This window comes from Streptomyces sp. DI166, assembly GCF_900091315.1.
Taxonomy (GTDB): Bacteria; Actinomycetota; Actinomycetes; order Streptomycetales; family Streptomycetaceae; genus Streptomyces; species Streptomyces fuscus.
In genome coordinates this window covers 1-55268 of the sequence record NZ_FLSP01000057.1, presented here as the reverse complement: position 1 = coordinate 55268, position 55268 = coordinate 1, and the positions used below count along the sequence as shown (strand labels likewise).

Genomic DNA, 55268 nt, shown 5'->3' with positions numbered 1-55268 from the left:
GCGGTTCGGCGGGGACGTGCCCGGCGCCCTCGCGGCGGCGGCGCGGCAACCCGGTGCCGAAGGACTGCGGGGACTCGCCGCGTGCTGGCGGGTGGCTGTGGACCAGGGGGCCGGTCTCGCGGACGGACTCGACCGGCTCGAAGCGGCGTTGCGGGCCGAACGGGACCAACGGGCCGATCTGCGGGCGCAGTTGGCGGGGGCGAAGTCCACGGCGCTGATGCTCGCCGGACTGCCGGTGCTGGGGCTGCTCCTGGGCGCGGTCATGGGCGCCGATCCCTTGCGGGTGCTGCTGCACACCGGAGCCGGGCTCGGGTGCCTGGTGGCCGGCGGGGTGCTGGAGGGGCTGGGCGTGTGGTGGGCGCTGCGGATCGTGCGCGGGGCGGAGGCGGTGTGAGTACGGAAGTTGTCCACAGGCTGGGGGTAGTCGTGGGGATCGGGCTGGGGCTGGGCTGGCTCGTGCGGTGGGTCGGGGCCGTGCGGAGGGAGCGCAGGGCGCGGCGGCGGCTCACGGAGCTGCTGGTCGGGGTGAGGGCGGTGGCCGCGCCCGGGGTCGACGTGGGCGCGGTGGTGCGGCGGTGGGCGCCCGTTGTGGCGGTGGGGTGTGCCGGGTGGGTGCTCGTCGGGGGCCTCGCGGGGGTCGTGGCCGGGCTGGTGGGCGCTGTCGGCCTGCATCGGTGGCGGGGGCGCCGGGGCGCGGCCGAGGAGGCGGGGTACGACGCCGCCGAGGCGGCCCGGCAACTTCCGCTCGCCGCGGATCTGCTGGCGGCCTGCATCGCCGCCGGTGCGGGGCCCGTGGTCGCGGCGCAGGCCGTGGGCGAGGCGCTCGGCGGTCCGGTGGGCGACGGGCTGGCCCGGGGAGCCGCCGAGGTGCGGCTGGGCGGGGAACCGGGGGACGCCTGGCGGAAGTTGGCCGCGCTGCCCGGTGCCGGAGGGCTCGCGCGGTTGCTGGAGCGGGCCGATGTGTCGGGGCTTCCGGCGGCCGGACCGGTCGCCCGGCTCGCCGCCGACGCCCGTGCCGGGTGGGCGCGGGCCGCCACGGCCCGGGCACGCAGGGCGGCGGTGCTGGTCACGGCGCCGGTGGGGCTGTGCTTCCTGCCCGCCTTCATCGCGGTGGGCGTGCTGCCGGTCGTGATCGGGCTGGCCGGTGAGGCGCTGGGAGGGGGTGGTGGATGAGCGGGGTTCGGCACTGACAGGTCGTAGTCGGTCGTAGTCAATGGAACTGATCCTTACGGGGGTTGTGATGAAGAAGGCAGTACTCAGCAGGGCAGCGCGCGTCGTTCGGGCGCGGATGCGGGCGCTCGTCGCCCGGCGGGACTCGGGGATGGTGACCTCCGAGTACGCGATGGGGATCATCGCGGCGGTGGCGTTCGCCGTGGTGCTCTACAAGGTCGTCACCAGCGGGCAGGTCAGCGCGGAGCTGCAGGCCATCGTGAAGCGGGCCCTCAGTGCGCGGATGTGAGGGGCGTCGGGCCGACCGGGGGTTCGTGACGGCGGAGACGGCCCTGGTGCTGCCTGTGCTGGTCATGTTCACGATGGCGCTGGTGTGGGGGCTGCTGGTGGTCGCCGCCCAGATCCAGTGCGTGGACGCGGCCCGCACGGGCGCCCGCGCCGCGGCCCGCCAGGACCCGCCCGACCAGGTCGTCGCGGTGACCCGCGAGGCGGCGCCGTCCGGCGCGGAGATCACTGTCAGCCGGTCCGAGGGCCTGGTCCGGGTGCGGGTCGTGGCCGAGCCTCCGGTGCTCGGGGGACTGCCGTTCGAGGTACGGGAGGAGGCGGTGGCGGTGGTGGAGGAGGCGCGGGCGGCCGGGGATGGGCTGGGCCAGGTGCCGGCGTCCGCGCCGGCAGCCGGGGCGAGGGCCGGGAGGTTGCCGTGACCGGCACGGGGCGCCGCCTCACGCCCGGCGCCGCTGCGGGCAGGGCGCCTTCGGCTCCGCCCCGCCCCTGCGACGACCGCGGCTCCGCCACCGCATGGACCGTCTGCGCCGTGGCCGTCCTCTGCGTGGTCTTCGGAGTGGTGCTCGCCCTCGGGCAGGCGGTGGTCGCCCGGCACCGGGCGGCGGGCGGCGCCGATCTCGCCGCGCTCGCGGCGGCGGACCACTGGACGCAGGGCGCGACGGCGGCCTGCGCCCGCGCGGAGGAGGTGGCCCGAGCCCAGGGCACCCGGCTCGTGCGGTGCGCCCTCGTCGGGGACGTGTCGGACGTGACGGCGGCGGCGGGCCGGGGACCGTTCGCGGCGGAGGTCAGGGCGCGGGCGGGTCCCCCGGACGGCCTACCGGCGCCCCAGGAATATCCGACGGCGGGTCCGGTGTCCCGGCAGGGCCTGATGGTGGGTCCGGTGTCCCGGCAGGGCCTGATGGCGGGTCCGGTGTCCCGGCAGGGCCTGATGGCTGGTCCGGCGTTCCAGAAGGACCCGTCGGCGGGGCTGGCATCCCGGCAGGACCTGACTTCGGCTCCGGCGCCCCGGCAGGACCCGGACCCGGCGGCCGCTCCGACACCCCCGGAGGATCCGCCGGCGCCCCCCGCAGCAGTTCCGTGAGGAGGCGTACCGCGCCTCTCTTGTGGAGGGGGTCGTTGCCGTTGCCGCACTTGGGGGACTGGATGCAGGACGGGCAGCCGGAGTCGCACTCGCAGGAGGCGATGGCCTCCCGAGTGGCGGTGAGCCAGGCGCGGGCGGTGTGGAAGGCGCGCTCCGCGAAGCCCGCGCCGCCGGGGTGGCCGTCGTAGACGAAGACCGTCGGCAGGAGCGTGTCGGGGTGCAGCGGGACCGAGACGCCGCCGATGTCCCAGCGGTCGCAGGTGGCGAAGAGGGGCAGCAGGCCGATCGAGGCGTGCTCGGCGGCGTGCAGGGCGCCGCCGAGGATCTCCGGGTTGATCCGGGCCGCGTCGAGCTGGTCCTCGGTGACCGTCCACCACACCGCGCGGGTGCGCAGCGTACGAGGAGGGAGGTCGAGTTTCGTCTCGCCCAGGACCTCGCCGGTGATCAGCCGGCGGCGCAGGAAGGAGACCACTTGGTTGGTGACCTCGACGGAGCCGTAGCACAGGCGGCCGTCGCCCCACGGGATCTCGGTGTCCGTCTCCAGGACGGCGATGGAGGTGGTGTCGCGGGCGACCGTGGAGTACGAGGGGCTGGCCTGCTCGACCAGGGCCACGGAGTCCTCCAGGTCCAGGGAGCGCACCAGATAGGTGCGGCCCTGGTGGAGGTGGACCGCGCCCTCGTGGACGGTGGTGTGCGCGGCGCCCGCGTCGACCGTGCCGAGCAGACGGCCCGTACCGGCCTCGACGACCTGGACCGGGCGTCCCCCGCCGCCCCGGATGTCGGTGAGGTCGGCGGCCCGTTCCCGGCGTGTCCAGTGCCAGGCCTTGGTGCGGCGGCGCAGCAGCTTCGCCGCCTCCAGCTGCGGGAGCAGTTCCGCGCAGGCGGGGCCGAAGAGGTCCAGGTCCTCCTCGGTCAGGGGCAGCTCCTCCGCCGCCGCGCACAGGTGCGGGGCGAGGACGTAGGGGTTGTCGGGGTCGAGGACCGTGGATTCGACGGGCTGGTCGAACAAGGCCTCGGGGTGGTGGACGAGGAAGGTGTCCAGGGGGTCGTCGCGGGCGACCAGGACGGCGAGCGCGCCCTGCCCGGAGCGGCCGGCCCGGCCCGCCTGCTGCCACAGGGAGGCGCGAGTGCCCGGATATCCGGCGATCACCACCGCGTCCAGGCCGGAGACGTCGATGCCGAGTTCCAGGGCGGTGGTGGCGGACAGGCCGAGGAGTTCGCCGGAGTGCAGGGCCTGTTCCAGGGCGCGCCGTTCCTCGGGGAGGTAGCCGCCGCGGTAGGCGGCGACCCGGCGGGCGAGGGAGCGGTCGACCTCGGCGAGCCGTTCCTGGGCGATCACCGAGATCAGTTCGGCGCCGCGCCGGGACCGTACGAAGGCGACCGAGCGTACGCCCTGCACGGCGAGGTCGGTCAGCAGGTCGGCGGTCTCGGCAGTGGCGGTACGTCGTACGGGGGCGCCCTTCTCGCCCTGGAGTTCGGTGAGCGGGGGCTCCCAGAGGGCGAACACCAGTTCACCGCGCGGTGAGGCGTCGTCGGCCACCTCGACGACCGGCAGGCCGGTCAGACGGCGGGCGGCCACCGCGGGCTCGGCGGCGGTCGCGGACGCCAGCAGGAAGACCGGGGAGGCGCCGTAGCGGGCGCACAGACGGCGCAGTCGGCGCAGTACCTGGGCGACGTGCGAGCCGAAGACGCCGCGGTAGGTGTGGCACTCGTCGACGACGACGTACTTCAGGGCCTTGAGGAAGGAGGACCAGCGGGAGTGGGAGGGCAGGACGCCGCGGTGCAGCATGTCCGGGTTGGTCAGGACGTAGTTGGCGTACTGGCGGATCCACTCGCGTTCCTCGAACGGCGTGTCGCCGTCGTACACCGCCGGCCGGACAGAATGGCCGAGAGGTTGTGAAAGTTCCTTCACCGATCGGCACTGGTCTGCCGCGAGGGCCTTCGTCGGCGCCAGGTAGAGCGCGGTGGCGCCGCGGCCGTTGGGGGCCTCGGAGCCGTCAAGGAGGGCGGAGAGCACGGGCATCAGGTAGGCGAGCGACTTGCCCGAGGCGGTGCCGGTGGCGACCACCACCGACTCGCCGTCCAGGGCGTGCTCGGCGGCCCGTGCCTGGTGGGCCCAGGGGTGTTCGACCCCGGCGGCCTGGACGGCGGCGATGACCTCGGCGCGGATCCGGTCGGGCCAGACGGCATGGCGACCCTCGCGCGGGGGCACATGCTCCGTATGAGTGATGCGCGAAGCCCGGTTCGGCCCGGAGGCGAGCCGGCCCAGCACCGTGCCCGGGTCCACCCGGGAAACGGGGTCCGTCAGGGATCGAAAGGATCGGTGATTCTCGGCCATCGGCACCGAGTGTGTCACTGGCGTGACGGACAATGGGACCAAGGCGTCGTGCACGCCCGCCGGTAAGTGATTGAATGCCATCGCGGCTGGCGAACCGTCCTGGGGGCTGCAAGCCGAGGTGTCCCGAGGGACGACCGCTCGATAGCAAGGTGCTGGAGGATCCGTGGACCTGTCCCTGTCGACCCGTACCGTCGGCGATCGTACGGTCGTCGAGGTCGGTGGCGAAATCGACGTATATACCGCGCCCAAGCTGCGCGAGCAGCTGGTCGAGCTGGTGAACGACGGGAGTTTCCACCTCGTCGTCGACATGGAGGGCGTGGACTTCCTCGACTCCACCGGGCTCGGCGTCCTGGTCGGCGGACTGAAGCGGGTGCGTGCCCATGAGGGCTCGCTGCGCCTGGTCTGCAACCAGGAGCGCATTCTGAAGATCTTCCGTATCACCGGCCTCACCAAGGTGTTCCCGATCCACACCTCGGTCGAGGAAGCGGTGGCGGCCACCGACTGATCTCCGCTCCGGGGCGCTCTCGGCCCCGGGACGGACGACGTTCCAGAAGGGGGACCGGGCGCTCGGCGGCCCGGTCCTCCGGACAGCACGCCCGTAGTTGCGAGGGGGATGCATGGCCACCGTTGAACTCCGCTTCAGTGCGCTGCCCGAGCACGTCAGGACCGCACGACTGGTCGCGGCGGCGGTGGCGCGCAGGGCCGGAGTGGACGAGGCCGTCCTCGACGAGGTGCGTCTCGCGGTCGGTGAGGCGTGCTCCCGGGCTGTGGGACTGCATCAGCTCGGCGGGGTCTCGGCACCGGTGAAGGTGGTGCTGATCGAGGAGGAGAAGCAGTTCTCCATCGAGGTCGGCGACGAGGCACCGCGCTCCGCCCCGGGCGACCGGGCGCCGGGCGCGGCGGGCGACGACGCCGAGACCGAGGAGGACGAGATGGGCCTCGCGGTCATCAGCGGCCTCGTCGACGACGTGGAGGTCACCGCCGGGGAGCACGGCGGGCTGATCCGTATGACCTGGCCGACCACTCCGGCGGTCGCGGAGCTTCCCTGACGCCCCGACCGGACATCCTGAGCTGACGTCCCGACCGGACATCCCGAGCTGACGTCCCGACGGGGCGTCCCGAGCGGACGCCCTGAGAGGACCTCGCGGGGTCGCCCGGGCCCCGCCCGACCCCCGCTTTTCAGACCTGATCACCCGAAGGGCCCTACCCAGGTAGGGCCCTTTCGCTATTTCGTGAATTTCTTCACGATCAATCTCCCGATAATTCGATCAAGTTCCCGCCGAGGTCAATGCGGGTGTCAATGCTTTTGAGGCATTACCTCTTTCGGGTTCCATGGTTGAGGGGCGATCATTTGCTGAAGAGCAGGTGAAGACCAATTTCGTTTACCGCGCACTGTTTTGATCAGGTTCCGGTACCTACAATCCGTCCACATCTTGAGCTCAGCCCAAGCGTCAAGGAGGACGAATGGCGGGGCTTTCTACCCCTCATCAGTTGGATCACCCCACAACCCTCGCAGCCGCAGTCCTGACCGACGGCAACCGCGCCATGGTGATCGTCATCGGCCTCGTGGCCCTGGCGGCGCTGGTGGTCGCCGGTGTCCTGGTGCGTCAGGTGCTCGCGGCGGACGAGGGCACGGACAGCATGAAGAAGATCGCGGCGGCGGTCCAGGAAGGCGCCAATGCCTATCTGGCCCGGCAGTTGCGCACGCTCGGTGTATTCGCCGTGGTCGTCTTCTTCCTGCTCATGCTGCTGCCCGCGGACGACTGGAATCAGCGCATCGGCCGATCAGTGTTCTTCTTGATCGGCGCCGCGTTCTCGGCGGCCACCGGTTATATCGGCATGTGGCTCGCCGTGCGCAGCAATGTGCGCGTCGCCGCCGCGGCCAGGGAAGCGACCCCGGCGGAAGGTGAGCCGGAAAAGGATCTCACCACCGTCTCGCACAAAGCCATGAAGATCGCTTTCCGTACGGGCGGCGTGGTCGGCATGTTCACAGTGGGGCTCGGTCTGCTGGGCGCCTCCTGTGTGGTGCTGGTGTACGCGGCCGACGCGCCGAAGGTGCTGGAGGGCTTCGGTCTCGGGGCCGCTCTCATCGCCATGTTCATGCGTGTCGGAGGCGGCATCTTCACCAAGGCCGCCGACGTCGGCGCCGACCTGGTCGGCAAGGTCGAGCAGGGCATTCCGGAGGACGACCCGCGCAATGCCGCGACCATCGCCGACAACGTGGGCGACAACGTCGGCGACTGCGCGGGCATGGCGGCCGACCTCTTCGAGTCCTACGCGGTGACCCTGGTCGCCGCGCTCATCCTGGGCAAGGTGGCGTTCGGCGACGCCGGACTCGCCTTCCCGCTCCTGGTCCCCGCGATCGGCGTGATCACGGCCATGATCGGCATCTTCGCCGTGGCCCCGCGGCGCAGCGACCGCAGCGGGATGACGGCGATCAACCGCGGCTTCTTCATCTCCGCGGTGATCTCGCTGGTCCTGGTGGCCATCGCGGTCTTCACCTACCTGCCCTCGACCTACGCCGACCTCGACGGGGTCACCGACGAGGCGATCCTGGGCAAGAGCGGCGACCCGCGGATCCTCGCCGTCGTCGCCGTGGCGATCGGCATCGTGCTGGCGGCTGTGATCCAGCAGCTGACCGGCTACTTCACCGAGACCGACCGGCGACCGGTCCGCGACATCGGCAAGAGCTCGCTGACCGGCCCGGCCACCGTCGTCCTGGCCGGTATTTCCGTCGGCCTGGAATCGGCCGTCTACACCGCCCTGCTGATCGGCCTCGGCGTCTACGGGGCCTTCCTGCTCGGCGGTACGTCGATCATGCTCGCGCTGTTCGCGGTGGCGCTGGCCGGTACCGGTCTGCTCACCACGGTCGGTGTGATCGTCGCGATGGACACCTTCGGGCCGGTCTCCGACAACGCCCAGGGCATCGCCGAGATGTCCGGCGACGTCGAGGGCGCGGGCGCCCAGGTGCTCACCGACCTGGACGCGGTCGGCAACACCACCAAGGCCATCACCAAGGGCATCGCCATCGCCACCGCCGTACTCGCGGCGTCGGCGCTCTTCGGCTCGTACCGTGACGCCATCACCACCGGCGCCGCGGAGGTGGGCGAGAAGCTCTCCGGCGACGACGCCCCGCTGAGCCTGATGATGGACATCTCGCAGCCCAACAACCTCGTCGGCCTGATCGCCGGCGCGGCGGTCGTCTTCCTCTTCTCCGGACTCGCCATCAACGCCGTCTCGCGGTCGGCCGGTTCGGTGGTCTACGAGGTACGGCGGCAGTTCCGCGAGAAGCCCGGGATCATGGACTACAGCGAGAAGCCGGAGTACGGCAAGGTCGTCGACATCTGCACCCGGGACGCGCTCAGAGAGCTGGCCACCCCCGGTCTGCTCGCGGTCATGGCCCCGATCTTCATCGGGTTCACGCTCGGGGTCGGCGCGCTCGGCGCGTTCCTGGCCGGCGCGATCGGCGCGGGCACGCTGATGGCGGTGTTCCTCGCCAATTCCGGCGGCTCCTGGGACAACGCCAAGAAGCTGGTCGAGGACGGCCACCACGGCGGCAAGGGCAGCGAGGCCCACGCCGCCACGGTGATCGGCGACACCGTGGGCGACCCCTTCAAGGACACCGCGGGTCCCGCGATCAACCCGCTGCTGAAGGTGATGAACCTGGTGGCACTGCTGATCGCGCCCGCGGTGATCGACTTCTCGTACGGCGACGACAAGAACATCGGTGCCCGCGTGCTGATCGCGGTGCTGGCGTTCCTGGTGATCGCCAGTGCCGTGTACGTGTCCAAGCGGCGCGGGATCGCGATGGGTGACGAGGGCGACGCCGAAAGGTCGGCCAACTCACCCGATACGGCGGTGGTTTCGCCGACCTCCTGACGGGGCTCCGACGAGGCCGCAGCTCAAGGGGCGGGCGGTCGGCGCGCATTGACGCGCCGGCCGCCCGCTCCTTGTCTGTTCACGCCCCCTGCCGTGAGGCTTCTCTCCCGTGGGGCAAATGCGTGCGTAACCGCTCATATCGGTCATCCGGTATGCGGTCGTACGCCATCCGGCGTGTATGTTCCGGGGCCGAGAGCCATGGAAGGGACCAATCCGGTGAACAAGAAGCTCGTGGCCGCACTGTCCGGCGGTGCGGTACTGGTACTGGCGCTGTCGGGCTGCAGCAGCGACGACGGCAACGACAAGCTGGATGCCTGGGCGAAGCAGGTCTGCGACGACGTGAAGCCGCAGGCGAAGAAGATCGCGTCGGCCAACGACGCGATCCAGAAGGAGACCTCGGACAACAGCACGCCGGAAGAGGTCCAGAAGACCGACTCCCAGGCGTTCCAGGACATGTCCGATGCCTACAAGGCAATCGGCACGGCCGTGAAGAAGGCGGGGGCGCCGGACGTCGAGGACGGCGCGAAGAAGCAGCAGGACGCGGTCAAGGAGCTCAACGGCATCTCCGCCTCCTACGCCGACCTGAAGAAGCAGATCGACGACCTCGACACCAAGGACCAGGGCAAGTTCGCCAAGGGTCTGAAGGACATCGCCGCCGAGCTGAACAAGCTGAGCACCAGCGGCAGCAACGCCCTCAAGACGCTGGAGGAGGGCGACGTCGGCCAGGCCATGGCCAAGCAGTCCAGCTGCAAGTCCTCCACCGGCGCGGCGACCGCCGCGGCCGGCTGAGTCCGAGGGGCCGCGTGGGGGCGGCGGCGCGGGTCACAATGGGGGCGTGAGTACCTCCAGGCTGCCCGCACTGCCCGCCTCCGACCGCCCCGATGTCGCCGCCCGCCTGCGGGACGCGCTGCTCGGGGCCTCCTTCACCGCCGACGGGCTGCTCGAACTGCTCGGCGCCCCCGCGTACGCCGCGCTCGCCCGCAGCGAGACCGTGCCCGCGCTCCGGGCCACCCGCGGCGACACACCGCTGGAGACCGTCGTACGGCTCTTTCTGCTCCAGCAGCCGGTGCCGCACGCGCGCGTGGCGGACGTTCTGCCCGTCGAGGAGTGCCTGGAGACCGGGTGGCTGACCCGCGCGGGCGACGACGAACTGGCCGCGGCCGTGGACGTACGGCCCTACGGCGGCCCCGGCGGCGAGGACTGGTTCATCGTGTCCGACCTGGGCTGCGCCGTCGGCGGCGCGGGCGGGATCGGCGTCAGGGACGAGGGTGTGGTGCTCGGTGTCGGCGGGGCCTCCACGACCCTCGCCGGCATCACCGTCCGTACGCCCGTCTCCACCGCCCTGGACATCGGCACCGGCTCCGGCATCCAGGCGCTGCACGCCGCGCAGCACGCCACGCGCGTGACGGCGACCGACCTCAACCCCCGCGCGCTGCACATCACCGCGCTCACCCTCGCGCTGTCCGGGGCCCCGGCCGCCGACCTGCGCGAGGGCTCGCTGTTCGAGCCCGTACGGGAGGGCGAGAAGTTCGACCTGATCGTCTCCAACCCGCCCTTCGTGATCTCGCCGGGCGCCCGGCTGACCTACCGGGACGGCGGGATGGGCGGGGACGATCTGTGCCGCTCGGTCGTTCAGGGGGCGGGGGAGCTGCTCAACGAGGGCGGGTTCGCGCAGTTCCTCGCGAACTGGCAGCACGTGGCGGGGGAGGACTGGCAGGACAGACTCAGGTCATGGGTGCCGCGCGGGTGCGACGCGTGGATCGTCCAGCGCGAGGTGCAGGACACCACGCAGTACGCCGAGCTGTGGCTGCGGGACGCCGGGGACCACCGGGGCGATCCCGCCGAGTACCAGGCGCGCTACGACGCCTGGCTGGACGAGTTCGAGGCGCGCAAGGTCAAGGCCGTCGGCTTCGGCTGGATCACCCTGCGCAGGACGGGCTCCGCCGTGCCCTCGATCACCGTCGAGGAGTGGCCGCACCCGGTCGAGCAGCCGCTCGGCGAGACGGTGCGGGCGCACTTCGACCGGCTCGACTACCTGCGCGCGCACGATGACGCGGCCCTGCTCGAAGGGCACTTCCGGCTCGTCGGGGAGGTCGTGCAGGAGCAGGTCGGGCTGCCCGGCGCCGAGGACCCCGAGCACGTCGTGCTGCGCCAGAACCGCGGGATGCGCCGGGCGACCAAGGTGGACACCGTCGGCGCCGGTTTCGCGGGCGTCTGCGACGGCACGCTGAGCGCCGGACGCATCCTCGACGCCATCGCCCAGCTCGTCGGCGAGGACCCGGTCCTCCTGCGCGACCGCACGCCCGCGCAGATCCGGCTGCTGGTGGAACAGGGGTTCCTGGAACCGGCGTGATCACCACCGGCCTGATCACAACCGTGTGATCGGAACGCGCGTGATCCGAACCTGTGCGAGCCGAACCCGCGTGATCCGGGACCGTACGAGCCGAACCCGCGTGATTCGGGACCGTGCGAGCCGACCCCGCGTGATCCAGGGCCGTGTGATCCGGGACCGCGTGACCCAGGACCGCGTGACCCAGGACCGAGTGACCCAGGACCGAGTGACCCAGGACCGTGTGATCCGGGACCGTGTGATCCCCGGGAACCGAGCGATCAGAACCCGGTGATCACAAAGCGCCGAGCGATCAGCGGAAGATCAATCTCTTTCCGTACGGGCAATTCGCGCTGACCGCGAGAAGTTGACCGGAAACGCACCCGTGCGGCCCGCTCGGATGCCGCTCGGGCGCGGGCGGCCCGCCGGGGCAGCGCGGGCTTTCCCCAGCGCCCAGGAGTGCCCGCCGACGCGCCGCCCGCGCGTTCATCCGGGGTTCGCCCCGCCGTCGCCCGCGCGTGCCAGCCTCACGGGGCCGGGACACGCGCGGAGCGGGGCGAAAGGGGCGATTCGATCATGGAAACCGGGTCGGCGATCTTCTCGGGGGCGGTGTTCGGGCTGTTCGGAGCCGGACTCCTGGCATGGACGGCGGCCCGCGCACGGCACCGCGAACCGGTGGCCCCCGGTGTGAACCCCGTCGCATCGGCGACGCTCGCGGGCCTCGCCGCCCTGATCGCGCTCACTCTCGCCGCATGGTGCTTCACCCGCCTGTGAGAACCGCGCCGGAGCTGGGATTCCGATAATTGGGAGGCGCTCCTCCGGAAAGGCTCGAAAAGGCCGCTGGGCACTCCGGGCGGCAGGAATGGCGGTAGTCGGGTTACCGTTCGAGTGGCCGTTGCGGGCTTTTCCCGTTTGACACGGGGGCGGGATGTACCGTCACACTCCGCAGCGTCACCACCACCCGACCCCGGGAGCAAGGCCGGGGAGGTCACCCAGCGTCGACCGGAGAGAAGAGCGAAGTTGTCCCCGACCAGCGAGACCGCGAAGGGCGGCCGCCGACTCGTCATCGTCGAGTCGCCTGCCAAGGCGAAGACGATCAAGGGCTATCTCGGCCCCGGATACGTTGTCGAGGCGAGCGTCGGGCACATCCGCGACCTCCCCAACGGCGCCGCGGAGGTCCCCGAGAAGTACACCGGCGAGGTGCGCCGCCTCGGGGTGGACGTCGAACACGACTTCGAGCCGATCTACGTCGTCAACGCGGACAAGAAGGCCCAGGTCAAGAAGCTCAAGGACCTGCTGAAGGAGTCGGACGAGCTCTACCTCGCCACCGATGAGGACCGCGAGGGCGAGGCCATCGCCTGGCACCTGCAGGAGGTGCTCAAGCCCAAGGTCCCGGTCAAGCGGATGGTCTTCCACGAGATCACCAAGTCCGCGATCCAGGCCGCCGTCGCCAATCCGCGCCAGCTCAACCAGAAGCTGGTCGACGCCCAGGAGACCCGCCGCATCCTCGACCGCCTCTACGGCTACGAGGTCTCCCCGGTGCTGTGGAAGAAGGTCATGCCGCGGCTGTCGGCGGGCCGCGTCCAGTCCGTGGCGACCCGGCTCGTGGTGGAGCGGGAGCGCGAGCGCATCGCGTTCCGTTCGGCCGAGTACTGGGACCTGACCGGCACCTTCTCGACCGGTCGCGCGGGGGACCCCTCGGACCCGTCGTCGCTGGTCGCCCGCCTCCAGAGCGTCGACGGCAGGCGGGTCGCGCAGGGCCGCGACTTCGACTCCCTGGGACAGCTCAAGAGCGCCAACACCCTCCACCTCGACGAGGCGAACGCCCGCGCGCTGGCCGCCGCCCTGGAGCAGACGCGGTTCGCCGTCCGCTCGGTCGAGTCCAAGCCGTACCGCCGCTCTCCCTACGCCCCCTTCCGTACGACGACCCTCCAGCAGGAGGCGTCCCGCAAGCTGGGCTTCGGGGCCAAGGCGACCATGCAGATCGCCCAGAAGCTGTACGAGAACGGCTACATCACCTACATGCGTACGGACTCCACGACGCTCAGCGACACCGCTGTCGCCGCGGCCCGTGCGCAGGTCACCCAGCTGTACGGCGCCGACTACCTGCCGGACGCGCCGCGCACCTACGCGGGCAAGGTCAAGAACGCGCAGGAGGCGCACGAGGCGATCCGCCCCTCGGGTGATCGTTTCCGCACGCCCGCCGAGACCGGTCTGACCGGCGACCAGTTCAAGCTCTACGAGCTGATCTGGAAGCGCACCGTCGCCTCCCAGATGAAGGACGCGACCGGCAACAGCGTCACCGTGAAGATCGGCGGCACCGCCGCCGACGGCCGGGACGTCGAGTTCACCGCGTCCGGCAAGACGATCACCTTCCACGGCTTCCTCAAGGCCTACGTCGAGGGCGCCGACGACCCGAACGCCGAGCTGGACGACCGCGAGCGCCGGCTCCCGCAGGTCAGCGAGGGCGACGCGCTCGGCGCCGAGGAGATCACGGTCGACGGGCACGCCACCAAGCCCCCGGCCCGCTACACCGAGGCCAGCCTGGTCAAGGAGCTCGAAGAGCGCGAGATCGGCCGCCCGTCGACGTACGCGTCGATCATCGGCACGATCCTCGACCGCGGCTATGTGTTCAAGAAGGGCACGGCCCTGGTGCCGTCCTTCCTGTCCTTCGCCGTGGTCAACCTCCTGGAGAAGCACTTCGGGCGGCTCGTCGACTACGACTTCACCGCCAAGATGGAGGACGACCTCGACCGCATCGCCCGCGGCGAGGCGCAGTCCGTGCCGTGGCTGAAGCGGTTCTACTTCGGCGAGGGTGAGGGCGCGGGCGTCGGCGGCGCCGCCGAGGCCGGCAACGGCGACGGGGACCACCTGGGCGGTCTCAAGGAGCTGGTGACCGACCTGGGCGCGATCGACGCGCGCGAGGTGTCCTCGTTCCCCGTCGGCAACGGCATCGTGCTGCGGGTCGGCCGCTACGGGCCGTACATCGAGCGCGGCGAGAAGGACTCCGAGAACCACCAGCGCGCCGACATCCCCACCGACCTGGCGCCCGACGAGCTGTCCGTCGAGCTGGCCGAGGAACTGCTCGCCAAGCCGAGCGGCGACTTCGAGCTGGGCACCGACCCGGTCACCGGCCACCAGATCGTCGCCAAGGACGGCCGCTACGGCCCGTACGTCACCGAGATCCTGCCCGAGGGCACCCCGAAGACCGGCAAGAACGCCGTGAAGCCGCGGACGGCCTCGCTGTTCAAGTCGATGTCGCTGGACACGGTGACCCTGGAGGACGCGCTCAAGCTGATGTCCCTCCCGCGCGTGGTCGGCACCGACGCCGACGGCCAGGAGATCACCGCGCAGAACGGCCGCTACGGCCCGTACCTGAAGAAGGGCACGGACTCGCGCTCGCTGCAGAGCGAGGAGCAGCTCTTCACGATCACGCTGGAGGAGGCGCAGGCGATCTACGCCCAGCCCAAGCAGCGTGGCCGGGCCGCAGCCAAGCCGCCGCTGAAGGAGCTGGGCACCGACCCGGTCAGCGAGAAGCCGGTCGTGGTCAAGGACGGCCGCTTCGGCCCGTACGTCACCGACGGGGAGACCAACGCGACCCTGCGCTCCGGCGACAGTGTCGAGACGATCACCCCGGAGCGCGGCTTCGAGCTGCTCGCCGAGAAGCGCGCCAAGGGGCCCGCCAAGAAGACGGCGAAGAAGGCCGCGGCGAAGAAGACCACCGCCAAGAAGGCCCCGGCGAAGAAGACGGCCGCCAAGAAGACCGCCGCGAAGAAGACGACGACGGCCAAGAAGACGGCAGCGAAGAAGACGGCCGCAGCGAAGCCGTCGTCGGAGGACTGACGGACCGGCTCCTTCAGGCCCCCGCTTCGCGAAACGAACGCCCCGGCATCACTCTTTGGTGTCGGGGCGGGCGTACGTTCGGGCGCCCGCCCCGGGCTGTCGGCGCCTGCCGATAGGCTGAAAGCATGACGCGTGCCGAGCAGCCAACGGCCCCCCACACGGCCCCCGACGAAGCCCTCGCGGCGGACTCCCGCGAACGCGCCGTCCGTGCGCTGCTGCGCCGACCCCAGCTCAGGCGGTTGTGGAGCGCACAGCTCGTCGGCGGCGTCGGCGACGTACTGGCCTTCCTCGTCCTGGTCCTGCTGGCGCTTCAGGCGGCCATCGCCGAGGGCTCGTTCGGCGGCGGCTACCGGGGCGTGGCGTTCGCAGTGGCGACGGTCTTCGGTACCCGCATCCTGGCGACGCTGCTGTTCGGGGCCGTCCTGCTCGGCCCGCTCACCTCGCTGACCTCCCAGGAGGGCCCGCTCGACCGCCGCTGGACCATGGTCGGCGCGGACGGCGTACGCGCCGCTCTGCTGCTCGTCGCCCCGCTGTGGATCGACTGGACGCCCGAGAACGCGCTCGCGCTGCTCCTGGTGACCGTCTTCCTCACCGGGGTCGCCGAGCGCTTCTGGACGGTCTGCCGGGAGAGCGCGGCGCCCGCGCTGCTGCCCGCCCCGCCCCTGGAGGGCGCGACGGTACGGCCGCTGCCGGACCACATGGATGCGCTGCGCCGCCTGTCGCTGCGCACCGGCTTCCTGGCCATCCCGCTCGGCGCCGCCGCGCTCGTCGTCGCGGCCCTGGGCAACAACCTGCTGGCCACCGGCATCGACTGGTTCGGCGAGCACCAGGCGGCGCTCGCCTCCTACGTCGCCGCCGGACTGTTCGCCGCGTCCCTGTCCGTGGTGACCTTCCTGGAACTGCCCGGCACCCGCACGCCACGCGCGCGTTCCCCGCTGGAGGGCCTGCGCCGCCCCAAGACCGGCACCGGCGTCGACAAGGGCCGCACCGGCGCGATCCCGCTGCTGGTCACGGCCTGCGCGGCCGTCGCGGGCGCGGTGTCGGCCTCCGTCGCAGTGGCGGTGCTGCACGCCAAGGACCTGGGCGGCGGCCCGGTGCTGTACGGCCTGATGGTGCTGGTGCTGACCGGCGGGGTCGTCGTCGGCATCCGTACGGCGCCCAAGGTGCTGGTGTCGCTGTCGCGGCGCCGTCTGCTGGCGCTGGCCATCGCGCTCACCGGTATCGCGCTGCTGGCCGCCGGGCTGGTCCCGGACGTCACCACCGTGCTGCTGGTCCTCGCCCTCGCGGGCGCCGCCGCGGGCATCGCCGCCAACACCGGCCACACCCTGCTGGACCAGGAGACCGAGGACTTCCGCCGCCCGCGCAACACCGAGCATCTGCACGCGGTCGTACGGGTCTTCGTCGGGCTCGGCGCGCTGGTCGCGCCGCTGGTGGCCGCGGGGATCGGCCCGCACCGGCTGGAGAACGGGCGGTTCGTGTTCGCGCACGGCGGTGCCGCGTTCACGCTGATGCTGGTCGGCGCCCTGCTGCTGCCGGTGGCCGCGCTGGTGCTGGCCAAGGTCGACGACCGGTCCGGGGTGCCGCTGCGGCACGATCTGCGCGACGCGCTGCTCGGCGGCGACGACCCCGAGCAGGCGCCCGCCGCGACCGGCTTCTTCATCGCCCTGGAGGGCGGCGACGGCGCGGGCAAGTCCACCCAGGCCGAGGCGCTCGCCGAGTGGATCCGGGGCAAGGGCCACGAGGTCGTCGTGACCCGCGAGCCGGGCGCGACGCCGGTCGGCAAGCGGCTGCGCTCGATCCTGCTGGACGTCTCCAGCGCCGGGCTGTCCCACCGCGCGGAGGCGCTGCTGTACGCGGCGGACCGCGCCGAGCACGTCGACACCGTGGTCCGGCCCGCGCTGGAGCGCGGCGCGGTGGTCATCTCCGACCGTTACATCGACTCCTCGGTGGCCTACCAGGGCGCGGGCCGCGACCTGTCGCCCACCGAGATCGCCCGTATCAACCGCTGGGCCACCAACGGCCTGGTGCCGCATCTGACGGTGCTGCTGGACGTCGACCCGCAGACCGCGCGGGAACGCTTCACCGAGGCGCCGGACCGGCTGGAGTCGGAGCCCGCGGAGTTCCACGCGCGCGTGCGCTCCGGTTTCCTCACCCTGGCCGCCGCCGACCCCGGCCGCTACCTCGTGGTGGACGCGGGCCAGGAGCCCGAGGCCGTCACCACCGTCGTCCGGCACCGGCTCGACCAGGTGCTGCCGCTGTCGGAGCAGGAGATCCGGGAGCAGGAGGAGGCGCGGCGCCGGGCCGAGGAGGAGGCCCGCCGGAAGGCCGAGGAGGAGGCCGCCCGCAAGGCCGAGGAGGAGCGGCTGGAGCGCGAGCGCCAGGAGCAGCTCGCCCGGCTGCGCGCCGAGGAGGAGGAGCGCAAGCGCCGCGAGCTGGAGGAGGCGCAGCGCCGCGAGGCCGAACGGCAGGCGGAGGAGGCCCGGCAGCGCGCCGAGGAGGCCGCCCGCCGCGCGGAGGAGGAGCGTCAGCGGCTCCTGGCCGAGGAGAAGGCCCGCGCGGAGGAGGAGGCCCGCCGCAAGGCCGAGGAGGAACGCCGCCGCAAGCAGGCCGAGGAGGAGGCCCGACTGCGCGCCGAGGCCGAGGCGCGGCGCCTGGAGAAGCAGCGCAAGGCGGAGGAGGCCCTGCTCCGCGCGGAGGAGGCACGCCGGCTCGCCGAGCGTGCGGCCGCCGCGGCGGAGGCGGGGCCCGCGCCCACGGCTCCGGCTCCGGTGGCCGAGCCGCCCGAGGCGCAGACGGTGCCCACGCCGGTGGTGACGGCCGAGGACGCCGCTGCCGCGCGGCGGGGGGATCGGACGACGGTGCTGCGGAAGGTGGAGGAGCGACGGGAGGACCCGTCCGCCTCGTCCGGCACCTCGGAGGCGGAGACGACGGCGGAGCTGCCGCTGCCGCCGACTGCGCCGGGGGCGGTGGATGAGACAGCGGTGCTGCCGCCGGTTGCGCCGGGGGCGGCGGACGAGACGGCGGTGCTGCCGCCGGTTGCGCCGGGTGCCGCGGATGAGACGGCCGTGCTGCCGCCGGTTCCGCCGGGTGCCGCGGACGAGACCGCCGTGCTGCCGCCCGTGGAGCCGGGGGCTGCCGACGAGACCGCGGTGCTGCCTCCGGTACGGGGCGGGAGTCCCGCGGACCGGGTTCCGCCCGGGATCTTCCGCGACGAGGCGCAGCCGGAGCGGGCCGAGGAGCGCACCCGCGAGCTGCCCCAGGTCGACGAGCAGGCCGCCGCCGAGCCGAAGTCCCGCCGTCGCAGGCGGCCCCGCTCGGACTGGGCCGAGGAGACGCCGCTGGACGACCTGCCGTCGCTCGCGGACGAGCTGCTGGGCCCGCGGGAGGACGGCTTCGGCGACGAGGAGCAGGGGCGCGGGCGCGGACGGCGTTGAGCCTTTTCCGACGGCTCGGACGGCGCCGCTGGGTCTTTTTCCGGCAGCTGGGACGGCAGCCCTGACCGGGGCCGCCGTCGTTGTCAGTGGGGCCCTCCACAATGGAGGGCGTACCGCGTCACGTGGACGAAAGGGCGGCGTACGTCATGACCGTGTGGGACGACCTGGTGGGGCAGGAGAAGGTGAGCGAGCAGCTCGCCGCCGCTGCCCGGGACGCCGACGCCCTGGTCACCGCCGCCGCGGCGGATGCCCCGCCCCCGGAGGCGTCGAAGATGACGCACGCCTGGCTGTTCACGGGCCCGCCCGGCGCCGGCCACACCCAGGCCGCGCGTGCCTTCGCCGCCGCGCTGCAGTGCGTCAGCCCCGACCGCGCCCTCGGCGGAGCGCCCGGCTGCGGCTTCTGCGACGGCTGTCATACGGCGCTGGTCGGCACGCATGCCGACGTCACCACGGTCGCGGCCGTGGGCACCCAGATCCTCGCCGAGGACATGCGGGACACCGTCCGCAAGTCGTTCACCTCGCCCGCCAACGGCCGCTGGCAGGTCATCCTCGTCGAGGACGCCGAGCGCCTGAACGAGAAGTCGGCCAACGCCGTCCTGAAGGCGGTGGAGGAACCGGCCCCGCGCACGGTCTGGCTGCTGTGCGCCCCCTCCATCGAGGACGTCCTGCCCACCATCCGCTCCCGCTGCCGCCACCTGAACCTGCGTACGCCCTCGGTCGACGCCATCGCCGACATGCTCGTACGGCGCGAGGGCATCGAGCCCGAGGTGGCCGCCGCGGCGGCCCGCGCCACCCAGGGCCACGTCGACCGGGCGCGCCGCCTGGCCACCGACCCGGCGGCCCGCGAGCGCAGAGCGGCGGTGCTGAAGCTGCCGCTGCGCGTGGAGGAGATCGGCGGCTGCCTGAGGGCCGCGCAGGAGCTGGTGGACGCGGCGGCCGAGGACGCCAAGCAACTCGCCGAGGAGATGGACGGCAAGGAGACCGAGGAGCTGAAGGCGGCGCTCGGCGCGGCGCAGGGCGGCCGGCTGCCGCGCGGCACGGCGGGCGTGATGAAGGACCTGGAGGACAAGCAGAAGCGCCGCCGCACCCGCACCCAGCGCGACAGCCTCGACCTCGCCCTGACCGACCTCACCGCCTTCTACCGCGACGTCCTCGCCCTCCAGCTCGGCTCCCGCGTGGCCATCGCCAACGCCGATGCCGAGGACGTCCTCGACCGGCTGGCGCGTAGCAGCACCCCGGAGGCCACGCTGCGCCGGATCGAGGCCATTGCGGCCTGCCGGGACGCCCTGGACCGCAATGTGGCGCCGCTGCTGGCGGTGGAGGCGATGACGATGGCGCTGAGAGCGGGCTGAGCAGGGGCAGTGGCGGATGCATGGAATGGCGGGTGGGTGAAGTGACGGGCGGGCGGTTGACCGCGTAACCCGTACGAGCCGTGACCCGCACGGAGGGCATCCATTCGGCTGCACAGAGTTACGCTCGCTGGATGCACATCAGGCGCCCCCACCCGACTCCCGCCCCCGGCACCGGGACCCCTCGGCACGCCCGAACCCGCAGAGCCCGGACGGCGGGAGCCCTTCTCGCCGTCGCCGCGCTGGTGGTCTCGGCATGCTCCCCCGGCGGCTCGTCGAGTGCGGCGAGCCCGGCGGCCGAGGCGGCGCTGGCCGCGCTGCCGCGGGCCACCCCGGACACGCTGGCGCCGTACTACAGCCAGGAGCTGAAGTGGCGGGCCTGCGGAGTCCCCGGGTTCCAGTGCGCCACGCTCAAGGCGCCGGTCGACTACGCGCAGCCGCAGAAGGGCGACGTGCGGCTGGCGGTGGCCCGCAAGAAGGCCACCGGACCGGGCAAGCGGATCGGATCGCTGCTGGTCAACCCGGGCGGGCCGGGGGGTTCGGCGATCGGCTACCTCCAGGCGTACGCCGGTATCGGCTACCCGGCCGAGGTGCGCGCCCGCTACGACATGGTCGCCGTCGACCCGCGGGGCGTCGCCCGCAGCGAACCGATCGAATGCCTGTCCGGGCCGCAGATGGACGCGTACACCCAGACCGACATCACCCCCGACGACGGGGCCGAGCGGTCCAAGCTGGTGGACGCCTTCAAGACCTTCGCCGAGGGCTGCGGCGCGGACTCGCCGGAGCTGCTGCGCCATGTGTCCACCGTCGAGGCGGCGCGGGACATGGACATCCTGCGCGCGGTGCTGGGGGACGAGAAGCTGCACTACGTGGGGGCGTCGTACGGCACGTTCCTCGGTGCGACGTACGCGGGGCTGTTCCCGCAGCGGGCCGGGCGGCTGGTCCTGGACGGCGCGATGGACCCCTCGCTGCCCGCCCGGCGGCTGAACCTGGACCAGACGGCCGGGTTTGAGACGGCGTTCCGGGCGTTCGCGCGGGACTGCGTGCAGCAGCCGGACTGCCCGCTGGGCACGGACGCCGAGAAGGTGGGCCCCAACCTGAAGGCCTTCTTCGAGGAACTCGACGCCCGGCCCATCCCCACGGGCGACGCGGACGGCCGCAAGCTGGGCGAGTCCCTCGCCACGATCGGCGTGATCGCGGCGATGTACGACGAGGCGGCCTGGGCACAGCTCCGCGAGGCGCTGACCATGGCGATGGAGGAGAACGACGGCGCCGGCCTGCTGGTCCTCGCGGACAGCTACTACGAGCGGGACGCGAACGGCAGTTACTCGAACCTGATGTTCGCGAACGCGGCCGTGAACTGCCTGGACCTGCCGTCGGCCTTCGACACCCCCGAGCAGGTGGAGGCCGACCTGCCCGCCTTCGAGAAGGCGTCCCCGGTCTTCGGCGAGGGCCTGGCCTGGGCCTCCCTGACCTGCGCGTACTGGCCGGTGGCGGCCACGGGCGAGCCGCACCGCATCAAGGCGGAGGGCGCGGCCCCGATCGTGGTGGTCGGCACCACCCGCGACCCGGCGACCCCGTACCGCTGGGCCCGCGCCCTCGCCGCCCAGCTCTCCTCCGCCCGCCTCCTGACCTACGAGGGCGACGGCCACACCGCGTACGGCCGGGGCAGCGACTGCATCGACCGCACGATCAACACGTACCTGCTCCGCGGCACCCCGCCTGCGGACAAAAAGCGCTGCTCATAGCCCCTGCCACCGGCCCCGCCCGGGACGGGTCGGGGCTGGTGCGGAGCACCCCCGGAAACTGTGTAGACTTACCGACGTTGCTGATCGCACCATAGTGCGGACAGCGCGCCGCCTTAGCTCAGATGGCCAGAGCAACGCACTCGTAATGCGTAGGTCTCGGGTTCGAATCCCGAAGGCGGCTCCATTCGAAAGCCCAGCTCAGGGTCACTCTGAGCTGGGCTTTTTCGTTCAGCGGTTACGGCGGCGGCGCCGGGGCGTGTGCTGCGCGGCTGTCCGTGGTCTATCCGTGGTCTCAGCGGTGGATGAGGAGCAGCAGGCATGAACAGTAGGAGCCAGTTGGGCGTCACCTCGACGGTGGCCGGCCTCTGTGCGCTGATCGCAGTGGGAGCGGTGATGGCCACGACGAACCTGTCCGGAGGGGTACGCATCGGCGTCACCGCCGTGCTCGTTCTCGCGCTGGCGGGCGTCATGGCCGTTGTTGGAGCCGCTGTGGCTCGAAGCCGTCGTCAGTGAGGCTCCCGTGACAGGGTGCTGTACCTCCCGGCTGGCGGAATCGCCGTGCGTCAGATCTTGACTGCGCAGACGCCGGAGCCGCACAGCATCAAGAGGTCCTCGGGGTCCGAGGTGAGGACCGTCACGGGAGAGGGGGAGGCCATCGCGGTGGCGGCCACGATCGCGTCGAGGGCGTACTTGTGGCCGTGGAGTCCGGCTGCGACGAGGAGCTTGCTGGCGTGACGGGCGATGGCTTCGGTGGGCGGGATGATGTTGACGCGGGAGACTGCGTAGTCGAAGCGGGCCGGGTTGGTCCTGGGGTCGCGGGCTTCGACGAGGGTGACGGAGCTGGTGATGACCCGTACGTCTTCGGCTTCGGCGGCGGCCAGCCATGCGGTGAGCTCGGGGGTGCGTCGTACGAGTTTGGACAGGCCCTCGCAGTCGAGGACGAGGGTGCCGCTCACGCGGAATCCGTCGAGCCGGCTGCGTCACCGCGCAGGATCGCCCGCTTGGCCTCGACTGCGGCCTGGTCGACGGGGCCGTGGTCGGCTTCGGCATCCTCGATCAGTTCGCGCAGCCGGTCGCGCTCCAACTGTCGCTGGATGAGGGCTTCGACATAGGCGGACATGCCCCGCTTGCCCGTACGCGCCTTGAGGGCCGCGATGGTGCCTTCGTGGAGGGAGACGGAGACCGGGCGAATCGGACCTTCGCCGGGAACTGGGTCTGAGGTGGTGGCGACCATGGAAATACGTTCACAAAAGTTTTGTTATTCGGTGTGGTGATTCGTCAGGGTGGTTCGTCATGCATGGGCGCCGGGCGTCCGCCCCGGCGCCCCCCTCACCCGCAACGCCCACGGCGCCGCCACCCCCGCCGCTGCGAACAGGGTGCCGAGCACCAGCCACCCCACGCGTGGATGGTCGCCCAGGCAGAGGGTGGCGATCAGGGCCGGGGCCAGAGCTGTTGCCGTGCCGCGGCCCAGGGAGAAGAAGCCCTGGTACTGGCCGTGCATGTGGTCGGGGGCGAGGTTGAAGCTGAGGCCGAAGGAGCCTGCGGAGAGCCAGAGTTCGCCCAGGGTCAGGGCCGCCGCGAAGAGCAGGAGGAGGGTGACGGCCTGCCAGCCGGACAGGCCGGCGGTGAATGACGCCAGCGCGCAGGACGCGAGGAGGGCGAGGCCTGCGGCTCGGCACATTGCCGCCGCCCGGGCGTTGTCCTCCGCTCCTCTGCTGAAGCGGATCTGGAGGCAGATCACCATCACTGTGTTGACCGTGACCATGGCCGAGACCAGTACTCGTGGTGCTTCCGTGTGTTCCAGTACCCACAGGGGGACCGCGAAGGACAGCACCTGGGCCTGGAGTGACAGGACTCCGCAGATCAGTGTGATCACGGCGTAGCGGCGGTCCCGCAGGACCTGCCAGCCCGAGCCGCGGCGGGGCGACTTCTCGGCCGCCAGTTCAGGCTCAGGCTTTGGGGCGCGCAGGCGGCGCAACGGTACCGCCGCCGCCGGGTACGTCAGTGCCGTGCACCACAGCAGGACCATGTAGCCCGTCTTCGAGTCCGCCTGGATCACCAGGGCCGAGGCCGCCGCGCCGATCGTGATGCCGATGTTGGTCACCACGCGGAGGTAGGCCCGCAGGCGGACGCGTTCGGCGCCCTCTCCTGCCGTCGCCACCAACGCGCCTCGCGCCGCCGTGCTGCCCTGTTCCGCCAGGAGGAAGACCAGGATCAGGCCCGCGAACACCGGGAACGTGCGGGCGAAGGCCAGGGCCGCCATCGTGGCGAACTGGATGGCGAGGAGGGCGGTGTACGTCCGTCTCGGGCCGTAGCGGTCCGCCAGTTTGCCCAGGGGGACCGCTCCTGCCAGTGCCGCTATTCCGGCGGTCGTGAGGGCCGTGGCCACCTGGTGGACCGGCAGGCCGACGACCCTTGTGAAGAACAGGGTGCTCGTCGTCAGGTACAGGCCGCTGCCCACCGTTTTGATCAGCCAGGACAGGGCCAGGAGGCGGGGGGCGCCCGGGGCCGGGAGCGCCGCCGTGAGCAGGGCTCGGGGGCGGCGGGGGGTGGGGGGTGCCGTGGTCGTCATGCCGGTGGCACCGCCAGTCTGTGCAGGTCCGCTATGACTCGCTCCGCGGACCTCTCGTCCGGAGCCTCGAAGTACGCCTCCAGGTGGGACGGGCTCGCGCACTCCTCCGGGGTCAGGACCTCCCGGACTCCGGGCGTCGACAGCACTCGTTCGCGCAGGCCGGGGAGGGCCGGGAGGCGGGTGCGGCCGATGGTCGCGGGGTGCGGGGTGCGGGGTGGGTGGCTGGGGGGTTCGCCGGTCGAGACGCGGGCGAACTCCTCCCACAGGTCCAGGCCGAACGCGTGCCACCACATGCGGGAGATGCCCATTCCGCCCGGCCGGACTGCCACTTCGCCGATCACCGGGCCCGTCCCGGTGCGGAAGACCTCCAGGTGGGTGACGCCGGCGGGCAGGGCCAGCGTCGCCACCACTTGGTGGTGGAGAGACAGGACCTTCTGCGAGAACTCGTCCTTCTGGTCCGCCACATAGCCGCTGTTCAGGTTCGGTGTGATGCGCAGGGGCGGGAGGTAGTAGCGGGAGACCGCCGCGTGGGCCACCTCGCCCTCGTGCACGACTCCGTCGCAGTGGTACTCGTGTGTGAAGCGCACCAGGCGTTCGACCTGGATCGGCAGCCGTTTCTCCGCGAGGTCGGTGAACTCGCCGGCGCGGTGGCGTTCGGTGAACTCGGCCGCGGAGTCCACGCGGTACGTGCACTTGGACGCAGCGCCGAACACCGGCTTGATCATGATCGGCCAGCCGGTCCGTTCCGCCGCCCTGGGCACGTCGGAGAGCGTGGCGGCCTGGGCGTAGTCCGTCACCGGGAGTCCCGCCGCCCGCAGTCTGTCCTTCATCGCCCGCTTGTGGGTCGCCCACAGCGACTGGTCGACGCCGGGGCCGGGCACGCCGAGCAGCGCGCGGACCAGGCCGGCCGCCACCACACTCTTCTCCGTCGCCGCGATGACATGGTCGACGGGGCCGTGGGCGGCCAGTTCGTACGCCGCCTGCTCGACCTGGGTCAGGTCGGCGAAGCTGTCGACGTACGCCGTCTCGTGGTCGCGGTACAGGTCGGCGTAGACCTTGCGGGTCATGACGCGGACGGTCACGTCGGGGCGGCGGGCCAGGGCCCTGAGGACCTCGGGCTTGTCCGAGTTGAGCAGGAGTACCTGCCGGGTCACTGCTACTCCGTAAGTTGAAGGTGGTGGTAGGTGACGGTGGCCGCCGCCTCGTCGATCACGGCCCAGGCGGGGGAGGGGCCGCGGTCCGGGGCGCAGCGGGTCACGGAGCCCACGTTGACGACGTAGCGGCCGTCGGGGGCGAGCGGGACCGGCTCCCCGAAACGTACGGGCACGTTCTCCACGCGCGTCGGGCTGCCCGGCCGCAGGCGGTACAGGGCACTGCGGTGGTGGTGGCCGTGCACCAGTGCCCGGCCGGGGAAGTCCGCCTCGGCGGGACACCACCGCCCCGGCTCCAGTTCCCGCCAGGGCAAGGAGTGGCCGTGGCAGTACCGGGCGAAGTCCGTGCGGTGCTCCGAGGGCGCGTCCAGCAGCGGGCGCGTCCAGTCGGGGAGGTGGGCCTCGGGCACCAGTGCGCGGATCCGCTCCTCCTGGTTGCCCCGCACCAGCCGTACGCCGTCCAGGAGGCGGGCGAGTTGGGGGTCCGCGTCGAAGACCTCCGTCAGGCTGCCCTTGAACTCGTACGCGGGCGCGTCCCGTTTGCCGACTCGGCACTCGAAGACGTCGCCCAGGCAGACCACTTCGTCCACATCCTGTGCGCGGATCCGTTCCAGGACCGCGCGCAGGCGTGCCGTGTCCCCGTGGATGTCGGTCAGCACGGCGTGGCGCACCGCTCTCACCCGCTCGTCCCGATCCGCACCCGGGACGCCAACTCCTCGCAGATCCGGGCTGCTTCTGCGGCGTCGGGGCCGTCGGCGATGACGTATCCCGCGCGGTCCTGCGAGGCGCGTACCCGGTGGACCGGGTCGCCGACGGCGACGTCCAGGTGGATCTCGGCGGTGGTGCCGGTGGTGTCCGGCAGGGTGATGTGTTCGACCTTTCCGGGGGGTGGGGTGAGGAAGCGGATCGCCGCTCCCCGGCGGGGCACCGGCGGGGCCGTGGGTGCGCTCAGCAGGCCGAACGGGCAGGCCGCGGTCAGGGTCACCACGTCCAAGTCGTAGGCTCTGCGCAGGAGTTCGCGGATCTTGTCGCCGCCGATGCGGTTGTGGGACTCCAGGACGCGCGGGCCCTTCGCGGTGACCTTGACCTCGGTGTGGGCGGGGCCCTCCACCAGCCCTACGGCGTCCAGGAAGGCGTGGACCAGGTCGGTCACCTCCGCCAGTACGGGCGCGGGGAGGGCGCTGGGCTGGGTGTGGCCCGTCTCCACGAACGCGGGGCCGACCAGCTTGTCGGTGACCGCGAGGACCGTGTGCTTCCCGTCGTGGGAGAAGCTCTCCACGCTGATCTCGGGGCCGTCGAGGTACTCCTCGGCGAGGGGCTGGGTGCCGCCCGCCGCCTCGAACGCCCGCCAGGCCTCCTCGGCCGCCTGCGCGTCGGCCACCTTGAAGACCGCCTGACTGCCGGTGCCGGCCGTGGGCTTGAGGACCACGGGGCCGTCCGTCGTACGGCAGAAGGCGGCCAGGTCCGCCGCGTCGCGCGGTGCGGCGGTGTGCACCGGGCCGATGCCCCGGGCGTTGAGCAGTTCCCGCATGCGCTGCTTGTCCTGGAGCAGGCGCACGGTGTGCAGGGAGTTTCCGGGCAGGCCGAGCCGTTCGGCGAGCGCGGCCGTGGGCAGCAGGCCGCGTTCGGTGAGCGACAGCACCCGGCCGAAGGGGTGCTCGGCGTGCAGCGGGGCCAGGGCCGCGTGCAGCGCCTCGGTGTCCGCCAGGTCTGCCGCGAGGGCCGTGTCGGCCTCCGCGGCGACGGGCGGCGCCGGTTCCGAGGCGTCGTGCACGAAGACCGTGGAGATGCCCAACGACCGTGCCGCGCACACCAGTTGCGGAGTGCCCGCGAGCACCGCGAGACGCGGTGTCGCGGGTACCTGGCGACCGGAGGTCATGCCACGGGCTCCGCCGCTGCCTCGCCCGGGAGTGCCACGGACTCCGGTTGGCCGTCGGCGGTCGTGGCGGCCACCTCGTCGGAGTCGCCGGCGGTCTTGGCGGCCAGCTCGTCGGAGTCGCCGGCGGTCCTGGCGGCCAGCTCGTCGGAGTCGCCGGCGGTCCTGGCGGTCAGCTCGTCGGGGTCGCCGAAGCGCTCCTTGAGGTACGCGATGATGTCCGCGTTCTCCCGCAGCCTGCCCGGGATCACGGTGGCGCCGTCGACCAGGGCCGGGATGAACTTGCTGCCCGTGGTGCGGATCAGCTCGTGCCGCTCCTCGCGCGGCTTGGGCACGTTGATGTTGATGTAGGAGACCTGGAGCCTGGTGAGCAGTTCGCGTACCGGCTTGCAGTCGGGGCAGGTCTCCCGCTGGAACAGGACGAGCATCAGCGGCCCTCCTCGTGGAACGTACGGATGATCTCGCCGACGCCGGAGCCCGGCGTGAAGGTGTGGCCCAGGTCCAGCAGGGCCATCTCCAGGGCGCCGAAGATCCCGCACAGGTCGAGGGCGTCGGCGGCGCCCACGTGTCCGACCCGGATGAGCTTGCCCTTGAGGTGGGCCTGGCCGCCGGTCATCGTGACGCCGTAGGACGTCGACAGCGTCTTCAGCAGGCGGCCGGTGTCGATGCCCTCGGGGGCGAGGGCCGAGGTGATGACGTGGCTGCGCCGGTGCGGGGCCTGCACGAAGGTGCTGAACCCGAGCTTGAGCAGGGCGCGTTCGGAGGCCTTGCCGAGTACGGCGTGGCGGGCGCGGAAGGACTCCGGGCCCTCCTCGTTCAGCATCTTCAGCGACTCGTGCAGGGCGAGCAGCAGGGACACCGCGGGGGAGGAGGACGACATGGGGTAGAAGTGGCGCAGGCGCTCGAACGACCAGTAGTAGTTCGGGCCGTTGGCCTTCTCCACCGCCGTCCACGCCTTCTCGGAGAGGGCGACGAAGGCCAGCCCCGGCGGGAGCATGAACCCCTTGTGGGAGGCGGCGAGGACCACGTCCAGGCCCCACGCGTCCATCTCCAGCGGGTGCACCAGCAGCCCGCTGATGGCGTCCACGACCACGACCACATCGGTGTCGCGGAAGATCCGCCCGATCGCCTCGACGTCGTTGAGCGCGCCCGTGGAGGTCTCGCTGTAGACGACGAACGCGCCCTTGATCCGGGGGTGTTCGCGGTACGCGACCGCCACCCGCTCGGGGTCGGCGCTGGTGCCCCAGTCGCTCTGCACGACGTGCACGGTGAGCCCGTAGGACCGGCAGATCGCCTGGAAGCGTTCGCCGAAGTAGCCGTTGGAGACGACCAGGACCTCGTCGCCGGGCGAGAAGCAGTTGGCGACCGCGGCCTCCATCGCGCCGGTCCCGGAGGAGGCGATGGTGTACACCGGGGCGTCGGTGCCGAACAGCGGGGGCAGAGCGCCGCTGATCTCGTGGATCAGCTGCTCCATCTCGGTGGAGCGGTGGTGGATGATCTCGCGGGCCCCGGCCAGCAGCAGGCGCTGCGGTACCTCGGTGGGGCCGGGGGTGGCCAGCCGCAGCTTCACCGGCTGTTCTCCTTGATCTCGTCGGGGCTGTGGGCGGGCGTCGCGGGCCGGGGCGCGTCGAGGAAGACACGGCGGGTGGCGGGCTTCAGGTCGAAGTCGAAGAGCACCACGCGGTGGCTGGGCGACATGGCGAGGCGGCCGTCCCGGAAGGGGACGAGCAGACTGGTGCCGAGCAGCGACGACTTCAGGTGCGAGAAGCCGTTGGGGTCGGCGGTGGTCAGCTCGTGCAGATAGCGGCCGCCGTCGGCGGGGGACTCCGGCGCGATCCGCTCCAGGGCGCGCAGCAGATCCTGCACGGCGCCCGGTTCGTAGCGCATCACGGTGAGCCCGATGGTGCTGCCGTGCGCGAACACCCCGGCCAGACCGTCGCCGGTGCCGTGCTCCTGGAGAGCGGCGGCGATCCGGTCGGTGAGGTCGTAGTGGGAGTTGAGGCCGGTGCTCTCCACCGTCAGTTCGATCACCGGGCCACCCCCGCGGGTCCGGCGATCGCGGGCGGCACGTTCTCGGTGGTCAGGTCGCCCGGACCGGTCACCGTCCAGGCGGGCACCCCGGACAGGATGCCGGTGATGCGGTCGCGCTGGGCCGCGTGGGCGGCGCGGTGGTCGTCGAGGTAGTGGTGCCAGCCCGCGTTCGCGCCGTCGAACGCCGACTCCACGTTGGCGCGCAGCACTTCGGCGTGCTCCTCACGGCTGCCGGTGAGCGGCTCGACGGCCGTGCGCTCGCCGGGGCCGATCGCCGGGTGCAGGAGCGCGGCGACCGCTACGCGCACCCCGACCGGGGCGCTCGGGAAGCGGTCCCGGAACGGCAGTGGGTCCACCGCGAACTTCCCCAGCGGCGAGAACGCGTGGCCCTCGGCGGGCGTGTAGTCGTCGCCGATGCCCGCGATCTCCTTCAGGCCCGGGTACTTGGCGATGGTGCCGTAGCCCAGATGCGGGTAGTCCGGCCAGCCCGCGGCGACGACCGAGCCGTCCGGCAGCTCGTGCAGCACGGTCTTGTCGCCGCTGAGCACCTGGTAGCCGAAGTGCTCCACCAGCTCCATGAGCACCGTGCTCTTGCCGGCCCCCTTCGCGCCGGTGACCAGGACGACCTCGCCGTCCCGGTAGGCGGCGGTGGCGTGCAGGACCGCGGCACCGGTGTTCTCCTGGTGCTTGAGCACCAGGTCGCGCACCAGCTCGACGAGGTCCATGTGCCCGCCCGCGCCGAGCGTCACGTCGATCACGCGGGCGGCGCGGTCGAAGCGGAAGCGGCTGCCCGTCTTGACGCACTCCAGGTACTCGCGGCCGTCCACGGCCGCCCGCCGCGCCGGGACGGTGAAGAACTCGCTCGCGCTCTTGCGCAGGTAGATGTCCTCCGTCGCGGTCCCGGCCGGGGGCGCGAGGCGCTCCGGGTCCGGGGCGTGGACGCGCAGGGTGGCGACCGGGTCGCGGTCGCTCTCGCCGGGCTTGGCCTCCTCGGCGACGAGATGGGTGGCCAGGAAGGCGAGCGCGCCGTCGATGTCGGCGCCGGGCGCCACCTCCAGGTCGAGGTGGGTGCCGTGGAAGTCCAGCCGCAGGGCGGCGTATTCGGTCGTGGCGGTCACTGTGCGGCCTCCGCGAGTTCGCGTCCGACGGACTCGTAGCGCTCCTGCTGCTCCAGCATCTGGGGCATGCGCTGGAGGTCGAAGACCTCCTTGAGCGGGGCGAGTTCGGACTCCACGTTCAGCGTGGTGCCGTCCCGCATGATCCGGGTGAGGGTCTCCCGCATGGCCCGGATCGAGCTGCGCAGCGCCTGGTTGGCGTAGATCGCCATGGCGAAGCCGCGCTGCTCCAGCTCCTCGACGGTGACCTGGTTGTACGTGGTCGGCACCACGATCACCGGGAGGTCGCCGCGGTAGGACTCGCGGAAGGCGAACACCTCCTCGGGGTCCTTGCGCTTGGAGTGGATCAGCAGGGCGTCCGCCCCGGCCCGCTCGTACACCTCGGCCCGGCGCAGCGCCTCCGCCATGCCCTGCCCGGAGATCAGCGCCTCCAGCCGGGCGACCACCACCATGTCGGTACGGGTCTCGGCGGCGGCCCGGATCTTGGCCGCGAAGTCGTCCAGCGGGGCGAGGTCCTGGTTGCCCTCGACGAAGCTGTTGAGCTTGGGGAACTGCTTGTCCTCGATGCACACGCCGGCCACGCCGCGCGCCTCGTAGGAGCGCACCATGTGGATGACGTTGTTGACGTTGCCGAACCCGGAGTCGCAGTCCGCGAGGACCGGGATGTCCACGGCGGCGGCGAGGTCGGCGGCCGCGTCCAGGCATTCGCCCATGGCGAGGATGTTGGCGTCGGGCACCCCGGCCGCCGCCGAGATCTCCAGTCCGCTGGACCAGACGACGTCGAAGCTGGCCTCCTCGGCGAGGCGGGCGCTGAGCGGGCTGTGCGCGCCCATGGCACGGGCCAGCCGCGGCGCGGCGAGCGCGGCGCGCAGCCGCCGGGCGGCGCCGGCCGTCGGGTCGTTCGGTTCCTGCTGGGGCGGTCGGCTCCCGGTCATGCGTCCCCTCCGTCGGTCCGTTCGGTTTCCTCGGTGCGGCCGGTGGTCGCCCCGGCCAGTTCCCGGCACACGTCCTCGACCGTCTCGTCGAGGACCTTGCGCGGGCGTGCCGCGCCGACCCGGCGCCCGACCTGCCACGGATCGAGACCGTGGCGGGCGCTGATCTTGTCGATGCGGTCCTGGAAGTAGAAGTGGTGGTCGTTGATCCCGGCGGCGATCTCGGCCCGGCGCACCGTCATGGGGCGCGGCAGCACCTGCTCGGCCACGTACTCGGCGGCCTCGCAGACCAGCGGCAGATCGGCGTGGGTGGCGTACTTGGGCCACGCGGTGAGGAAGGCGGCGGCCTGCTCGGTGGCGAGGTTCCCGGCGCCCCGCGCCATGGCGCACAGCGAGGCGTCCAGCCAGGTCACGCCCGCGTCCAGACCGGCGAGCGCGTTGGCCGCGGCCAGGCCCAGGTTGTTGTGGGCGTGGATGCCGAGCGGAGTCGGCAGCCGCTCGGCCAGCAGCTCGACGCGCCCGCGCACGTCGTCCGGGGTGAGCGCGCCGAAGGAGTCGGCGATGTAGAAGACGTCCGGTGCCTCGGCCGCCACGATCCCGGCGATCTCGGCGAGTTGCTCCTCGGTGGTGTAGCTGACGGCCATCAGATTGACGCCGACCTTCAGGCCGAGGGCGCGCACGGCGCGGACGTACTCCGGGACCCCGTCGATGTTCCACGGGTAGGCGGCGACGCGCACCATGGACACGGGGCTGTCGGGCAGGTCGTCCATGGCCCGGACCGGGCACACGGTGGGGACGACCATCACGGCCAGCTCGGCGTGGGACACGTCCGGCAGCGCGGCGAGGTACTCGGGTGTGCAGTGCGCCGAGGGGCCCGCGGTGGCGCTGGCCTTGCTGCCGGAGCCGCCGCGGTAGCCGACCTCGATGACGTCGACACGGGCGGCGTCCAGGGTGGCGACGATGGTGCGGACGTCGGTGGCGGTGAACTGCCAGTCGTTCTGGTTCCCGCCGTCGCGCAGGGTGCAGTCGAGCAGGGTGGGCTTCACACGGCTCCTTCCAGGTGCGACGTCAACGGGCCCGCGGACGGGGCATCGGCGCCCTCCGCCAGGTGGGTGCGGAAACGTTCCACCAGCTCCTGCGGCGTCTGTTCCACGCGCTTGCCCGCCGGGTGGCCGCGCAGCTCGCAGCGGATCCGCACCAGCGTGGGTGTGCCGGTCAGGTCCAGGGCGGCCAGCCCGTCGAGGTCGTCCACGGTGTGGGCGGCGGCGTAACCGGCCGCGAGGGCCATGGCCGCCGGGTCGCCGAGGGCGGCGGTGCGCTGGCCGCCGGTGCTCTCGTGGGCGCCGTTGTCGAGGACGACGTGCACCAGGTTCGGCCGGTGCTCGGCGATCATCGGCAGACAGCCCGGGTTCATGGCGAACGAGCCGTCGCCGTCCAGCACCAGCACCCGGCGGTCCGGGTGGGCCAGGGCGATGCCGAGCCCGATCGGCGCGGCCATGCCCATGGAGCCGACGAGGTAGAAGTGGTTGGCACGGTCGCGGATGTTGTACACGTCGCGCGTGATGTAGCCGCAGGTGCTCACCGTCAGGGCGGCCGGCTCCCGCTCCAGCAGCGCGCCCAGGGCGTCACGGATGTCCAGCAACGCTAGATCCCCTCCCGGACGATCAGTACGGCGGTGCTCCGGCCGTCGTCGTACTGCTTGAGGAACGCCTCAACCGAGTCCTCGGGGTGCGCGTTGTCCAGCACCGTCCACGGCAGCCCGAACACATCGAGCAGCCGGGTGAGTTCGCGTCCGATGACGTCGTGCTCGACGGCGTCGTTGCCGCCGTGTCCGCGCCAGCTGACCACGAGCGGCAGATGGACGTCGTAGATGAGGTTGAACGAGGTGAGGACGTTGAGCGAGTAGCCGAGGCCGGAGTTCTGCATCAGAACCACGGGCCGGGCGCCCGCCACGGCGAGTCCGGAGGCGACTCCGAGGGCGCTGTCCTCGCGCGGCGCGGGGATGTACGCGGCCGGACAGCCGGGGTCCTCCAGTAACCGGAAGAAGCCCTTCAGCAGGGAACACGGGACGCCGGTGAAGTGGGAATGCCCGCGGGTTACGAAGGCGTTCAGCAGGATTTCTGCGACTTCGGTCCCGGGTCCTGCCGCCAACGATGACTTGGGCAGCACGGATGACCTTTCTTTTGCGAAGCACGGACGCGGTCACGCCCGGAGGGGAGCGTCTGTGTGCCCCCCGACCGAGCGGATCCTGCATGACGCCCGGGTGAATCCGCAATGACATTCCAGTATGCGAGCAGGCGAATTCCAGAACGGGCGATTCGGGTATGTCAGGCGTTCGGTGATCTTGTGGGTGGTCACTGCATGGATTTGAGCCCCGCAATGACTCAATATCGATGTTTGAAACAGTGGGCATGAGGATCCGGTGCCGGAATTCGGTTGCCATCGACACAAGTAGGAGGGACTGGTTCCGGTCTCGGGACGGGCTTCGCCGCTGGTCACGCGGGTGTACGTGCGTGACGCGCATGCGCGCGCGTGCCCGGAGGCGAGGGCTCGGGGGCATTCGTGCCCTGCCCGGCCGGCTGCGCGTTTTCGCCCATTGGAGGAGGGTTCGGGGCGTGTGAGAGGCCGGAATCCGGCGTTCGGTGCATCTGGTTTGAGTCAGATCGGAGGTGGGGTGTCCGAAATTTGACGGGCTGAATTTGATCTTCCTCGTGTACATTCGGCGCCATCGGTGTGTCGATGCCTCAGGGGGCCCGAAGAATCGGGGAGGCTCGCAGAAGAGCATTGACGGCAGCGTTCGGCCCGGTCCGACGCATAACCCCGCACAGCGTCGTGCGGGAGAGCCGACTCCTCGCTTCGTTCATTTCTCAAGTTCCTTTCTTAATTTCTTTTCAGCTCTTTCCGACATGCAACGGGGTTGATTCATGCGCGCGGCAGAACAGGACAGTGGTGTCGGCCTTGTCGACGACGGAGCGCAGGCCGCGGTGGAGGCGGCCGAGGAAATCATCGAGGAGGCGTCCGGCGGCGACGGCGGGGTGTTCGCCCCGGCGTGGTCGGACGACCGGGTGGCGCACCTGCTGGAGCGGCTCACCTCGGACTTCGTGCTCGACAACACCTACCGCGAGCAGCACCTGAGCCTCACGGCCAGCGAGAACTACCCGAGCAAGCTGGTCCGGATGCTCGGCAGCGCCCTGCAGGGCGGCTTCTACGAGTTCGCCCCGCCGTATCCCACCGAGGCGGGCGAGTGGGCCTTCCCGGACTCCGGCGCGAACGCGTCCCTGGTGGGCAAGCTGACCGGGATCGGGCGGCAGCTCTTCGAGGCGGCCACCTTCGACTGGCGGCCCAACGGCGGCTCGGTCGCCGAGCAGGCGGTACTGCTGGGCACCTGCGGGCGCGGTGACGGCTTCGTGCACTTCGCGCACAAGGACGGGGGCCACTTCGCGCTGGAGTCGCTGGCCGCGGCGGCGGGCGTCAACACCTACCACCTGCCGATGGTCGACCGCACCCTGCTCATCGACGTGGACCGGCTGGCCACGCTGTGCGCCGAGCACCCGGAGATCAAGCTCGTCATCCTCGACCAGTCCTTCAAGCTGCGCTGGCAGCCGCTCGCCCAGATCCGGGCCGCGCTGCCCGAGGGCGTCTTCCTCGCCTACGACGCCAGCCACGACGGCGCGCTGATCGCGGGCGGGGCGCTGCCGCAGCCGACGCTGCTCGGCGCCGACGCCGTGCACGGCAACACCCACAAGACCATCGCCGGGCCGCAGAAGGCGTACATCGCCTTCCGGGACGCCGACCACCCAAGGCTCAGGGCGGTGTCGGACTGGGTCTGCCCGCAGATGCAGAGCAATTCCCACGCCGAGCTGATCGCGCCGATGTACGTGGCCCTCTCCGAGATCGCCCTGTACGGCCACGACTACGCGCGCCAGATCCTCGCCAACGCCAAGGCCCTCGCGCACGCCCTGCACGAGGAGGGCGTACGGGTCTCCGGGGAGTCCTTCGGCTTCACCGAGACGCACCAGGTGCACCTCGTCACCGGCTCGGCCGCCGACGCGCTGCGCCTGGCCCTCGGCGACCTGGCGCACGCCGGCATCCGCACCACCAACATCGAGGTACCGGGCGCCAACGGCCTGCACGGCCTTCGCCTCGGCGTCCAGGCGATGACCAGGCGCGGGCTGCGCGAAACGGAGATGCGCGAGGTGGCCCGCCTGGTGGCCAAGGTCGTCCTGCGCCGCGCCGAGCCGACGACGGTGCGCGCCGAGGTGGCCGACCTCCTCCAGTCCCACCCCCTGGACCGGCTCGCGTTCTCCTTCGACTCCCACGTCGAGTCCCCGGCGGCGGCCCGGCTGCTCGGGGAGGTGTTCCGGTGAGCGTCACGAGTACGCGGGACAAGGGGCGCACCCGGACCTTGATCCCTCAGCCTCCCCTTCCACCCGGAGTGCCCGGCGTGCTGAGCGCGGCCGTGCGCCCCCGCCGGAACGACGTACCGCACGCCGTCATCAGCGCGGAGGTCTGGCACACCGAGTGGGCGAGGGACCTGGTCGAGCGGCTGGCGCTGCGGACGGTCATCGCCGACGAGCGGCTGTCCTGCGAGCGGGTGCTGGACACGCTCGCCGCGCAGTCCGTGGCGTTCGTCTGCGAGGAACTGCCGGTCAGCGGACTGGCCGCGATGACCTGGGCGGCGCGCCGCACCGAGGCGCTGCGCCGGGACGACCCGCTGCTCGGCGTGGTGTTCATGGTCGAGGACCCCCGGGCCCTGGACCCCCGCGCCCTCGGCCCGCTGGTACGCACCCTGTCACCCGGCGACACGGACCTGCCCGGCTTCCTCGCCGAAGTGCAGCGCGTGCGGCGCGAGTTCCACTGGGAGGCACGCAACCGGCGCCCCGCTTCCCGGCCGGCCGGGGAGGCCGCGGCGCGCCCCGCCCGGTGGGCCGGGACCGTACCGAACTTCAATGTGAAGCACCCGTCCATGCTGCTGCCGTACGCCCTGCTCTCGGCGCGCACGCGGCGGGAGGTCTACTGCGAGGTCTCGCCGCAGGAGGCCCTGCTGTTCGTCGCGGACAGCGTGGGCCGGGGCCCGGCCGCCGCCGTCGCCGAGGTCTTCCGCACCCTGCGGCAGGACGTCGACCGGCTCAACTCCGCGCTCGGCTCCCGGCTTCGGCTGCACCTCGACCACGCCGACGACTACGAGGTGGTCCAGGCCGCCTGCGAGGCCGGGTTCGACTCCGTCATGGTCGACGGGTCCGGCCGTACGCTCCACCAGAACGTGCTGTTCACCAACGCGGCCACCGAACTGGCCCGCCGCTACGGCGTCCTCGTCGAGGGCGAGATCGGCTCCATCGACGGCGCGGGTCTGCGCAAGTGGAACAAGACGACACCGGGCGACTTCACCCGGTTCGCCGAGGACACCGACCTCGATCTGATCGGGGCGCACGTGGGCCAGTTCCACAGCTTCGACTACGGCTTCGCCGCCACCCGCCGCTCGCTCGCCGAGGTCGGACTGCTGGACGACCGCGCCACCGGCGACGACCTGCACGCCTTCACCGAGGCGTGCGCGAGCGTCGAGAAGGAGCTCAACGACGCCGGACTGCCCGGCTACTCGGCCGAGCACCGGCTGCTCGCGGCGCTGGCCCGCCGGGCCACCACCGAGGGGGACGGGCCGCGCCTGGACGCCGTGTTCCAGGAGATGCGCGCCCGGGTCCCGGTGTACCAACGGCCGCTGCTGGACGCCCTGGAGAAGGAGTGGCTGGAGCGGAGGCTGGCCAAGGCGCGCCGCAAGACCGAGCTGTGGGACGAGGTCTTCGCCACCGAGCCCGCGCGCGAGCACCGGTACGCGGCGATCGACCACGGACTCGTCCAGACCCTCACCAAAGTGCTGGACGGCACCGGCCGCGCCCTGGTCGTGCACGGCGGCACCTCGCTCTCCCGCGTCGACCTCGCCTCCCTCCCCGCGCACGGCGTCGCCCGGGTGAACTTCGGCAGCGGCGTCTACGCCGACTATCTGGAGGCCCTGCGCGCACACCTCCCCGTTGACGTCAACGCGGCAACGGGCGAGGGAACTTGGAAGCACCTGCGGCGCATGTCGTACCTTGCGGAGGCGACACGGGACTGGCGGTCCTGGACCGACGCTCCGCCGTCCTTCGTCGACACCTTCGTCAGCCGGCTGGAGCGGTGCTACGCGGCCCCGCTCCGTGGCCGTACGCCCGAACAGGCCCAGGGAGGCCGCAGTTGAGTCCCTTTGAGCAGATCGTCGACCTTCTCGACCGTGAGAAGGCCAGGTACCGCGTGGTCGAGCACCCGGCCGAGGGGCGCTCCGAGGAGGTCGCCTCGGTGCGCGGCACGACCGTCTCGCAGGGCGCGAAGGCGCTGGTGTGCCGGGTGAAGGGCATCGAGGCGCCGGCGGTGCTGGCCGTGCTCGCGGGCGACCGGCGCGCGGACCTGAAGAAGGTCGTCGCCGCCGTCGAGGGCAAGAAGGGCGGGTTCGCGCCCTCGGAGCTGGCCGAGCAGCTCACCGGGTGCGCGGTCGGCACCATCCCGCCGCTGTCGCTGACCGGCACGCTGCCCGTCGTCGTGGACGAGGAGTTCCTCGCGGCCCACGAGGAGATCGCCTTCAACGCGGGGCGGCTGGACCGCTCGGTGGTCATGGCCACCGAGGACTACGTACGGATCGTGGCGCCCGCGGTGGCGTCCATCGCGGCGCCGGTGGTTCCGGCGGCGGCTCAGTAGGGACCGACACAAGCCCTGCGGAGTCCGGGCACAGGCCCGGCAGGGTCCGGCACAAGGCCCGGCAGGGTCGGAAGAAAAAAGGGGGGTGCGTCGGCTTGCGTGTGCGCATCGGGGCACAGTTCGTCGCGCTGGCGTGCGCGTGGGGCTCCAGTTTCCTGTTCATCAAGGTCGCGCTGGACGGGCTGACCCCCGCACAGGTCGTCTGGGGGCGGCTGGTGCTGGGCGCGTTGGCGCTGTGCGCGGTCATGGCGGTGACCCGCAGCCGGATCCCCCGCGACCCCGGGCTCTGGCTGCGGCTGTCCGTGGTCTCCGTCCTGCTGTGTGTCGTCCCCTTCCTCCTCTTCTCCTGGGCCGAACAGCACCTCGACTCCGGTATGGCGAGCATCCTCAACGCCACCACCCCGCTGCTGACCCTCGCGGTCAGCACGGCGGCCCTGGCGGACGAACGGCTCGACCGGCGCCGTACGACCGGCCTGCTCGCCGGGTTCGCCGGGGTCCTGGTGCTGATCGGCCCCGCGGGCCTGACCGGCGGGAGTGGCCACCTCCTGGCCCAGCTCGCCTGTCTCGGGGCCACCGCCTGCTACGGCGTCGCCTTCGTCTACCTGCGCCGCTTCATCACCCCGCGCGGACTACCGGCGGTCAGCGTCGCCTTCGTGCAGGTCAGCATCGGCGCGGTCATCATGCTGGCGGCCACCCCTTGGCTCGCCGGGCCCGCGCCCCGCGTCGACGCGCCGATCGCGCTGAGCATGCTGGCGCTGGGCGGGCTGAGCACCGGCCTGGCCTACCTGTGGAACAACAACATCGTCCAGGCCTGGGGCGCGGTGAACGCCTCCGCGGTCACCTACCTCACCCCGGTCGTCGGCGTCACCGCGGGCGTGCTCCTGCTGGGCGAGCGCCTGAGCTGGAACCAGCCGCTCGGCGCGGCGCTGATCATCGCCGGGATCATGGCGGCCCACGGCACGCCCCGCCCGGTCGCGGCGCCGGAGGCCGAACGGGAGAAGGAGCGCGTACCCGGCTGAGCGGCGCCAGGGCTACCGCGCCGCGACCGGTCTGCCGTGGCAGCGCGCCCACTTGCGGCCGCCGCCGCAGGTGCAGGGCGCGTTGTGCGGCCGACGGGCGTCGGTGTCGGCGTACTGGCGCATGATCAGCGCGGGTGCCCGGCCCTGGCGCAGCAGGGTGGCCATCGTGCGCATCGGGGTGTCGATGTGCTGGAAGAACGCCTTGAAGCCCGCGCACAGGTGGTTCAGGCCCGGCTCGCCGTCGGGGGTGGTCGCGAAACGGTCCTTGGGGCAGCCTCCGTGGCAGGCGAAGCGGACGTCGCAGTCCAGGCAGTAACGGGGGAGGGTGGTCTCCTTGGCCTCGCCGAAGCTCCGCTGCCGCGGTGAGTCGACCAGTTCCAGCAGGTGCCGCTCGCCGATGTTGCCGAGCAGATGGTCCGGCTCGACGAAATGGTCGCAGGAGTACAGGTCGCCGTTGTGTTCCAGGGCGAGTGCGCTGCCGCAGGTACGGGAGTGCACACACAGGGAGGGCTGCTCGCCGTACCAGTTGGCCAGGGCCACGTCGAACATCTGGACGTAGACCCGGCCGACGTCGTGACGTACCCAGTCCTCGAAGACGTCGACGAGGAACCTGCCGTACTGCTCCCCGGTCACCGAGCGGTCGGTGACCCGGTCGCCCTCCTGCCGGTACAGCGGGCGGTCCTTGGCGCGGGCGCCCCAGCCGTCGTTGGCCAGCGGCAGCTCGCGCGCGGTGGCGCGCTCCACGATCGGGATGAACTGCATGTGCTCGGCGCCGCAGTCGTCGCGCAGGAAGGCGTAGACCTCGCGGCCGTGCCCGGCGTTGGCGTCGTGCAGCGTGGTCAGCGCGTTCCAGCGCACGCCGTGGGCGCGCAGGTGCTCCAGGCCCCGCATCACACGGTCGAAGGTGGGCTTGCCGCCCTTGTCGACCCGGTACGCGTCGTGCAGCTCGCGGGGACCGTCCACGGAGAGCCCGACCAGGAAGTCGTTGTCCCGGAAGAAGCGCGCCCACTCGGCGTCGATCAGCGTGCCGTTGGTCTGGACGGTGTTGACGATCCGCTGGCCGGGGCGGGCGTAGCGCCGCTCGTACTCCAGGGACCGGCGGAAGAAGTCCAGGCCCATCAGCGTCGGCTCGCCGCCCTGCCAGGCCACCGTGACCTCCGGCGCGGGGCCGTGCGCCTCGATCAGCTGCCGGATGTAGGTGTCCAGCAGCTCTTCCGCCATACGGAACCGGCTGCCCTCGTACAGCAGCTCCTTGGACAGGAAGAAACAGTACGTGCAGTCCAGGTTGCAGACCGCGCCCGTCGGCTTGGCCAGGAGATGGAACGGGCGGGGCCGGACGGTCGGGTCGGGCAGCTCCACGGTGCTCATGCGCACAGGATGCGCGGCGCGCGGCTGCGGACGAGTCACCCGTGGCGGGTGAGGCGCGGCGTGTCCCCTGTGGTCACGGTGGAAGGCGACCGTGGCCGGAACCGGGCAACGAGGAGATGCGTCATGGCCAAGCCCTTCAAGGGGAAGATCTCCCTCGACATCCGTGACTCACAGCCCGACTGGACGCCGTTCCTCGCGCCTCGGGCGCCCGAGAACAGTCCGAACGTGCTGGTGATCGCCTGGGACGACGTCGGCTACGGGACGATGGACTGCTTCGGCGGGCCGGTGCGAACGCCCACGATGTCGCGGATCGCCGACATGGGCCTGCGCTACTCGAACTTCCACACCACGGCCCTGTGCTCACCGACCAGGGCCTCGCTGATGACCGGCCGCAACGCCACCTCGAACGGCATGGCCACCATCGCCGAGTTCAGCTCCGGCTTCCCCGGGATCTCCACCCGCATCCCGTTCGAGAACGGCTTCCTCTCCGAGGTCCTCGGCGAGCGCGGCTACAACACGTACTGCATCGGCAAGTGGCACCTCACGCCGGGCGACGAGGTCAACATGGCCGCGTACAAGGGGCGCTGGCCCCTGGGACGCGGCTTCGAACGCTTCTACGGCTTTCTGGGCGGCGAGTCGAGCTGCTGGTACCCGGACCTGATCCACGACAACCACCCCGTCGACCCGCCGGCCACGCCCGAAGAGGGCTACCACATCGCCAAGGACTTCTCCGACAAGGCCGTCCAGTTCATCCGTGACGCCAAGGTCGTCGACCCCGACAAGCCCTTCTTCATGTACCTCTCCCTCGACGCGGCCCACGCCCCGCACCATGTGTTCAAGGAGTGGGCCGACCGGTACAAGGGCGTCTTCGACGAGGGCTACGAGGCCATCCGGCCCGGCATTCTGCGCCGTCAGAAGGAGATGGGCCTGCTGCCCGAGGACACCGAGCTGTCCCCCATCAACCCGCACGGCGAACCCGAGGTGACCGGACCCGACGGCCAGCCCTGGCCGATCCTGGACACTGTGCGGCCCTGGGGCGAACTCACCGATGACGAGCGGCGGTTGTTCATCAGGATGGCCGAGGTCTTCGCCGGTTACGTCTCCTACACCGACCACGAACTGGGCCGCGTCCTCGACTTCCTGGAGGCCTCCGGCGAACTCGACAACACGATCATCGTGGCCATCTCCGACAACGGGGCGAGCGGCGAGGGCGGCCCCAACGGCACGTTCAACGAGTGGCGGTTCTTCAACAACCTGTCCACCCCGACCGCGCTGTCCCTGGAGCACCTCGACGAGTTGGGCGGCCCGAATTCCTACAACCACTACAACACCGGCTGGGCCTGGGCGTTCGACACCCCGTTCCCGTACTGGAAGCGCTGGGCCGGGTACGAGGGCGGCGTGGCCGACATGTGCCTGATCGCCTGGCCCGCCGGGATCGAGGCGCGGGGCGAGGTGCGCGACCAGTACGTCCACGCGGTGGACGTCGTACCCACCCTCTACGACCTGCTCGGCATCGAACCGCCCGAAATGATCAAGGGCTGTCCGCAGAGCCCGATCGAGGGCGAGAGCTTCAAGGCCTCGCTCACCGACCCCGCCGCGCCGGGACGGCGGACGCAGTTCTACACGATGCTCGGGCAGCGCTCGATCTACCACGAGGGCTGGCTGGCCTGCACGGTCCACCCGCCGCTGAGCGGCTGGGGCCACTACGAGCAGGACGTGTGGGAGCTGTACGACCTCACCAACGACCGCGCCCAGTCCACCGACCTCGCCGAGCGGGAACCGGAGCGCCTGGAGACCCTCAAGAGCCTCTGGTACTACTACGCCGGCGTCTACAACGGGCTGCCGCTGGACGACCGCAGCGCCCTGGAGCAGGTCCTGGCGGACCGCCCGCACGGGGCACCCGAGCGCGACCGGTACGTGTACTACCCCGACACCGCCTCGGTGCCCGAGCAGTCCGGCGTGGTGACCAGCGGCAGGTCGTACACCATCGCCGCCGGGGTCGACCTCGGCTCCCCCGACGCCGAGGGTGTGCTGTACGCCCACGGCGGGGTGGCGGGCGGCCACAGCTTCTACGTCAAGGACCACCGGCTGCACTACGCCTACAACTGGGTCGGCACCAAGCTCCAGGTCGTGGACTCCGACCGGGAGCTGCCGCAGGGCAAGCACGTGCTCACCGCCGAGTTCACCGCGCGCGGCCGCAGTACGGACCCGGAGATGCCCGGCGCCGAGGGCACCCTCACCCTCTACGTGGACGACCAGGAAGTGGGCCACGACGACCTGATCACCCAGCCCGGCAACTTCTGCGTCGTGGGCGACGGGATCTGCGTGGGCCGCGACGACGCCTCGCCGGTCACCCCCGACTACGACGGCCCGTTCCCGTTCACCGGCGGCACCATCGACAAGGTCGTCGTCGATGTCTCCGGCGAGCCCTACATCGACCACGAGGCCCAGGTGCGGGGCTGGTTCATGACCGACTGAGCACGTGTCCTGCCCGCCCGATACACGAGGATCGTGGTTGTTTGGGTGAATGATCAGCAAGGTTCGCGCCCGGGTCCTGCCGGCCTCCCAGCGCCGCACGCTGGACGAACTCACCGAGGACCTGATCCTCTCCGCCGGGGACACGACCGCCAAGCGCTCGGCGTTCTGGACGATGCTCACCCTGTCGGCGGTCATCGCGGCGGGCGGCGTGCTCACCGACTCCACGGCGACCGTGATCGGCGCCATGATCATCGCGCCGCTCTCCACCCCGATCATGGGTATCGCCCTCGGCTCGGTGCAGCGCCGCCGCACCGGGTCGATCACGGTCGTCCTGCTGGCGTGCCTGCTGGTGATCGCGATCGGGATGCTCATGTCGCTGGTGCTGCCCGCCGACTACGACCTGCTGTCCAACAGCCAGATCTCCTCGCGCACGGCACCCACCCTCATGGACCTGGTCGCGGCCCTCGCGACCGGTCTGGCCGGGGCGGTGGCACTCGCCCGCCGGGACGTGGGCGCCGTACTGCCCGGCGTCGCGATCGCCATCTCGCTCGTCCCGCCCCTGGTGGTGACCGGGGTGTGCCTGGGCCAGTTGTCGGGCTGGCTGGCACTGGGCGCGCTGGCGCTGTTCGTGTCCAACCTGTTCGCCCTGGTCTTCGCGGGCATGCTGGTCTTCGCCTCGCTCGGCTACGCGGCGGACGCGGACCGGGCCGCGGGCCGCCCGGGGCGGAAGGCGTACGTGGCGATGGCCGTGCTGTTCGCCGTAGTGGTCGTCCCGCTCGCCGCCGACACGACGGCCACCCTGCTGCTCAACGCCTGGACCGGTCGGGCCAAGGATGCCGCACAGCAGTGGCTGGCGGACGAGCCCGACGCGACCGTCACCAACGTTGACGCCCAGTCCCGGACCCTGCACATCCATGTGCGCACCCCGGGGGGATCTCCCTCCGGTACGGGCTCTGCTCGACCGCCTGGACGGACGACTCCCCGACGGCATCCCCATCGTGGTGGATGTCCAGCGCGGTCGGCGCATCGACGCCGGGAAGGTGGGCGACTGAGCCTCCCGCGTGCGGTTTTCTTTCAATCTTCTTACTTTCGGGGGAGGGTGCTGCCGGTGGGGCAGGGGGCGTCGCTAGGGTGGCGTTAAAGATTTGGCCAAGGAACGTGTGATGGAGACAGGGGGGCAGCCGTGGGTGCTGCGCGGATGAGCAGTACGCCGTTGCCGGGCATCGGGGTGCGTTATGACCTGGTGACGCGGGAGCAGCGGCCCCTGTCGGTGGTGGCGCACCGGGACGGGTCGCGGACGCTGTCGGCGTACCGCAAGGACGATCCGGACGCGTGTGCGCTGTCGGTGCGGCTGACGGCGTCGGAGGCGGAAGCGGTGATCGATGCGCTGATGCCGGCGCATCACAGCCCGAGTCTGCTGTCGACGACGGAGCTGGGTCTGGTCGCGGAGCGGATCGAGCTGGCGGCTACCTCGCACTGGAACGGGCGGCATCTGGGGGAGACCCGGATGCGCACGGAGACCGGGGTGTCGATCGTGGCGGTGCTGCGGCGGGCGGAGGCGATTCCCTCGCCGGGGCCGGACTTCCGGCTGGCGGGAGGGGACACGCTGATCGTGATCGGGACCCGTGAGGGTGTGGACGCGGCCGCGGCCATTCTCGGCCGGGAGTAGACGCGCGTGCACTCCTCCGCCATTTTTCTGATCGAGTTCGGTGCGATCATCCTGGGCCTGGGGCTGCTGGGGCGGTTCGCCGGGCGGTTCCAGTTCTCGCCCATTCCCCTGTACCTGCTGGCCGGGCTCGCCTTTGGGCAGGGCGGCATCCTCCCGCTGGATACCAGTGAGGAGTTCGTTGCCATTGGTGCCGAGATCGGGGTCATACTCCTGCTGCTGATGCTGGGGCTGGAGTACACGGCCAGTGATCTTGTCTCCAATTTGAAGACGCAGTATCCGGCGGGGCTGGTGGATGCCACGCTGAATGCGCTTCCCGGGGCGGCGATGGCGTTGCTGCTGGGGTGGGGGCCGGTCGCGGCCGTCGTCCTCGCGGGCGTTACCTGGATTTCTTCCTCGGGTGTGATCGCCAAGGTTCTGGCGGATCTGGGGCGGTTGGGCAACCGGGAGACGCCCGTCATCCTGAGCATTCTCGTGCTCGAAGACCTGTCCATGGCCGTCTACCTGCCGATCATCACCGCCCTGCTGGCGGGGACCGGGCTGGCTGCGGGTAGTGCCACGCTGGCCATTGCCCTGGGTGTGGCCGGGCTCGTGTTGTTCCTCGCCGTGCGCTACGGCAGGCACATCTCCCGGTTTGTCTCCAGTGATGATCCCGAGAAGCTGCTGCTTGTCGTGCTGGGGCTGACGCTGCTGGTGGCGGGCATCGCTCAGCAGCTTCAGGTGTCTGCCGCCGTGGGTGCGTTCCTCGTCGGTATCGCCCTGTCCGGCGAGGTCGCGGAGGGTGCGCACAATCTGCTCGCGCCGTTGCGGGATCTCTTCGCCGCCGTGTTCTTCGTCTTCTTCGGGCTGCATACCGATCCCTCCAGCATTCCGCCCGTGCTGCTGCCCGCGCTGGTGCTGGCCGTCGTCACCGCGCTGACGAAGATCGCCACCGGCTGGTACGCGGCGAAGCGGGCCGGAGTCTCGGAGAAGGGGCGCTGGCGGGCGGGTGGCACGCTCGTGGCGCGCGGTGAGTTCTCCATCGTCATTGCCGGGCTTGCCGTCACCGCGGGAATCGAGCCCTCTCTTGGGCCGCTGGCCACCGCGTATGTGCTGATTCTGGTGATTCTCGGGCCGCTGACCGCCCGGTGGACCGAGCCGATTGCCAGTCGGCTGCAGGCGCGCTTCGGGAAGACCGCGCCGGTCGCGGCGGCTGGTGAGGTCCCGGCCCCTCGTCCTGCTGAGGATCAGGACCCGGTGGATCAGGCCTGACATACCGCGGGGCGTGTGGGGGTGGGATGTTTTCGCCCCCGCGCCCCTTCCCTCCCCCAGAGGGGGCCCCACCGTCCCCTGGGGGCTACGCCCCCAGACCCCCTATCGGCCCTGAACGGGCCTCGTCCTCAAACGCCGGACTATAGGGGGCGGGTCGGCCATGCCAGCAACCTCGCCCCGATCACCGCCGTCTGCAAGGTGTACCGGTGTGCCGGGTCCGTGGGGTCGATGCCTGTCAGGGAGTGGATGCGTTCCAGGCGGTAGGTCAGGGCGCGGACGCTCAGGGAGAGTTGGCGGGCTGTTTCCGCGGCGACGCAGCCGGTGTCGAAGTAGGCGGTCAGGGTGTCGAGGAGGGGCTGGGCGCCGCCGCGAGCCTGCTGGAGCGGGCTGAGGGTGCTGCGGACGAGGTCCATCAGGGCCTGGCGGTCGCGGGCCAGGACCGGGAAGACCAGCAGGTCGGCGGCGCGGAGTACGGGGTCCTCGTAGCCCATGCGCTGGGCCACGTCGAGGGCGTTGAGGGCTTCCTCGTAGCTGTGGCCGATGCCGACGACGCCGGGGCGCGGGCGCCCGATGGCCACCTGGCCGCCCTCGGTGGCGGCGTGGGCCTGCTTGGCGAAGTGGGTCAGGACCTCGTCCTGGTCGCCGGGGGCGATGCAGAGCATCCGGCCGTCCTTGGTGGTGAACAGGATGCGGCGGTTCTCGAAGCGGGCGAAGACGGCGTCGGCCACCTGGCGGGGCACGGGGTCGGTCTCGTCGTACTTGGCGGGGCCCTCCGCGACGGCCACGGCGTGGGAGCGGGACAGGCGCAGGCCGAAGCGTTCGGCGCGGGCGGCGAGGTGTCCGGGGTCGCCGCCGCCGTGCAGCAGGTCGTCGATGAACTCCCGGCGGGCGGCCTCCTCCTGCCGTATGACCATGCGCTGGGCGCGCTCGAAACCGTCCGCGAAGGCGTCGATGGCCTGCTCCATGACGGCGACAACGCTGTCCGGGGAGGCCGCCGTGGGCCAGGCGGTGCGGCTGGCCGCGAGGTGCTCGCGCACCAATGCGCGCCAGCCGAAGCCCGACCCCGCGGCCTTCGCGCCGAGTTCCCGGCGGGACTCCAGTTCCTGCCGGGTGAGGCGGCGACCGGTGGCGGAGGCGTCCGCGAGGATCTCGGCGTATCCGTCGAGGAACTCGTCCAGTGTGTACTGCCCGGTCACATACGCCTCCTGCCCCACCTGCCAGTGTCGGAGGTCGATTCTGCCTCCTGCGGGCTCAGACGCGGGCAGGGGCGGACTCGGCCGACTCCTCGTCGGCAATCTCCTCTGCGGGCGCCGTCGCCGCGGGGCGGCCCGTGATGCGGCGGGCCAGGGGCTCGGTCCAACGGGCGGTCAGCGGGCCGACGATGACCAGGATCAGGACGTATGCCGTGGCCAGCGGGCCGATCCGCGGCTCCACGCCGACCGCCAGACCGGCGATGACGATGGAGAACTCGCCGCGCGCGACCAGCGTGCCGCCCGCCCGCCAGCGGCCCCCGCCCTGGATTCCGGCCCGGCGTGCCGCGTACCAGCCGGTGGCGACCTTGGTGAGGGCGGTGACCACGGCCAGGATCAGCGCGGGGATCAGGACCGGCGGGATGTCGGCGGGGTTCGTGGACAGGCCGAAGAAGACGAAGAAGACGGCGGCGAACAGGTCCCGCAGGGGGGTGAGCAGGTTGCTCGCGCCCTCCGCGACCTCGCCGGACAGGGCGATGCCGACCAGGAAGGCGCCGACGGCCGCGGAGACCTGGAGCTGCTGCGCGATGCCCGCGACCAGGAGGGTCAGGCCGAGGACCACCAGGAGCAGCATCTCGGCGTTGTCCGAGGAGACCGCGCGGCTGATCAGGCGGCCGTGGCGCAGGGCGACGTAGAGGACGCCGCCGACGGTGCCGAGAGAGATCAGCAGGGTGACGGTGCCGCCGGCGAGGCTGACGCCGGCCAGCAGGGCGGTGAGGATCGGCAGGTAGACCGCCATGGCGAGGTCCTCAATGACGAGGACGCCGAGGATGACCGGGGTCTCGCGGTTGCCGAGCCGCCGCAGGTCGCCGAGGACCTTGGCGATCACACCCGAGGAGGAGATCCAGGTGACGCCCGCCAGGGCGACGGCGGCGACCGGGCCCCAGCCCAGGACGAGCGCGGCGACGGCGCCGGGGACGGCGTTGAGGACGAAGTCGACGGCGCCGGAGGGGTACTGGGTCTTGAGGTTGGTGACCAGTTCGCTGGCGCTGTACTCCAGGCCGAGCAGCAGGAGCAGCAGGATGACGCCGATCTCGGCGCCGGTCGCGGTGAACTCCTCGCTGGCCTGGAGCGGCAGGATGCCGCCGTGGCCGAAGGCGAGCCCGGCGAGCAGGTAGAGGGGGATGGGGGGAGAAGCCCATGCGGCCGGCGAGGCGGCCCAGCAGGCCCAGGGCGAGAATGATGGCCCCCAGCTCGATGAGCATGGCGGTCGTGTTGTGCACGGGCGTCTCCTCCGGTTCAGTTCGGCGACGGCGTCAGTGCCTTGGGTGGCTACGGGCGGCGCGCGGGCGCCGCCGGTGAGGTCGGCGGTGCGCCCGGGTGGGCGGGGACGGTCAGCCGGGTGGGCGTGACCGGGTGGGTTCGGCTTCGGCGCACTCGGGTTCACGGGAGAGCGGTCGGGTCGGTGCCCGGTCGCGCGGCGGTGCGCGGTCGGTTGGGTGACCCCGGGTGCGTGTGTCGGACCTGGGACTCAGGCGCCGAGAACGGCGCGGCCAGGTTCAGGCACGCTGTCGCGAGCGGTTGCGGGCACATCAACGGCCCGGACTACTCGATCCACGTCATGCCCCCCTCGCACCGAGATCCGGAGAACTCCGGAAAGACCAACCTCACAGATTGAGCGATCACCCGCTCAATGGAGCGTCAAGGCTCGGTAAAGAAGCATACCGTACGACTATTTGCGCATAGCGGGGCATTCCCTCGTATAGCCGTAGGAAAGGATTGGCAAACGCGGCGATTTACTAAGTGATATGTCCGCAATGCGTTATTCGTTCCGCGCCGGCGTCATGGGATGCTCCGGTTCGGGTGCTCCCGTCTCGCCGAGCCAGCGGGCGAGTTTGCCCCCTCTGCCGACGGCGCGCAGTCGGCGTTCCGCCGCCTCGTGGGTGTCCGGGGTCGTGATGAGGAGCAACTCGTCGCCGGCCCGCAGCATCGTGTCCCGGTCGGGGACGAGGGTCGTGCCGTCGCGGACGATCAGGGTGACGACCGTCGGGGGCGGCAGCCGCAGTTCGAAGACGGCGACGCCGTGCAGCCGGGAGCCTTTCGGAATGGCGACCGTGAGCAGGTCGGCGTCCAGGACGTCGAGGGGGGCGCTCTCCACCTGCACGTCGCGCAGGGCGTCGGCGCGGGTCAGGCCCAGGCGCTTGGCGACGGCGGGCAGGGTGGGGCCCTGGACCAGGGTGAACAGGACCACCAGCACGAACACGATGTTCAGCGCGTCGCGGGCGCCGGTGATCCCTTCGACGATGGGGAACGTGGTCAGCACGATGGGCACCGCGCCGCGCAGCCCGGCCCAGGAGATGAACGTCTGCTCGCGCCAGGGGACGCGGAAGGGCAGCAGACAGAGCAGGACCGAGACCGGGCGCGCCACCAGCAGCAGGACCAGGCCGACCACCAGGGCGGGGATGATCGCGGACGGCAGCTCACTGGGGTCGACCAGCAGACCGAGCATGACGAACAGGCCGATCTGGGCGAGCCAGGCCGCGCCCTCGGCGAAGGACCGGGTGGCGGCGCGGTGGGGGAGCTTGGAGTTGCCGAGGACGACGCCGGAGAGGTAGGCGGCGATGATCCCGCTGGCGTTCACCGCGCCCGCGGCGGCGAAGGCGATGATGCCGAAGCCGACCGTGGCCAGCGGGTACAGGCCGGTGGCGGGCAGCGCGATACGGCGCAGGGCGAGCGCGCCGAGCCGGCCGATCAGCACGCCCAGGGTGCCGCCGACGGCGAGCTGGTAGATCAGGTTGCCGACCAGGGGGAGCGGGCCGGGCGGGTCGGCCGAGGCGGTGGAGAAGACCAGCACCAGGATGATCGTCGGTGCGTCGTTGAAGCCGGACTCGGCCTCCACCAGCGCGGTGACTTTGTGCGGCAGCGGCAGGGCGCGCAGGACGGCGAAGACGGCGGCGGCGTCGGTGGAGGAGACGATCGCGGCGACCAGCAGGGCGAGCTGCCAGTCCATGCCCAGCAGGTAGTGTGCGCCGGTGGCGGTCACCACGACCGAGATCGCCACCCCCGCGGTGGCGAGCACGGCGGAGGGGGCCAGCACGCGGCGTACGTTGCTCCACTGGGTGGTCAGTCCGCCCTCGACCAGGATGACGCCGAGCGCGGCGGTGCCCAGGGCCTGGGCGAGCTGGGCGTCGTCGAACTTCAGTCCGAGCCCGTCCTCGCCCGCGACGACGCCGACCGCCAGGAACAGCAACAGACTGGGCAGGCCGACGCGGTGCGCGGTACGCGCGGCGGCGATGCTGGCCAGCAGTACGGTGCCGCCGATCAGCAGGGCCAGATACAGCTCGGGCAGGGTCATCGGGCTGTCCTTTTGTGGTCAGGCATCAGTCCGAGGGCCGCCGGGGCCGGGGCCGGGGCGGAAAGTTGCGGTGTCTGCGGGCGGGGCGCTGGGGGTCGAACATCTCCCCGGCCATCCCGGCGAGGACCAGCCCGGTGGCGATGAGCAGCCCGTGCGCCAGCGCGATGCCGGCGGCCAGTACGGCGAGGGCGGCGCCGAGCAGCAGCCAGGCCCGGGTGTGCCGGTACTCGCGCGGCCGGCAGGGCTGCCCGTTGCCGAGCCCCTCGGCGAACCGGGGGTCCTCGCGGTACAGGCGGGACTCGATCTCGACGAGCTGTCTCTCATGGGAGCGGTCCACGTCCTCCTCCTCCCAGTGCGGGGTGGTGGCCAGGCGGGGGAATCAGGGGCGTGGTCCATGCGGGCTCCTTTCCGGGTGGGGTGGTCGTGGGCGCGAGGGACGCGGGCCGCGCGGACGCGGCGACCCTCCGTCCTTCGACCCCGACAGTGACAAATGCATCCATAGTGATCACACCAGGACGAAATAGCGCAGCCAGACATACGCGGCCGCGATGCTGACAGTGACCGCGGTGACCACCAGCCCGTACCGGCTGAACTGCCAGAACGAGATGTGGTAGCCCTCGCGCTGGGCGATGCCGATGACGACGACGTTGGCCGAGGACGCGATGATCGTGGCGTTGCCCGCGAGGTCCGCGCCGAGGGCGAAGGCCCACCAGAGCATCCCCGCCTCGTCGGGTCCGCCCGCGGCGGTGACGATCTCGGAGACGATCGGGCTGACGGAGGCGACGAAGGGGATGTTGTCGATGACCGCGGACGGTACGACCGAGCCGAAGACCAGGGTCATCGCCGTGGCCTCCAGATTGCCGCCGGTCGCGTCGGCCGCCGCACGACCCAGGTCGCCGATCACGCCGGTCTGCACCATCGCGCCGACCATGACGAACAGCCCCGCGAAGAAGGCGAGGGTCTCCCACTCCACGTCCTTGACCACGGAACCGGAGTTCAGCCTGGAGACCGCGAGCAGCAGCAGTCCGCCGCTGATGGCCACCACCGAGGGCTCCAGATGCAGCACGGTGTGCAGCACGAAGCAGGCCATCACCACCGTGATCACCACGCCGGACACGGCCAGCAGCCGGGCGTCCTTGATCTCGTCCTTGGGGTTCAGTTCCATGACGGACTTGGCGCGCTCGGGGTCGTAGTGGAACGCGTCGCGGAACATCACCCGGCACATCAGGACGAACACGATCATCAGCAGGACGACGACGGGCGTCATGTGGATGAGGAAGTCGTTGAAGGACAGGTCCGCACGAGAACCGATCATGATGTTCGGCGGGTCCCCGATGAGGGTCGCCGCGCCGCCGATGTTGCAGGCCATCACCTCGGCGATCAGATACGGGATCACCGGCAGCGCGAGCCGCCGGCAGACCAGGATCGTCACCGGGGCGATCAGCAGCACGGTGGTGACGTTGTCCAGCCAGGCGGACAGGAAGCCGGTCGCGACCGTCAGCAGCACCATCAGCCGGTACGGTCTGCCGCGCGCCTTGCGCGCCGCCCAGATGGCGATGAACTCGAAGACGCCGGTACGTTTCAGCACCGCGACGATCAGCATCATCCCGAGCAGCAGGAAGATGACGTTCCAGTCGATGCCCGCGTCCTCGGAGAAGAAGGCGTGCTCGGGGTCGGTCGCCCCGATCAGCAGCATCACCACCGCTCCGCCCAGCGCGGCGGCGACCCGGTGCACCCACTCCGTGGCGATCAGCACGTAGACGGCGGCGAACACCGCCACCGCCAGCCATGCCGTCAGGCTCACCGCGGGCCCTCCTGCACGCCGTTCGGACCCTGCCCGGCCGTGTCGGCGCCCGCGCACCGGCGCACCCGCGCGGCTGCCTCGCGGCGCGACCGGGGCGCCCATGACACCGGGCCGTACAGGGCTTTCGTGTGGTCGGACCGCTCCGGCAGTGCGTACATCGGTGCGAGCTCCCCTCTCGTGATGCGACAGAGCCGCCACCCCGTACGCCCCTCGCAGGGGGCGGCGCCCCCGCACACACCCGGCGGGCATGGCGGTGCGGCCGTGGCCGTCGGGCCGGGGGACGGTGGACTGTCTCCACCCTCACTCGCGCACCAGGGGGCGCACTATCGGGTCCGCCACCCAAATAGGGGTGGGTCGGACCTGTAGACGCGGGAAAGGGGAATGGGTGCCAGACCCGATGGACGCCCGCCCCACCCGGCGCCCAGGCTTGTAGGTGGGTGCGAGGACCATCTCAGGAAGGCGGTACGTGGGTGCCCTTGTTCTGGAGGATCTTCCTGCTCAACGCGGTTGTGCTGGTCACCGCCACCGCCCTGCTGCTGGGCCCGGTCACCGTGTCGACACCCGTCCTGCTCACCGAGGCCGCGATCCTCACCGTGGGCCTCGCCGCGATGCTGATCGCCAACGCCCTGCTGCTGCGCATCGGCCTGGCCCCCCTCCAGCGCCTGGCCCGCGCCATGACCACCACCGACCTGCTGCGCCCCGGCGCCCGCCCCGCCGTCGGCGGCCATGGCGAGGTCGCCGACCTGATCACCACGTTCAACACCATGCTCGACCGGCTGGAGGCCGAACGCGCCACCAGCGCCGCCCGCGCCCTGACCGCCCAGGAGGCCGAACGCCACCGCATCGCCCAGGAGCTGCACGACGAGATCGGGCAGACCCTCACCGCCGTCCTGCTCGATCTCAAACGCGTCGCCAACCAGGCGCCGGAGCCCGTCCGTGAGCAGCTGCACCAGGTCCAGGAGACCACCCGCGCCAGCCTGGACGAGATCCGCCGCATCGCCCGCAGGCTGCGCCCCGGAGTCCTGGAGGAACTGGGCCTGACCAGCGCCCTGAAGTCCCTGGCCACCGAGTTCACCGGCCCCACCCTGTCCGTACGGCACGACATCGCCACCGACCTGCCGCCGCTGGGCGAGAACGCCGAACTCGTCCTCTACCGCGTCGCCCAGGAGAGCCTGACCAACACCGCCCGGCACGCCGCGGCCACCCGGGTCGGCCTCACGCTGAAACGCACACCCGACGCCGTGGAACTGCGGGTGCGCGACAACGGCAAAGGCATCGGCGGCGCCCCCGAAGGCGCCGGGATCAGCGGCATGCGCGAACGCGCCCTGCTCATCAGCGCCGACCTCGGCCTCGGACCCGCTCCCGGCGGCGGCACCGAGGTCCGACTGACCGTCCCCGTCCGCCACCGGAGTCAGTGACCATGACCGACCGCCACCGGAGTCAGTGACCATGACCGAGGCGACCCCCACCCGCATCCTGCTGGCCGACGATCATCACCTGGTGCGCCGCGGGGTGCGCCTGATCCTCGACAGCGAACCGGACCTGACCGTGGTGGCCGAGGCGGGCGACGGTGCGGAGGCGATCGAGGCGGCCCGCAGGCACCGGCCCGACCTCGCCATCCTCGACATCGCGATGCCGCGCCTGACCGGCCTCCAGGCCGCCCGCGAGCTCTCCCGCAGCCAGCCCGACCTGCGGATCCTGATGCTGACGATGTACGACAACGAGCAGTACTTCTTCGAGGCCCTCGCGGCGGGGGCCTCCGGATACGTCCTGAAGTCGGTCGCCGACCGGGACCTCGTCGAGGCCTGCCGGGCCACCATGCGCGGCGAGCCGTTCCTCTACCCCGGCGCCGTCAACGCCCTGGTCCGCAACTACCTCGACCGGCTGCGCGAGGGCCAGTCACCGCCCGCGCGCGCCATCACCGACCGCGAGGAGGAGATCCTCAAGCTGGTCGCCGAGGGGCACACCTCGCAGGAGATCGCCGACATCCTCGTCATCAGCGTCAAGACGGTCGAGCGCCACCGCGCCAACCTGCTGCAGAAGCTCGGTCTGAAGGACCGGCTGGAACTCACCCGGTACGCCATCCGTGTCGGCCTGATCGAGCCCTGACAGCGGGGACGGGCAGAGAGGTGGACGCGGGCCCCGGTCGTTCACCTCCGCCGACCGGGACCCGTGTGCGTCCGCGGACCCGGCACGGCGGCAACACTCCCCCGAGCAACGCGTCTTACGCGCGCACCGTCGGGCCGGCTCCGATGAAGTGATCACATCAGACCGCACCAACGGATCGCTAACATGTGGCCAACGGTTTTCCGGGCCGGCCACGACCGGCTGACGCGAAGTCGCCGCGGCGGTCCGGCCGGAACAGTAGCGGATCCCGGCGGACAGGCCGACGGGACGTGATGGCGGAATCTGGCCGTCGACGGGCGGTATTCCGCCAGCGACGGCCCTGGTGCGCGGCGGGCGCGGAAGGGCAGTGGCGGCGTGAAGCGGTGCGAGCTGCGGTTCGGGCTGCTGGGACCGCCGGTCCTGTACGACCGTGGCGGCGACGGCCCCGTGATCCGTCCCGTGGGCAGCCCCAAGGCACGGCTGCTGCTGACCGCCCTCCTGCTCGAAGCGGGCCGTACCGTCTCCGTCGACGCGCTCAAGGAGGCGCTGTGGGGCGACACCCGGCCCGCCTCCGCCCACGCCTCCCTGCACAACCACGTCACCCGGCTGCGCCGCCTCCTCGACGACCCCTCCCGGCTGCGGGCGGAGCCCCAGGGCTACCGGCTCCGGGTCGAGGACGGCGAACTCGACATCCACCTCTTCGACGCCCATCTCGCTGCCGCGCGCGCCGCCCACGCCCGCCGCGACTGGCGCGGCACCCTGCGCGCGTGCGCCGCCGCCCTGTCCCTGTGGCGCGGCGACCCGCTCGCCGGGGTCCCCGCCGAACTCGGCGGCTACGCCCTCACCCAGCGCCTCGCCGAGGCCCGCCTGCTCCTGCTGGAGTGGCGCTTCGACGCCGAACTGGCCCTCGCCGACGGCCGCCTCGACGCCCTGCTGCCCGAACTGGCCGCGCTGGCCGCCGAACACCCGCTGCGCGAGGCATACCACCGCCAGCTCATGCTCGCCCTGCACCGCGACGGCCGCCGCGCCGAGGCCCTCGCCGTCCACCGCGACCTGCGCCGACGGCTCGTCGAGGAACTCGGCGTGGAGCCCGGCCCCGCCGTGCGCGAGGCCCACCTGGAGGTGCTGCGCGAGGCAGAACCGGGCACGGGCACGCCGGCGCCCCGCGCTGCCCA

General features: G+C 71.7%; 46 protein-coding genes, 1 tRNA gene and 2 pseudogenes. 28 read left to right on the top strand and 21 right to left on the bottom strand.

The genetic code is table 11. The features are described from left to right. The 5 genes and pseudogenes from GA0115233_RS25370 to GA0115233_RS25350 form a co-directional block, all read left to right on the top strand. Positions 1 to 394, top strand: a 394-nt coding sequence (locus GA0115233_RS25370; RefSeq protein ID WP_176711932.1) for a type II secretion system F family protein, incomplete at its 5' end; no start/stop codon positions are given. Beyond that, complete coding sequence (locus tag GA0115233_RS25365) at positions 391 to 1173, top strand: type II secretion system F family protein (RefSeq protein WP_093722606.1); 783 nt, start codon at positions 391 to 393, stop codon at positions 1171 to 1173. The genes GA0115233_RS25370 and GA0115233_RS25365, both read left to right, overlap by 4 nt. A 67-nt stretch (positions 1174 to 1240) precedes the next feature. Next, positions 1241 to 1459, top strand: a complete 219-nt coding sequence (locus GA0115233_RS25360; protein WP_093722611.1) for a DUF4244 domain-containing protein — start codon at positions 1241 to 1243, stop codon at positions 1457 to 1459. After that, positions 1446 to 1874, top strand: a complete 429-nt coding sequence (locus tag GA0115233_RS25355; RefSeq protein WP_093722605.1) for a TadE family type IV pilus minor pilin — start codon at positions 1446 to 1448, stop codon at positions 1872 to 1874. Before GA0115233_RS25360 ends, GA0115233_RS25355 begins: the two co-directional genes overlap by 14 nt. Before the next feature lie 110 nt (positions 1875 to 1984). After that, positions 1985 to 2263, top strand: a pseudogene (locus tag GA0115233_RS25350) (Rv3654c family TadE-like protein); the annotation flags it as partial. Here GA0115233_RS25350 and GA0115233_RS25345 read toward each other — a convergent pair. After that, the gene (locus GA0115233_RS25345; RefSeq protein WP_250748623.1) at positions 2241 to 4955 is read right to left on the bottom strand and encodes a DEAD/DEAH box helicase; all 2715 of its coding nucleotides are present in this window, start codon (positions 4953 to 4955) and stop codon (positions 2241 to 2243) included. The pseudogene GA0115233_RS25350 and the gene GA0115233_RS25345 sit on opposite strands and share 23 nt — an antisense overlap. Positions 4956 to 5037: 82 nt before the next feature. Here GA0115233_RS25345 and bldG point away from each other — a divergent pair, with 82 nt between their 5' ends. From bldG to GA0115233_RS25285, 12 genes are all read left to right on the top strand, one after another. Next, complete coding sequence (bldG, locus tag GA0115233_RS25340) at positions 5038 to 5379, top strand: anti-sigma factor antagonist BldG (RefSeq protein WP_003975386.1); 342 nt, start codon at positions 5038 to 5040, stop codon at positions 5377 to 5379. A gap of 112 nt (positions 5380 to 5491) precedes the next feature. Next, positions 5492 to 5923 carry an ATP-binding protein gene (locus GA0115233_RS25335; RefSeq protein ID WP_093722604.1) on the top strand — a complete coding sequence of 144 codons (432 nt, stop codon included), beginning with the start codon at positions 5492 to 5494 and terminating at the stop codon, positions 5921 to 5923. Positions 5924 to 6338: 415 nt separating this feature from the next. After that, on the top strand, positions 6339 to 8753 hold the full coding sequence (locus GA0115233_RS25330) for a sodium-translocating pyrophosphatase (RefSeq protein WP_093722603.1): 2415 nt from the start codon (positions 6339 to 6341) through the stop codon (positions 8751 to 8753). A gap of 198 nt (positions 8754 to 8951) precedes the next feature. Next, on the top strand, positions 8952 to 9542 hold the full coding sequence (locus GA0115233_RS25325; protein ID WP_093722602.1) for a small secreted protein: 591 nt from the start codon (positions 8952 to 8954) through the stop codon (positions 9540 to 9542). Between the two features lie 46 nt (positions 9543 to 9588). Next, the gene (locus GA0115233_RS25320) at positions 9589 to 11106 is read left to right on the top strand and encodes a DUF7059 domain-containing protein (protein ID WP_093722601.1); all 1518 of its coding nucleotides are present in this window, start codon (positions 9589 to 9591) and stop codon (positions 11104 to 11106) included. 552 nt (positions 11107 to 11658) lie between these two features. Then, a complete protein-coding gene (locus GA0115233_RS25315) occupies positions 11659 to 11856 on the top strand; it encodes a hypothetical protein (protein ID WP_093722600.1) in 198 nt (65 codons plus the stop codon). Positions 11857 to 12102: 246 nt separating this feature from the next. Continuing rightward, the gene (topA, locus tag GA0115233_RS25310; protein ID WP_093722599.1) at positions 12103 to 14925 is read left to right on the top strand and encodes a type I DNA topoisomerase; all 2823 of its coding nucleotides are present in this window, start codon (positions 12103 to 12105) and stop codon (positions 14923 to 14925) included. A 125-nt stretch (positions 14926 to 15050) separates the two neighbouring features. After that, positions 15051 to 18359 carry a dTMP kinase gene (gene tmk / locus GA0115233_RS25305; RefSeq protein ID WP_093722598.1) on the top strand — a complete coding sequence of 1103 codons (3309 nt, stop codon included), beginning with the start codon at positions 15051 to 15053 and terminating at the stop codon, positions 18357 to 18359. A gap of 146 nt (positions 18360 to 18505) precedes the next feature. Then, positions 18506 to 19711, top strand: a complete 1206-nt coding sequence (locus GA0115233_RS25300; protein ID WP_093722597.1) for a DNA polymerase III subunit delta' — start codon at positions 18506 to 18508, stop codon at positions 19709 to 19711. A gap of 131 nt (positions 19712 to 19842) precedes the next feature. Beyond that, positions 19843 to 21456, top strand: coding sequence for an alpha/beta hydrolase (locus GA0115233_RS25295; RefSeq protein ID WP_093722596.1), 1614 nt, complete (start codon positions 19843 to 19845; stop codon positions 21454 to 21456). 107 nt (positions 21457 to 21563) lie between these two features. Beyond that, a tRNA-Thr gene (locus tag GA0115233_RS25290) sits at positions 21564 to 21640 on the top strand. Positions 21641 to 21774: 134 nt separating this feature from the next. Continuing rightward, positions 21775 to 21969 (top strand): hypothetical protein, encoded by a 195-nt coding sequence (locus GA0115233_RS25285; protein WP_093722595.1) that lies wholly within the window; start codon positions 21775 to 21777, stop codon positions 21967 to 21969. Positions 21970 to 22019: 50 nt separating this feature from the next. Here the strand turns inward: GA0115233_RS25285 and GA0115233_RS25280 are convergent, their stop codons facing one another. From GA0115233_RS25280 to GA0115233_RS25215, 14 genes are read right to left on the bottom strand one after another with little or no spacing between them, the layout of a single operon-like run. Continuing rightward, positions 22020 to 22412: a type II toxin-antitoxin system VapC family toxin gene (locus GA0115233_RS25280; protein WP_093722594.1), complete on the bottom strand. Its 393-nt coding sequence runs from the start codon at positions 22410 to 22412 to the stop codon at positions 22020 to 22022. Continuing rightward, complete coding sequence (locus GA0115233_RS25275; protein WP_093722593.1) at positions 22409 to 22690, bottom strand: hypothetical protein; 282 nt, start codon at positions 22688 to 22690, stop codon at positions 22409 to 22411. Before GA0115233_RS25275 ends, GA0115233_RS25280 begins: the two co-directional genes overlap by 4 nt. A gap of 57 nt (positions 22691 to 22747) precedes the next feature. Further along, complete coding sequence (locus tag GA0115233_RS25270) at positions 22748 to 24028, bottom strand: MFS transporter (protein WP_093722592.1); 1281 nt, start codon at positions 24026 to 24028, stop codon at positions 22748 to 22750. Further along, positions 24025 to 25182, bottom strand: coding sequence for an ATP-grasp domain-containing protein (locus tag GA0115233_RS25265; protein ID WP_093722591.1), 1158 nt, complete (start codon positions 25180 to 25182; stop codon positions 24025 to 24027). The genes GA0115233_RS25270 and GA0115233_RS25265 overlap by 4 nt, the downstream gene beginning before the upstream one ends. Before the next feature lie 2 nt (positions 25183 to 25184). Further along, a complete protein-coding gene (locus tag GA0115233_RS25260; RefSeq protein ID WP_176711931.1) occupies positions 25185 to 25850 on the bottom strand; it encodes a metallophosphoesterase family protein in 666 nt (221 codons plus the stop codon). A gap of 5 nt (positions 25851 to 25855) precedes the next feature. Next, the gene (locus tag GA0115233_RS25255) at positions 25856 to 27058 is read right to left on the bottom strand and encodes an ATP-grasp domain-containing protein (protein ID WP_093722590.1); all 1203 of its coding nucleotides are present in this window, start codon (positions 27056 to 27058) and stop codon (positions 25856 to 25858) included. After that, entirely contained in the window at positions 27055 to 27483 is a 429-nt protein-coding gene (locus GA0115233_RS41860; protein ID WP_255310344.1) for a glutaredoxin domain-containing protein, read from the bottom strand. The genes GA0115233_RS25255 and GA0115233_RS41860 overlap by 4 nt, the downstream gene beginning before the upstream one ends. After that, positions 27483 to 28625 carry a pyridoxal-phosphate-dependent aminotransferase family protein gene (locus GA0115233_RS25245; RefSeq protein ID WP_093722589.1) on the bottom strand — a complete coding sequence of 381 codons (1143 nt, stop codon included), beginning with the start codon at positions 28623 to 28625 and terminating at the stop codon, positions 27483 to 27485. The genes GA0115233_RS41860 and GA0115233_RS25245 overlap by 1 nt, the downstream gene beginning before the upstream one ends. Then, entirely contained in the window at positions 28622 to 29086 is a 465-nt protein-coding gene (locus tag GA0115233_RS25240) for a YjbQ family protein (protein WP_093722588.1), read from the bottom strand. The genes GA0115233_RS25245 and GA0115233_RS25240 overlap by 4 nt, the downstream gene beginning before the upstream one ends. After that, positions 29083 to 30204, bottom strand: coding sequence for a hypothetical protein (locus GA0115233_RS25235; protein WP_093722587.1), 1122 nt, complete (start codon positions 30202 to 30204; stop codon positions 29083 to 29085). Before GA0115233_RS25235 ends, GA0115233_RS25240 begins: the two co-directional genes overlap by 4 nt. Next, on the bottom strand, positions 30201 to 31136 hold the full coding sequence (locus GA0115233_RS25230; RefSeq protein ID WP_093722586.1) for an isocitrate lyase/phosphoenolpyruvate mutase family protein: 936 nt from the start codon (positions 31134 to 31136) through the stop codon (positions 30201 to 30203). The genes GA0115233_RS25235 and GA0115233_RS25230 overlap by 4 nt, the downstream gene beginning before the upstream one ends. Next, positions 31133 to 32179 (bottom strand): aldolase, encoded by a 1047-nt coding sequence (locus tag GA0115233_RS25225; protein WP_176711930.1) that lies wholly within the window; start codon positions 32177 to 32179, stop codon positions 31133 to 31135. The genes GA0115233_RS25230 and GA0115233_RS25225 overlap by 4 nt, the downstream gene beginning before the upstream one ends. Further along, complete coding sequence (locus tag GA0115233_RS25220; RefSeq protein WP_218063541.1) at positions 32176 to 32775, bottom strand: thiamine pyrophosphate-dependent enzyme; 600 nt, start codon at positions 32773 to 32775, stop codon at positions 32176 to 32178. Before GA0115233_RS25220 ends, GA0115233_RS25225 begins: the two co-directional genes overlap by 4 nt. Before the next feature lie 2 nt (positions 32776 to 32777). Then, a complete protein-coding gene (locus tag GA0115233_RS25215; protein WP_093722584.1) occupies positions 32778 to 33302 on the bottom strand; it encodes a thiamine pyrophosphate-binding protein in 525 nt (174 codons plus the stop codon). A 755-nt stretch (positions 33303 to 34057) separates the two neighbouring features. On the opposite strand from GA0115233_RS25215, the gene GA0115233_RS25210 reads away from it, so the two are divergent. The 4 genes from GA0115233_RS25210 (at position 34058) to GA0115233_RS25195 (ending at position 38875) form a co-directional block, all read left to right on the top strand. After that, positions 34058 to 35500 carry a hypothetical protein gene (locus tag GA0115233_RS25210; RefSeq protein ID WP_093722583.1) on the top strand — a complete coding sequence of 481 codons (1443 nt, stop codon included), beginning with the start codon at positions 34058 to 34060 and terminating at the stop codon, positions 35498 to 35500. 77 nt (positions 35501 to 35577) lie between these two features. After that, positions 35578 to 37362 carry a class II fructose-bisphosphate aldolase gene (locus GA0115233_RS25205; protein WP_093722582.1) on the top strand — a complete coding sequence of 595 codons (1785 nt, stop codon included), beginning with the start codon at positions 35578 to 35580 and terminating at the stop codon, positions 37360 to 37362. Beyond that, a complete protein-coding gene (locus tag GA0115233_RS25200) occupies positions 37359 to 37856 on the top strand; it encodes a YbaK/EbsC family protein (protein ID WP_093722581.1) in 498 nt (165 codons plus the stop codon). Before GA0115233_RS25205 ends, GA0115233_RS25200 begins: the two co-directional genes overlap by 4 nt. 101 nt (positions 37857 to 37957) lie before the next feature. Beyond that, the gene (locus tag GA0115233_RS25195) at positions 37958 to 38875 is read left to right on the top strand and encodes a DMT family transporter (RefSeq protein WP_255310345.1); all 918 of its coding nucleotides are present in this window, start codon (positions 37958 to 37960) and stop codon (positions 38873 to 38875) included. Positions 38876 to 38887: 12 nt separating this feature from the next. On the opposite strand, the gene GA0115233_RS25190 is transcribed toward GA0115233_RS25195, so the two are convergent. Then, on the bottom strand, positions 38888 to 40243 hold the full coding sequence (locus GA0115233_RS25190) for an anaerobic sulfatase maturase (RefSeq protein WP_093722579.1): 1356 nt from the start codon (positions 40241 to 40243) through the stop codon (positions 38888 to 38890). A 123-nt stretch (positions 40244 to 40366) separates the two neighbouring features. Between GA0115233_RS25190 and GA0115233_RS25185 the strand changes: the two genes are divergently transcribed. Genes GA0115233_RS25185 through GA0115233_RS25170 form a run of 4 tightly spaced genes read left to right on the top strand, consistent with a single transcriptional unit; the run spans position 40367 to position 45638 of the window. Continuing rightward, a complete protein-coding gene (locus GA0115233_RS25185) occupies positions 40367 to 42721 on the top strand; it encodes an arylsulfatase (protein ID WP_093722578.1) in 2355 nt (784 codons plus the stop codon). A 49-nt stretch (positions 42722 to 42770) separates the two neighbouring features. Beyond that, positions 42771 to 43862 (top strand): DUF389 domain-containing protein, encoded by a 1092-nt coding sequence (locus tag GA0115233_RS25180; RefSeq protein WP_255310343.1) that lies wholly within the window; start codon positions 42771 to 42773, stop codon positions 43860 to 43862. Positions 43863 to 43919: 57 nt separating this feature from the next. Further along, positions 43920 to 44390 carry a cation:proton antiporter regulatory subunit gene (locus GA0115233_RS25175; protein WP_093722577.1) on the top strand — a complete coding sequence of 157 codons (471 nt, stop codon included), beginning with the start codon at positions 43920 to 43922 and terminating at the stop codon, positions 44388 to 44390. 6 nt (positions 44391 to 44396) lie between these two features. Beyond that, entirely contained in the window at positions 44397 to 45638 is a 1242-nt protein-coding gene (locus GA0115233_RS25170) for a cation:proton antiporter (RefSeq protein ID WP_093722576.1), read from the top strand. 140 nt (positions 45639 to 45778) lie between these two features. Here GA0115233_RS25170 and GA0115233_RS25165 read toward each other — a convergent pair whose 3' ends face one another. The 5 genes and pseudogenes from GA0115233_RS25165 to GA0115233_RS25145 form a co-directional block, all read right to left on the bottom strand. Continuing rightward, on the bottom strand, positions 45779 to 46834 hold the full coding sequence (locus GA0115233_RS25165; RefSeq protein ID WP_093722607.1) for a PucR family transcriptional regulator: 1056 nt from the start codon (positions 46832 to 46834) through the stop codon (positions 45779 to 45781). Between the two features lie 55 nt (positions 46835 to 46889). Further along, positions 46890 to 48111 (bottom strand): annotated as a pseudogene (locus tag GA0115233_RS25160) (cation:proton antiporter). A gap of 539 nt (positions 48112 to 48650) precedes the next feature. After that, positions 48651 to 50183, bottom strand: coding sequence for a potassium/proton antiporter (locus GA0115233_RS25155; RefSeq protein WP_093722575.1), 1533 nt, complete (start codon positions 50181 to 50183; stop codon positions 48651 to 48653). 25 nt (positions 50184 to 50208) lie between these two features. Beyond that, positions 50209 to 50520 (bottom strand): DUF3040 domain-containing protein, encoded by a 312-nt coding sequence (locus GA0115233_RS25150; RefSeq protein WP_093722574.1) that lies wholly within the window; start codon positions 50518 to 50520, stop codon positions 50209 to 50211. A 168-nt stretch (positions 50521 to 50688) separates the two neighbouring features. Next, positions 50689 to 51987: an SLC13 family permease gene (locus GA0115233_RS25145; RefSeq protein WP_093722573.1), complete on the bottom strand. Its 1299-nt coding sequence runs from the start codon at positions 51985 to 51987 to the stop codon at positions 50689 to 50691. A 470-nt stretch (positions 51988 to 52457) separates the two neighbouring features. Here GA0115233_RS25145 and GA0115233_RS25140 point away from each other — a divergent pair, with 470 nt between their 5' ends. From GA0115233_RS25140 to GA0115233_RS25130, 3 genes are all read left to right on the top strand, one after another. Next, positions 52458 to 53405, top strand: coding sequence for a sensor histidine kinase (locus GA0115233_RS25140; protein WP_093722572.1), 948 nt, complete (start codon positions 52458 to 52460; stop codon positions 53403 to 53405). Positions 53406 to 53436: 31 nt separating this feature from the next. Continuing rightward, entirely contained in the window at positions 53437 to 54096 is a 660-nt protein-coding gene (locus GA0115233_RS25135; protein WP_093722571.1) for a response regulator, read from the top strand. A 372-nt stretch (positions 54097 to 54468) separates the two neighbouring features. After that, positions 54469 to 55268: AfsR/SARP family transcriptional regulator (locus GA0115233_RS25130; protein WP_141689567.1), on the top strand; the 800-nt coding region annotated here is incomplete at its 3' end.

What these genes read in the sequence shown, in the direction of transcription:
- GA0115233_RS25135 (WP_093722571.1), top strand. Translation starts at nt 53,437, where the DNA reads ATGACCGAGGCGACCCCCACCCGCATCCTGCTGGCCGACGATCATCAC.
- GA0115233_RS25270 (WP_093722592.1), bottom strand. Translation starts at nt 24,028, where the DNA reads ATGACGACCACGGCACCCCCCACCCCCCGCCGCCCCCGAGCCCTGCTC.
- GA0115233_RS25255 (WP_093722590.1), bottom strand. Translation starts at nt 27,058, where the DNA reads ATGACCTCCGGTCGCCAGGTACCCGCGACACCGCGTCTCGCGGTGCTC.
- GA0115233_RS25230 (WP_093722586.1), bottom strand. Translation starts at nt 31,136, where the DNA reads ATGACCGGGAGCCGACCGCCCCAGCAGGAACCGAACGACCCGACGGCC.
- GA0115233_RS25330 (WP_093722603.1), top strand. Translation starts at nt 6,339, where the DNA reads ATGGCGGGGCTTTCTACCCCTCATCAGTTGGATCACCCCACAACCCTC.
- GA0115233_RS25175 (WP_093722577.1), top strand. Translation starts at nt 43,920, where the DNA reads ATGAGCAGTACGCCGTTGCCGGGCATCGGGGTGCGTTATGACCTGGTG.
- GA0115233_RS25185 (WP_093722578.1), top strand. Translation starts at nt 40,367, where the DNA reads ATGGCCAAGCCCTTCAAGGGGAAGATCTCCCTCGACATCCGTGACTCA.
- GA0115233_RS25180 (WP_255310343.1), top strand. Translation starts at nt 42,771, where the DNA reads ATGATCAGCAAGGTTCGCGCCCGGGTCCTGCCGGCCTCCCAGCGCCGC.
- GA0115233_RS25210 (WP_093722583.1), top strand. Translation starts at nt 34,058, where the DNA reads ATGCGCGCGGCAGAACAGGACAGTGGTGTCGGCCTTGTCGACGACGGA.
- GA0115233_RS25275 (WP_093722593.1), bottom strand. Translation starts at nt 22,690, where the DNA reads ATGGTCGCCACCACCTCAGACCCAGTTCCCGGCGAAGGTCCGATTCGC.
- GA0115233_RS25345 (WP_250748623.1), bottom strand. Translation starts at nt 4,955, where the DNA reads ATGGCATTCAATCACTTACCGGCGGGCGTGCACGACGCCTTGGTCCCA.
- GA0115233_RS25295 (WP_093722596.1), top strand. Translation starts at nt 19,843, where the DNA reads ATGCACATCAGGCGCCCCCACCCGACTCCCGCCCCCGGCACCGGGACC.
- GA0115233_RS25300 (WP_093722597.1), top strand. Translation starts at nt 18,506, where the DNA reads ATGACCGTGTGGGACGACCTGGTGGGGCAGGAGAAGGTGAGCGAGCAG.
- GA0115233_RS25155 (WP_093722575.1), bottom strand. Translation starts at nt 50,183, where the DNA reads ATGACCCTGCCCGAGCTGTATCTGGCCCTGCTGATCGGCGGCACCGTA.
- tmk (WP_093722598.1), top strand. Translation starts at nt 15,051, where the DNA reads ATGACGCGTGCCGAGCAGCCAACGGCCCCCCACACGGCCCCCGACGAA.
- GA0115233_RS25325 (WP_093722602.1), top strand. Translation starts at nt 8,952, where the DNA reads ATGGAAGGGACCAATCCGGTGAACAAGAAGCTCGTGGCCGCACTGTCC.
- GA0115233_RS41860 (WP_255310344.1), bottom strand. Translation starts at nt 27,483, where the DNA reads ATGCTCGTCCTGTTCCAGCGGGAGACCTGCCCCGACTGCAAGCCGGTA.
- GA0115233_RS25315 (WP_093722600.1), top strand. Translation starts at nt 11,659, where the DNA reads ATGGAAACCGGGTCGGCGATCTTCTCGGGGGCGGTGTTCGGGCTGTTC.
- GA0115233_RS25360 (WP_093722611.1), top strand. Translation starts at nt 1,241, where the DNA reads ATGAAGAAGGCAGTACTCAGCAGGGCAGCGCGCGTCGTTCGGGCGCGG.
- GA0115233_RS25335 (WP_093722604.1), top strand. Translation starts at nt 5,492, where the DNA reads ATGGCCACCGTTGAACTCCGCTTCAGTGCGCTGCCCGAGCACGTCAGG.
- GA0115233_RS25190 (WP_093722579.1), bottom strand. Translation starts at nt 40,243, where the DNA reads ATGAGCACCGTGGAGCTGCCCGACCCGACCGTCCGGCCCCGCCCGTTC.
- GA0115233_RS25285 (WP_093722595.1), top strand. Translation starts at nt 21,775, where the DNA reads ATGAACAGTAGGAGCCAGTTGGGCGTCACCTCGACGGTGGCCGGCCTC.